The sequence below is a fragment of the Nocardia sp. JMUB6875 genome, from assembly GCF_041154655.1.
Lineage (GTDB): Bacteria > Actinomycetota > Actinomycetes > Mycobacteriales > Mycobacteriaceae > Nocardia.
This window is the reverse complement of record NZ_BAAFGR010000034.1, coordinates 1-55213: the sequence shown is the minus strand read 5'-3', so window position 1 is coordinate 55213 and position 55213 is coordinate 1. Positions and strand designations below refer to the sequence as shown.

General features: G+C 69.2%; 32 protein-coding genes and 1 pseudogene. 26 read left to right on the top strand and 7 right to left on the bottom strand.

Annotated elements, in window-relative coordinates:
* The 9 genes and pseudogenes from ACAM49_RS11520 to ACAM49_RS11480 form a co-directional block, all read left to right on the top strand.
* Positions 1 to 936, top strand: a pseudogene (locus ACAM49_RS11520) (hypothetical protein); the annotation flags it as partial.
* A gap of 111 nt (positions 937 to 1047) precedes the next feature.
* Positions 1048 to 2022 carry an NADPH:quinone oxidoreductase family protein gene (locus ACAM49_RS11515; protein WP_369635453.1) on the top strand — a complete coding sequence of 325 codons (975 nt, stop codon included), beginning with the start codon at positions 1048 to 1050 and terminating at the stop codon, positions 2020 to 2022.
* Between the two features lie 22 nt (positions 2023 to 2044).
* On the top strand, positions 2045 to 3163 hold the full coding sequence (locus ACAM49_RS11510) for a winged helix DNA-binding domain-containing protein (protein ID WP_369635452.1): 1119 nt from the start codon (positions 2045 to 2047) through the stop codon (positions 3161 to 3163).
* A 95-nt stretch (positions 3164 to 3258) separates the two neighbouring features.
* Positions 3259 to 4593 carry an amidohydrolase family protein gene (locus ACAM49_RS11505; RefSeq protein WP_369635451.1) on the top strand — a complete coding sequence of 445 codons (1335 nt, stop codon included), beginning with the start codon at positions 3259 to 3261 and terminating at the stop codon, positions 4591 to 4593.
* A 99-nt stretch (positions 4594 to 4692) separates the two neighbouring features.
* Positions 4693 to 5475, top strand: coding sequence for an ABC transporter ATP-binding protein (locus tag ACAM49_RS11500; protein WP_369635450.1), 783 nt, complete (start codon positions 4693 to 4695; stop codon positions 5473 to 5475).
* A 101-nt stretch (positions 5476 to 5576) separates the two neighbouring features.
* Positions 5577 to 6347, top strand: a complete 771-nt coding sequence (locus ACAM49_RS11495) for an ABC transporter permease (RefSeq protein WP_369635455.1) — start codon at positions 5577 to 5579, stop codon at positions 6345 to 6347.
* Between the two features lie 36 nt (positions 6348 to 6383).
* Positions 6384 to 7544, top strand: coding sequence for a nitrate ABC transporter substrate-binding protein (locus ACAM49_RS11490; RefSeq protein ID WP_369635449.1), 1161 nt, complete (start codon positions 6384 to 6386; stop codon positions 7542 to 7544).
* Complete coding sequence (locus tag ACAM49_RS11485; protein WP_369635448.1) at positions 7541 to 8527, top strand: isopenicillin N synthase family dioxygenase; 987 nt, start codon at positions 7541 to 7543, stop codon at positions 8525 to 8527. Before ACAM49_RS11490 ends, ACAM49_RS11485 begins: the two co-directional genes overlap by 4 nt.
* Positions 8528 to 8555: 28 nt before the next feature.
* Positions 8556 to 9197 carry a GntR family transcriptional regulator gene (locus ACAM49_RS11480; protein ID WP_369635447.1) on the top strand — a complete coding sequence of 214 codons (642 nt, stop codon included), beginning with the start codon at positions 8556 to 8558 and terminating at the stop codon, positions 9195 to 9197.
* Here ACAM49_RS11480 and ACAM49_RS11475 read toward each other — a convergent pair whose 3' ends face one another.
* On the bottom strand, positions 9198 to 9719 hold the full coding sequence (locus tag ACAM49_RS11475) for an Lrp/AsnC family transcriptional regulator (RefSeq protein WP_369635446.1): 522 nt from the start codon (positions 9717 to 9719) through the stop codon (positions 9198 to 9200).
* A gap of 161 nt (positions 9720 to 9880) precedes the next feature.
* Here ACAM49_RS11475 and hppD point away from each other — a divergent pair, with 161 nt between their 5' ends.
* From hppD to tuf, 7 genes are all read left to right on the top strand, one after another.
* Positions 9881 to 11104, top strand: a complete 1224-nt coding sequence (gene hppD, locus ACAM49_RS11470; RefSeq protein WP_369635445.1) for a 4-hydroxyphenylpyruvate dioxygenase — start codon at positions 9881 to 9883, stop codon at positions 11102 to 11104.
* A gap of 38 nt (positions 11105 to 11142) precedes the next feature.
* Positions 11143 to 11673, top strand: coding sequence for a DUF3558 domain-containing protein (locus ACAM49_RS11465; RefSeq protein WP_369635444.1), 531 nt, complete (start codon positions 11143 to 11145; stop codon positions 11671 to 11673).
* A gap of 11 nt (positions 11674 to 11684) precedes the next feature.
* Complete coding sequence (locus ACAM49_RS11460; RefSeq protein ID WP_369635443.1) at positions 11685 to 12245, top strand: DUF3558 domain-containing protein; 561 nt, start codon at positions 11685 to 11687, stop codon at positions 12243 to 12245.
* Positions 12246 to 12524: 279 nt separating this feature from the next.
* A complete protein-coding gene (gene rpsL, locus ACAM49_RS11455) occupies positions 12525 to 12899 on the top strand; it encodes a 30S ribosomal protein S12 (RefSeq protein ID WP_014353064.1) in 375 nt (124 codons plus the stop codon).
* The gene (gene rpsG / locus ACAM49_RS11450; RefSeq protein WP_040813378.1) at positions 12899 to 13369 is read left to right on the top strand and encodes a 30S ribosomal protein S7; all 471 of its coding nucleotides are present in this window, start codon (positions 12899 to 12901) and stop codon (positions 13367 to 13369) included. Before rpsL ends, rpsG begins: the two co-directional genes overlap by 1 nt.
* Before the next feature lie 177 nt (positions 13370 to 13546).
* Complete coding sequence (gene fusA, locus ACAM49_RS11445; RefSeq protein ID WP_369635442.1) at positions 13547 to 15652, top strand: elongation factor G; 2106 nt, start codon at positions 13547 to 13549, stop codon at positions 15650 to 15652.
* A gap of 115 nt (positions 15653 to 15767) precedes the next feature.
* The gene (gene tuf / locus ACAM49_RS11440; protein ID WP_040813375.1) at positions 15768 to 16958 is read left to right on the top strand and encodes an elongation factor Tu; all 1191 of its coding nucleotides are present in this window, start codon (positions 15768 to 15770) and stop codon (positions 16956 to 16958) included.
* Between the two features lie 83 nt (positions 16959 to 17041).
* Here tuf and ACAM49_RS11435 read toward each other — a convergent pair whose 3' ends face one another.
* Genes ACAM49_RS11435 through ACAM49_RS11425 form a run of 3 tightly spaced genes read right to left on the bottom strand, consistent with a single transcriptional unit; the run spans position 17042 to position 19288 of the window.
* A complete protein-coding gene (locus ACAM49_RS11435; RefSeq protein WP_369635441.1) occupies positions 17042 to 17233 on the bottom strand; it encodes a hypothetical protein in 192 nt (63 codons plus the stop codon).
* A gap of 28 nt (positions 17234 to 17261) precedes the next feature.
* The gene (locus ACAM49_RS11430; RefSeq protein WP_369635440.1) at positions 17262 to 18038 is read right to left on the bottom strand and encodes a glutamate racemase; all 777 of its coding nucleotides are present in this window, start codon (positions 18036 to 18038) and stop codon (positions 17262 to 17264) included.
* A 56-nt stretch (positions 18039 to 18094) separates the two neighbouring features.
* On the bottom strand, positions 18095 to 19288 hold the full coding sequence (locus ACAM49_RS11425) for an NAD(P)/FAD-dependent oxidoreductase (protein WP_369635439.1): 1194 nt from the start codon (positions 19286 to 19288) through the stop codon (positions 18095 to 18097).
* Positions 19289 to 19445: 157 nt separating this feature from the next.
* Between ACAM49_RS11425 and ACAM49_RS11420 the strand changes: the two genes are divergently transcribed.
* The 6 genes from ACAM49_RS11420 (at position 19446) to ACAM49_RS11395 (ending at position 24684) form a co-directional block, all read left to right on the top strand.
* Complete coding sequence (locus ACAM49_RS11420; RefSeq protein WP_369635438.1) at positions 19446 to 19796, top strand: SPW repeat protein; 351 nt, start codon at positions 19446 to 19448, stop codon at positions 19794 to 19796.
* 145 nt (positions 19797 to 19941) lie between these two features.
* Complete coding sequence (locus ACAM49_RS11415) at positions 19942 to 20556, top strand: TetR/AcrR family transcriptional regulator (protein ID WP_369635437.1); 615 nt, start codon at positions 19942 to 19944, stop codon at positions 20554 to 20556.
* A 189-nt stretch (positions 20557 to 20745) separates the two neighbouring features.
* Positions 20746 to 21891, top strand: a complete 1146-nt coding sequence (locus tag ACAM49_RS11410) for a lipase family protein (RefSeq protein ID WP_369635454.1) — start codon at positions 20746 to 20748, stop codon at positions 21889 to 21891.
* Between the two features lie 124 nt (positions 21892 to 22015).
* Positions 22016 to 22984, top strand: coding sequence for a hypothetical protein (locus ACAM49_RS11405; protein WP_369635436.1), 969 nt, complete (start codon positions 22016 to 22018; stop codon positions 22982 to 22984).
* Between the two features lie 57 nt (positions 22985 to 23041).
* The gene (locus ACAM49_RS11400; protein WP_369635435.1) at positions 23042 to 23800 is read left to right on the top strand and encodes a DNA alkylation repair protein; all 759 of its coding nucleotides are present in this window, start codon (positions 23042 to 23044) and stop codon (positions 23798 to 23800) included.
* Positions 23801 to 24102: 302 nt separating this feature from the next.
* Entirely contained in the window at positions 24103 to 24684 is a 582-nt protein-coding gene (locus tag ACAM49_RS11395; RefSeq protein ID WP_369635434.1) for a transglycosylase SLT domain-containing protein, read from the top strand.
* 56 nt (positions 24685 to 24740) lie between these two features.
* Here ACAM49_RS11395 and ACAM49_RS11390 read toward each other — a convergent pair whose 3' ends face one another.
* Positions 24741 to 25796 carry a 2Fe-2S iron-sulfur cluster-binding protein gene (locus tag ACAM49_RS11390; protein WP_369635433.1) on the bottom strand — a complete coding sequence of 352 codons (1056 nt, stop codon included), beginning with the start codon at positions 25794 to 25796 and terminating at the stop codon, positions 24741 to 24743.
* 41 nt (positions 25797 to 25837) lie between these two features.
* Positions 25838 to 26458, bottom strand: coding sequence for a mycofactocin system transcriptional regulator MftR2 (gene mftR2, locus ACAM49_RS11385; RefSeq protein ID WP_369635432.1), 621 nt, complete (start codon positions 26456 to 26458; stop codon positions 25838 to 25840).
* 218 nt (positions 26459 to 26676) lie between these two features.
* On the opposite strand from mftR2, the gene mftF reads away from it, so the two are divergent.
* Positions 26677 to 28077: a mycofactocin biosynthesis glycosyltransferase MftF gene (mftF, locus tag ACAM49_RS11380; protein ID WP_369635431.1), complete on the top strand. Its 1401-nt coding sequence runs from the start codon at positions 26677 to 26679 to the stop codon at positions 28075 to 28077.
* Here mftF and ACAM49_RS11375 read toward each other — a convergent pair.
* Positions 28074 to 29342 carry a cytochrome P450 gene (locus ACAM49_RS11375; RefSeq protein WP_369635430.1) on the bottom strand — a complete coding sequence of 423 codons (1269 nt, stop codon included), beginning with the start codon at positions 29340 to 29342 and terminating at the stop codon, positions 28074 to 28076. The genes mftF and ACAM49_RS11375 overlap by 4 nt on opposite strands.
* A 128-nt stretch (positions 29343 to 29470) precedes the next feature.
* Between ACAM49_RS11375 and ACAM49_RS11370 the strand changes: the two genes are divergently transcribed.
* The 3 genes from ACAM49_RS11370 to ACAM49_RS11360 form a co-directional block, all read left to right on the top strand.
* The gene (locus ACAM49_RS11370) at positions 29471 to 30823 is read left to right on the top strand and encodes a GAF domain-containing protein (protein WP_369635429.1); all 1353 of its coding nucleotides are present in this window, start codon (positions 29471 to 29473) and stop codon (positions 30821 to 30823) included.
* Positions 30824 to 31282: 459 nt separating this feature from the next.
* Positions 31283 to 49159: a non-ribosomal peptide synthase/polyketide synthase gene (locus ACAM49_RS11365; RefSeq protein WP_369635428.1), complete on the top strand. Its 17877-nt coding sequence runs from the start codon at positions 31283 to 31285 to the stop codon at positions 49157 to 49159.
* Positions 49159 to 55213 (top strand): amino acid adenylation domain-containing protein (locus ACAM49_RS11360; protein ID WP_369635427.1); only part of this gene is annotated, 6055 nt, incomplete at its 3' end. The genes ACAM49_RS11365 and ACAM49_RS11360, both read left to right, overlap by 1 nt.

The window sequence follows — 55213 nt, the reverse complement described above, 5'->3', positions numbered from 1 at the left end:
CCGCCGACCCTGCCCAGCCCGGCGGTGCCGCCCAGCCATTCCGGGCCACAGTATCTGGATCATCCGTCCGGTCCCGCGCAGCCGTACGGGGGCACGCCGCCCAGGAGCGCTGATCCTTCGGGGCCGCAGCAGGTTTCGGGACCGCAGCGGCTTTCGGGGTCGCAACAGGTTCCGGGCCCCGTGGATCAGGGCAGCGGCGAGCGTGTCGTCGGACCGGCCGCCTTCGTCCGGTACGGCAACAACGATCCGACCGTGATGCGCCAGTATCCGGCCGGGCAACCCGGTTATCTTCCCGGCCGTAATCCGACCGCGCCGTACGAGAATCCGGCGGGCCCGCGCGAACATCCTTCCGCGCCACTGCCGTTGCCTCCCGAGCGACGCAGCAAACTGCCGCTGATGGTGGGCGCGCTCATCGGCGTGGTGCTGATCCTGGGCGGCGTGCTCGGCTGGGCGCTGCTGTCCAACAGCTCCGGCAGCAGCGGCAGCAAGAACAATTCCAGCAAGGACAACTCGCAGGGCGGCGCTAACGTCCCCGGCCCGACCACCACGACGGTCTACCGCACCACCGGCGCGACGGCCCCCACGACGACTCTCGTACCTCTGTCCGGCTCCGTATCCGGCACGGACACACAGGGTTTCACCTCGCAGAGCCCGCGCTGCAACGCGGACGACCCGGCCATGGCCATCGGCCGAACCGACAAGTCCCGCCTCGTCGTGTGCCGCACCGCCACCGGCCGCTTCTACTACAAGGGCATCCGCATCAGCGATAACGCGGGCATCCAGCTCGACGATCCGGTCCCGGACGGCACCGGCGGCTATACCGTCACCAATCCGACCGACGGCACCAAATACCGCATCACCGCCTACAGCCTGGTCATCACCAAAGGCGGCGAGACCCTCGCAAACGAATCCATGATCGAATACGCCCACCGCTGAGCTCGATCCCGCGAAAAACCTCGCGCCCGATGAATGATCATTGGCAGGGGCCCGGTGCATCCGCTACGTTCGGCTGTAATCGCAGGTGGATTGATCGGAGTTGATCGGGAAATGCGCGCAGCCGTCGTGAGCAAGCTAGAGGGCCCCGAATCCATCGAGGTGCTCGACGTTCCCGAGCCCGCCATCTATCCCGGCGGTGTCCTCATCGACGTACACGCCGCCGGGATCGCGTTCCCCGATGTGCTCATGACCCGCGGTCTCTACCAGATGAAGCCCCCGCTGCCCTATGTTGTCGGCTGCGAGGTCGCGGGCATCGTGCGCGAGGCGCCCGAGGACGCGCACGTGCGCCCCGGTGATCGCGTGGTCGCGCTGACCCTGCTCGGCAATGCCGCCGCGGAGGTGGCCGTGGCCCCGGTCGACATGGTGTTCAAGCTGCCCGACAACGTCTCGCTGGAATCCGGTGCGGGCGTGCTGTTCAACGATCTGACCGTGCACTTCTGCCTGCGCAACCGCGGCCGCCTGGCCGAGGGCGAGACCGTGCTCGTGCACGGCGCCGCGGGCGGCATCGGCACCTCCACGCTGCGCATGGCCCAGGCCCTGGGTGCGGGCCGGGTCATCGCGGTGGTCAGCACTGAGGAGAAGGCCGAGGTCGCGCGGGCCAATGGCGCCACCGATGTGGTGCTGACCGACGGCTGGCTGGCCGCGGTCAAGGAACTCACCGGCGGCCGCGGCGTCGACATCGTGCTCGATCCGGTCGGCGGCGACCGCTTCACCGACAGCATCCGCTCGCTCGCCTCCGCCGGACGCCTGCTGGTGGTCGGCTTCACCGCGGGCGACATCCCCACCGTCAAGGTGAACCGCCTGCTGCTCAAGAACGTCGAGGTGGTCGGCGCGGCCTGGGGCGAATGGGTCATGTCGCACCCGGGCTACCTGAAGGAACAGTGGGCCGAGGTGGAGCCGCTGCTCGCCAACGGTAAGATCGCACCGCCCGAGCCGGTCATCTACACCCTCGCGCACACCGCCGAGGCGGTCTCCGCCCTCGACAAGCGCACCGCCACCGGCAAAGTCGTCGTCACATTGCGCTGATTTCCGGCTACGGTGCTGAATCGTGAAGCTGTCCAACCGGATTCTCAACCGGACGCTGCTCGCGCGTCAGCACCTGCTGGAGCGTTCCACGCTCGGCGTGCACGACCTGTGCGACCACCTGATCGGCCTGCAGGCGCAGGACATGCTGCCGCCTTTCGTCGCATCCTGGAGTCGCATAGCCGATTTCGATCCGGCGACGGTGTCGAAGGCGCTCGACGACCGCTCCCTGGTGCGAATCACCTTGATGCGCGGCACCATTCACCTGGTCACCCCGCCGGACGCGCTGCGCATCGCCCCGCACATCCAGCCGGAACTGGAGAAGATCCCGTTCCGCAAGGGCTTCAACTACGGCGCGCTGGTCGGCCTGGATCCGGAAGCCGTTCGCGCACACGGTGAATCGGTGCTCGGCGACGAGCCGATGCCAGCCGCCAAGCTGCGCGAGCACGCCGCCGCTCGCTACCCCGACCGCGATCCGGGCGCGATCGTGCAGGCCTGGCTCTACCAGCTCCCCGTGCTGCAGACCCCGCCCCGCGGCCGCTGGGGCGACAGCAGCCGCCCGGTCTGGTCCCGCGTGCAACCGTGGCTCGGCGCACCCCTCGACCCGGCCTACCCGCTCGAGGAACTGCTGCTGCGCTACCTGCGCGCGTTCGGCCCCGCCAGCACCATGGACATGCAGACCTGGTCCAAACTCACCGGCATCAAGAAGGCCGTCGACAAGCTCGGCGACCGGGTCCGCACCTACACCGACGAGCGCGGCCGCACCCTCTACGACGCCGCCGACGCGACCCTCGCCGACCCGGACCTCCCCGCCCCCGTCCGCCTGCTCGGCTGGTACGACAACGCCATCCTCTCCCACCAGGACCGCACCCGCATCGTCCCCGACGGCAATGCCCCACCCCTGCGCGCCTTCGCCAACGCGGTCTCGCCGATCCTGGTGGACGGCTACCTCTCCGGCGTCTACAAGATCTTTCCCGAGGGCGACAAGGCGACCATGCGCGTCATCCCGCACAGCGGCTGGACCCCCGCCGAACAGGCCGCCATCGAGACCGAAGCCCATGCGCTGCTGGCCTTCCTGGAGCCGAATCGCACCCCCGTCATCGAAATCCTCACACCGGAAGCCGATCTGCGCCCCCGGAGGTAGGCTTCCCGGCACGGCGCTCATGGCTGCAACGGGCGTACGGGCACCGGCCCAACACCGGGCGGGCGAACCAGCCGCGTTTCCGAGAGGAATGCCGCATGGTGCGCAGCCAGTCCTGTTCCGTCGTCATCGGCGGGGTCACCGTCTACGCCGCCACGCCCGAGGGGCCGCGCTGGCTTCCCGGGCAGAACGTCGTCGTCACCGATGGCGTGATCACCGGTATCGGTTCCGAGGTCCGATCCGACCTGCCGTACACCGATGGTGCGGGCGGTCATCTGATTCCGGGGTTCGTCAACACCCACACCCACTTGCAACAGTCCGTCCTGCGAGGTGCGGGGGAGGGGTTGCCGCTGCTCGAATGGTTGCACTGCGTCGGCGAATTCACCGTCGCGGCCACCCCCGAACAGACCTATCTCGCCGCGCTGGCGGGCGGTCTGGAACTGCTGCGCAGCGGTGTCACCACTGTCGTCGAGCACATGTGGCCGAATCCCTCCGAGGCCGTGCACGACGCGGCGCTTCAGGCACTGGGGGAGCTGGGAATCCGGGTGGTGTTCGGGCGCGGCCTCGCCGACCGCTCCGATCCCACCCGCAAGTGGGGCATGGATCCCCGCCTGGTGCAACCGCTTCCGGAGGTCTTCGCGCATCTCGCGGACCTCGATGCGCGCCTGGCGGATTCCCGCATCACCACCGCGCTGGCCGTGCCGAATCCACGCTGCCTCACCCCGGACGGCATGGCGGCCGTCGCCGAATACGCGGCGCGGCACGGCAAGACCATCTCCATCCACCTGTTGGAGACCACCACCGACGAGGACATGTGCCGATTGCATGCAGCCCGCTCGGCCGTCGACTACCTGGACGACGGCGGACTCCTCGGCCCGCGGACCCTGGCCGTGCACTGCTGCAAACTCGACGCCCACGGCCGCGAAACCTTGGCCGCACGAGGGGTTTCCGTGTCCTACAACCCACTCAGCAATATGCGACTGGGCAGCGGCGTGGCCCCGATACCCGCCATGCTCGCCGCCGGGGTGCGGGTGGGTCTCGGCGTCGACGGCGCGGCCAGCAACGACACCCAGGACATGCTGCTGGCGCTGCGCATGGGCGCGTATCTGCAACGCGCGCACCATGAACGAGCCGACCTGCTGCCCTGCGACGAGATGCTCCACCTGGCCACCCGCGGCGCGGCCCCCGCCCTCGGCTTCCCGGACGGCCCCACCGGCCTGGCCGTCGGGGACCGCGCCGATCTCACCCTGCTCCGCTTCGACCGCGACTTCGCCTGCCTGCCCGTTCGCGATCCGGGCGCGACCCTGCTGACCACCGGCTCCCCGCGCGTGGTGGACACCGTTTGGGTCGACGGCGAGGCCGTGATCCGCGACGGCCACAGCACCCGGATCTCGGAGCAGGATCTGGTGAAGCGACTGAATGGCATGCGATGACTGTTAATCAACTCGAAACAGTGGCTTGATTGCATGTAATTCACCTCATCAATACTGAGTGCGTCAACAAGTTGCACGCAGTAGAGAAGGTTGGTGAGCATGGTGACCGTGACCTCGGACGTCATGAGACCGGAAATCATGACCGCGGAGATCTCCTTCACCGGAGCCGGAAAGCGCTACGGCGGCAACGGTTCCGGTGAGGTGGTCGCCCTCACCGGTATCGACCTCGAGGTCCGGCGCGGCGAATTCGTCGCGGTCGTGGGACCTTCCGGCTGCGGCAAGTCCACCCTGCTGCGCCTGGCCGCCGGACTGGAGTCCTGCACCTCGGGAAGTGTTGCGGTGCACACCGATTCGGTCGGGTTCATCTTCCAGGACGCCACCTTGCTGCCCTGGCGCAAGGTGCTGCGCAATGTGGAACTGTGTGCCGAGCTGCGCGGGATCGGCCGCGCCGAACGCCGGGCCCGCGCGACCCGCGCCCTGTCGGCGGTCGGCCTGGCCGATTTCGCGGGCAAGCTCCCCGGCCAGCTCTCCGGCGGCATGCGCATGCGGGTCTCCCTGGCCCGCGCGCTGGCATTGGAACCCGAACTCATGCTGCTGGACGAACCCTTCGGCGCACTCGACGAGATCACCCGGCTGGGCATGCAGGAGGAATTGCTCCGCCTGTACCGCGACAACGCCTTCACCGCCCTGTTCATCACCCACTCGGTCTCCGAGGCCGTCTTCCTCGCCTCCCGCGTGGTGGTCATGTCCGCCCGCCCCGGCCGCATTCACGAGGTCATCGACATCGACCTCCCGTACCCGCGCACCCGCGACCTGCGCTACGACCCGGCCTTCACTGCCCTGGCCGGGCGCGTCTCGCGAGCACTGAAAGAAGCCTCCTGATGGCCGTGTCAGCCCCCGCCCCAGCCGTTTTCACCACGCCGTCCGACAGTCCGGCCACGGCCGCCGACCCCGCCGTGCGGCGTTTGTTCGTACCCCGGCTGATGCGACGTCTCCTGGTCCCCGCGATATCGGCCGGGTTGGCCCTCGGCGCCTGGTATCTGGTGTCGCTGGTGCTGCTCTCGCCGGAATGCCGGTTCCTGCTGCCGCCGCCGCATCGGGTGTTCACCGAATCCCTTTCCGACCCGGCGAAATTGGAGACGATGCTGCGGGCGCTGGCCGTCACCGCGCGGATCGCCGTCACCGGGCTGGCGCTGGCCGCGGTGATCGGCGTCGCGGTCGGTGTGATCATGAGCCAGGCCAAGGTGGTCGAGCGGGTGGTCTACCCGTATGCCGTGGTGCTGCAGGCGATTCCGGTGCTGGCCGTGGTGCCGCTGATCGGACTGTGGTTCGGGTACGGATCCACCGCGCGGACCATCGTGTGCGTGCTCATCGCGGTGCACCCGATCATCGCCATGACGCTGTTCGGGATCCAGTCGGTGGACGCCAATCTGCGCGAACTGTTCGCACTGGGCCGCGCGAATCGCCTGCGCCGCTTGGTATCCCTGGAACTGCCCGCCGCCCTGCCGTCGATCATGGCCAGCCTGCGCACGGCCGCCGGGCTCGCGGTGACCGGCGCGGTCATCGGCGACATGTTCTTCGCCAAGGGCAAACCCGGCATCGGCACCCTGCTCGACACCTATCGCGCCCGCCTGCAGTCGGAGGATCTGCTCGCCGCGCTGGTGCTGGCCGCCCTCTTCGGCGTCACCGTCTTCGCCCTGTTCACCGCGGCACAGCGGCTCACCGTCGGCCGCTGGCACGCCTCCGGCCGCTGAAAACCACTCGCCTCTAGCACTATTCGTGGAGAAGTCATGCCCAAAACCATCCGGCGGCTCGGCGTCGCGGCCCTCGCCGCGCTGACCGTCACCGCGGCGGCCGCCTGTTCCGACGACCCCTCCGACACCCCGGCCGTGGCCCTGCCCGCCGCCCCGGCCGAACAACAGCTCGCCGGCGTCTGCCCCGCCACCGTCGCGGTACAGCTGCAATGGGAACCCGAGACCGATTCCGGCCCGATCTTCGGCCTGCTCGGCCCCGGCTATCGCGTCGACGCCGACAACAGCAAGGTCACCGGCCCGCTCGTGGTGGACGGTAAGGACACCGGCGTGAAGCTGGAGATCCGCGCGGGCGGCCCGGCCATCGGCTTCCAGACCGTGCCCTCGCAGATGTACGTCGATTCCTCGATCACGTTGGGTCTCACCCATTCCGAGCAGGCCCTCGCCGCCGCGGGCAAGCAGCGGGTGGTCGCGGTCACCACGCTGCTGCGCTACAGCCCGCAGATGCTCATGTGGGATCCCAAGACCCATCCGGAGTGGAATGGCATCGCCGACATCGGCAAAACCGGTGCGCCCGTGGTCGTCTCGAAGGGCCAGCTCTACCCCGACTGGCTGGTGGACCGGGGCCTGTTGAACGCCAAGCAGATCGACGCGTCCTACGACAATTCGCCGTCTCGCTTCGTCGCCGATCCCACCTTCGCGCAGCAGGGCTTCGCCAACTCCGAGCCCTACGTCTACGAGCACGAGGTGAAGGCCTGGAACAAGCCGGTCGCCTATCAGCTGCTGCGCGACGTCGGCTACGAGGGCTACGCCCGCACCGTCACCGTGCGCGCCGACAAACTGAACGAACTGCGGCCCTGCCTGCAACGGCTGGTGCCGATGATTCAAAGGGCCACCGCGCAATTCAAGGCCGACCCCAAGCATGTCAACGACGTGGTCGTGGACGTCGTCGCCAAGAGCCCAAAATTCGCGCCCTACAGCGCCGAACTGGCCGCCTTCGGCTCCCGCCTGCTCATCGACAACGGCCTCGTCGGACCGGAAAGCGACGGTGTCATCGGCAGTTTCGACACCGCGCGCGTGCAGCGCGTCATCGACGCCTTCACCCCGATCCTGCGGCGCGGCGGTGCGGACGTCCCGGCCGGGCTTACCGCCAACGACCTGGTCACCACCGAATTCATCGACAAGAAGGTAACCCCATGACCTACGACCTGTCCGAAGTCGCCCGCGAACAGCGCATGGGCGGAATCGGTTCCGAGACCGACACCCGCGAGATCCGCGTCATCGACCTCACCGATTTCGAGACCCGCCGCGCCGAGATCACCGACCAGCTCTGGACCGCCGCCACCGAGATCGGCTTCTTCCAGCTGTCCGGCCACGGCATCCCGCAGGCGCAGATCGACGACGTCTTCGCGCGCACCGCAGCGTTTTTCGCGCTCCCCGAACCGGTCAAGGCGCAATACCCGCTGGTCAAGGCGAACAACGCGGGTTGGGAGAGCCTGAGCCAGGTACGCCCGTCCATCGGCGTCCCGGATCAGAAGGAGTCGTACCAGATCACCCGCCCGCACATGGCCGAGCTGTGGCCCACCGACACCGAACTGCCCGGATTCGCCTCGGCCATCCTGGATTTCGAACACCGTTGCTGGACCGTCGCCATGCGTGTGCTGTCGTGTTTCGCCGACCGGCTCGGCTTCTCCCGCGACCACTTCACCGCCGCCCACGACCCGGCCTCGCCCGAGTATCAGAGCACCCTGCGGCTGCTGCACTACTTCGCCGTCCCCGAGGAACTGCGCGACGTCCCCGGCCGCTGGCGCGCCGGCGCGCACACCGACTTCGACTGCCTCACCCTGCTCTTCCAGCGCGACGGCCAAGGCGGACTGCAGGTCTGCCCCGGCAAGGAGATGGAAGACCAGCGGTGGACCTCCATCACCCCGTCCTCGGCCCTTATCACCTGCAATATCGGCGACATGCTCACCCGCTGGAGCGACGACCTGCTGCCCTCCAACTTCCACCGTGTCCGCAGTCCCGGACCCGAGGAGTACCAGGGCGACCGCTACAGCATCGCCTACTTCGCCCAGGCCGACCGCGACGCCGTCATCGCGGGCCCGCGCGGTGCCTATCCGCCGGTCACCGCCGCCGACTTCCTCACCCAGCGCGTCCAGGCCAACTACCGGCCGCAACGGTAAGTTCCTCTGCGACAGGAAAGGACCCCACATGACCGAACCGGACGAGCTGCTCGGCCCGAGCGTGCACCGGCAGCTGCGGCAACTCGTCCTGTCCGGCGAACTGGAACCCGGTGCGCCGCTGAGCGTCCTGGCCCTGTCCGCGCGACTGGGCGTGAGCCGCAGCCCCGTTCGCGAGGCCGTGCAACAGCTCATCTACGAGGGCCTGGCCGTCACCGTCGCGCACGCGGGCGCGCGGGTCGCCGTCGTCGACGACGACCGCATCCGCGAGGTGCTGGCCGTGCGCGCGGTGCTCGACGGCCTCGCCGCCGCCCAGGCCGCCACCCGCCTCACCGAATCCGACCTCGGCAAACTCACCGCACTGCTGGCCGTCCAGGAAGAGAACCTGCGCGACAACGCCGACCCGGCCCGCGACACCGAACTCGACCTCGAGTTCCACACCTTCATCCGCGACCGCGCCGGAAACGCCACCCTGGCAACCGAACTCGCCCGCCTCGAGGCCCAGGCCCACCTCTACCGGGGCGACCTGTGGCGGCATCCCCGCAACCGCAGCACCGCGCTGCGCGAACACCGCCGCATCCTCGAGGCCCTGGAATCCGGGCATCCCGGCGACGCCCGCGCCGCCGCCGAAGCCCACGTCTGCGGGCTCATCACCCGCCTGGACCGCCGCTGATCAGGGATGCGCGGTCCGGTACGCCGGGGCCTTGCTGGATCCGGCGGGGGTGAGGGTGCGCAACAGCGGCAGGGTGCGATGCGCGATGACCGTGGACAGCACCACCACGCTGTGCGAGCGCACCACCGAATTGGTGCGATCGATGCTCAGCAGGACGGCCTGCAACCCGGCGTGCGAATCCGCGCCGATCCGGCACAGCACGTCACCGGAACCGGTGGTGGCGTACGCCTCCAGCACGCCGGGAATCGCCTCCAGGTCCGCGCTCACCGCCTCCAGCGCACCCTGGGCGATCTCCAGCGTCACGAACGCCTGAACGTCGAAACCGGCCGCGGTGACATCGATCTGGGGATCGTAGGAGGAGATCACCCCCGCCTCCTCCATGCGCGCGATGCGCGACTGCACCGTCGCCCGGGCGACGCGGGTGCGGCGGGAGAGTTCGAGGATGCCCGCCTTCTGGTACTCGTGCATGGCGGTGAGAATGGCCAGATCCAGCTCGTCGAGCCGGGCGGGCGTGCGGGACATCGCGGAGCCTCCGCTCAGGATTCGAGCGGTAGCTCCGCTCGTGCGTGCGCTGCTATTCAAATTGTCCAGCACCGGCGGGCAGATGGTGGTGCAATTCACCAGAGTGTCCAGTGGAATTCGGCGATATTGCCTAGTCGCCACCCCCGGGTTTTCCTGGGCACATGAGCATCGACGCAGGAAAACCAGGCCTCGACGGTTACCTCCCCGCCAGATCCGGCGACCTGCCCGGCGACGACGAATTACGCCGCCTGGTCGGCCTGGTGGACCACGATGCCGCCGCCGACCCGTTCCCCGTGCTGGGCTGGGACGCGGTGGTGTGGGTGGTCGGCAACGCCACCCAGACCGCCCACTATCTGCAGTCCGCCTTCGGCATGCGGTTGGAGGCCTACGCGGGTCCCGAGACCGGCAATCGTGACCACAAGGCGTTCGTGCTGCGCAGCGGGGCCGCGCGATTCGTCGTCAAGGGTGCGGTGGATCCGGCCAGTCCCCTTGTCGCACACCACGATCGGCACGGGGACGGGGTGGTGGACATCGCGCTCGAGGTCCCCGACGTGGACCGCTGCATCGACCGCGCCCGCGCGCAGGGCGCGACCGTGCTGGACGAACCCCACGACGAGACAGACGAATACGGCACCGTCCGCACCGCCGCCATCGCCACCTACGGCGAGACCCGCCACACCCTCGTCGACCGCTCCCGCTACTACGGCCCCTATCTCCCCGGCTACATGCCGCGCACCTCCGCCTACGCCCCGCGCCCCGGGCAGCCCAAGCGCATCTTCCAGGCCATCGACCACGTGGTCGGCAATGTGGAACTCGGGCGGATGGACGAATGGGTCGAGTTCTACCGGCGCGTCATGGGATTCGAGAACATGGCCGAATTCGTCGGCGACGATATCGCCACCGAGTACTCCGCCCTGATGAGCAAGGTGGTGGCCAACGGCAATCACCGCGTCAAGTTCCCGCTCAACGAACCCGCGCCCAGCCGCAAGCGCTCCCAGATCGACGAATACCTCGAGTTCTATCAGGGCCCCGGCGTCCAGCACATCGCCTTGGCCACCAACGACATCCTCACCGCCGTCGACGTGCTGCGCCGCGAGGGCATCGAATTCCTCGACACCCCCGACAGTTACTACGAGGACCCGGAACTGCGCGCCCGCATCGGCCACGTCCGCGTGCCGGTGAACGAACTCCAGCGCCGCGGCATCCTGGTCGACCGCGACGAGGACGGCTATCTGCTGCAGATCTTCTGCAAGCCCATCACCGACCGCCCCACCGTCTTCTTCGAACTCATCGAACGCCACGGCAGCCTCGGCTTCGGCAAAGGCAACTTCAAGGCCCTGTTCCAGGCGATAGAACGCGAGCAGGAGGCACGCGGAAACCTCTGAGACGAGCCGGATCCGGCGAAACCAGTAGAGTTCAGGCCATGCGAATGGCGTCGGCGATCGTCACGGGGTTGAGCCTCGCGCTGCTGCTGTCGGCCTGTGGGGGGAAAAAGGATTCGAGCGACGAGCCGGGGTTCAAACCACCGCAGAAGGTGGCGACCCTCGGCCCGTTCGTCGGCGAATGCGGCCACCTCACCGACGACGAGGTGCGCGATCTGGGTGGGCTCGGCACCCTCACCACCGTCTTCAAGAACTCCGTCGGCTGCAACTGGCAGGCCGGCGGCATCAGCTCCTCCAGCGTCACCTTCGCCTCCTACCGCGGCAGCCCGATCGACCGCGAGAAGGCGTGGGTCGCCAGCGTCGGCCGCACCCCCGACACCATCGAGGTCGGCGGCAAGAAGGGCTTCCAGGCCCTGGACCCGAGCAACGCCGTCTGCGACCTCGCGGTGCAACTCGACGACGACTTCTTCGAATGGTCCATCTCCTACGGCGTCTTCAGCAGCGGCAATCTGGGCAACCCGTGCGACCGCACCCGCAAGATGGCCGAACTGACCGTGCAGCGGCTCGGATGAGGGGCACTGTGATGGGATCCAGGACCGCGGCCCTCTCGCTCGCCGCGCTCGCCCTGACCGCCACCCTGGCCGGCTGCGGCAAGACAGTGCCGGGCACCGCGCTCCCGGCGGGCGGCACCACCGGCACCGGCGGCACCACCCGGATCAACACCAACTTCGACAAGCTGCTGCGCGAATGCCAGGTGGTCGCCGTCGACGACATCGCCAAGGCGGTCGGCGACAACATGTACGTCGACCCGTCCTTCAACGGCGCGGTCTGCATGTGGAATCTCACCGGCGGCACCGCGGGCAGCGGCATGGTCACCCTCAGCTGGTACGAGGAGGGCTCGCTCAACAATGAGAAGCAGAACAACGACCGCCTCAAATATGTGAGCAACGACATAACCGTGCAGGGTCGCCGTTCGGTGGAGACGCGTCGCCCGAATGATGGGGACTCGTGTGGAGTGAGCGCACCCGCGGCGGACACCGGAATCGTGGGCTGGTGGGTCAACTATCGCGCCGGAACCCAGCACGGGGACCCCTGCGATGCGGCGCGCAAGCTGGTCGAGTTGACGTTGAACCTGGCTCGATAAGCCCTCTACCAGCCCCGCTCGAGGGACCCCGTTTTTGCCCCGAATCGAGCCTGCGGGTATCGTGGACCGCTGTGCCCGGAGCATGCGGGCAAGTTGATGTGCAGTATGTAGGCCAGCGAGAGCGGCCGGACATTTCAGCATGCCTTGAAAAAGGCCTCTGAGCTGCGCACGACACGCCCGACCTCGTGGCGACGAAATGCCACGGGATCAGGGCGGAAAGCTCGAATGACAAAGACATGAAGTTCCAGACACCTGGTTACTAATAAGGAAAGCCGGTCTATGCCAACCATCAACCAGCTGGTCCGCAAGGGTCGCCGCGACAAGGTCGCCAAGACCAAGACTGCGGCCCTCAAGGGGAGCCCGCAGCGTCGTGGCGTGTGCACCCGCGTGTACACCACGACCCCGAAGAAGCCGAACTCCGCGCTGCGTAAGGTCGCGCGTGTTCGCCTGACCAGCGCGGTCGAGGTCACGGCTTACATCCCCGGTGAAGGCCACAACCTGCAGGAGCACTCGATGGTGCTCGTCCGCGGCGGTCGTGTGAAGGACCTCCCGGGTGTGCGCTACAAGATCATCCGCGGCTCGCTCGACACCCAGGGTGTCAAGAACCGCAAGCAGGCCCGCAGCCGCTACGGCGCCAAGAAGGAGAAGAGCTAATGCCGCGTAAGGGTCCCGCTCCCAAGCGTCCCCTGATCAACGACCCGGTCTACGGCTCCCCGCTGGTGACGCAGCTGGTCAACAAGATCCTGCTGGACGGCAAGAAGTCCACCGCCGAGCGCATCGTCTACGGTGCCCTCGAGCAGGCCCGCGAGAAGACCGGCACCGACCCGGTCGTCACCCTCAAGCGCGCGCTGGACAACGTCAAGCCCGCCCTCGAGGTCAAGCCCCGTCGTGTCGGTGGCGCAACCTACCAGGTGCCGGTCGAGGTCCGTCCGGGCCGCGCCAACACCCTCGCGCTGCGCTGGCTGGTCAACTACTCCCGCGCCCGTCGCGAGAAGACCATGGTCGAGCGTCTGGCCAACGAGCTGCTGGATGCCAGCAACGGTCTCGGTGCTTCGGTGAAGCGCCGTGAGGACACCCACAAGATGGCCGAGTCGAACCGGGCCTTCGCGCACTACCGCTGGTGACCTGTGGCCCGGCCCTCCGTTCGGAAGTGCCGGGAGACGAGTCACATGTCGGGCGCGACCGCCGAGCTGCTGCAAGCGAGGCACTTTCGCGTCGCGCCCGACGTTGACACCGAGGGCTTCGGAGAACTCGAGGCCTATCCCGTTAATCCCAACTAGCTACGAGCGGGGAAGATTTCCGTGGCACAGGAAGTGCTCACCGACCTGAACAAGGTCCGCAACATCGGCATCATGGCCCACATCGATGCGGGCAAGACGACCACCACCGAACGCATCCTGTTCTACACCGGTATCACGTACAAGATCGGTGAAGTTCACGATGGCGCCGCCACCATGGACTGGATGGCGCAGGAGCAGGAACGCGGCATCACCATCACGTCCGCCGCGACGACCTGTTACTGGAACGACAACCAGATCAACATCATCGACACCCCCGGCCACGTCGACTTCACCGTCGAGGTGGAGCGTTCGCTGCGCGTGCTCGATGGCGCCGTCGCGGTGTTCGACGGTAAGGAAGGCGTCGAGCCGCAGTCCGAGCAGGTGTGGCGTCAGGCCGACAAGTACGACGTGCCGCGTATCTGCTTCGTCAACAAGATGGACAAGCTGGGCGCTGACTTCTACTTCACCGTTCAGACCATCAAGGACCGTCTGGGCGCGAAGCCGCTGGTCATCCAGCTGCCGATCGGCGCCGAGGACACCTTCGAGGGCATCGTCGACCTGGTCGAGATGAACGCCAAGGTCTGGAAGGGCGAGACCAAGCTCGGCGAGCAGTACGAGGTCGTCGAGATCCCGGCCGACCTCAAGGAGCAGGCGGAGACCTACCGCCAGGAGCTGCTCGAGACCGTCGCCGAGTCCGATGAGGCGCTGCTGGAGAAGTTCTTCGGCGGCGAGGAGCTCTCGGTCGAGGAGATCAAGGGCGCCATCCGCAAGATGACCGTCAACTCCGAGCTCTACCCGGTGCTGTGCGGTTCGGCGTTCAAGAACAAGGGCGTGCAGCCCATGCTCGACGCCGTCGTGGACTACCTGCCGTCGCCGCTGAACGTCGAGTCCGTGCAGGGCCACGTGCCCGGCAAAGAAGACGAGGTGCTGACCCGCAAGCCGTCCGCCGAGGAGCCCTTCGCGGCCCTGGCGTTCAAGATCGCGACGCACCCGTTCTTCGGCAAGCTGACCTACGTCCGTGTGTACTCCGGCAAGGTCGACTCCGGCGCCCAGGTCATCAACGCGACCAAGGGCAAGAAGGAGCGTCTGGGCAAGCTGTTCCAGATGCACTCCAACAAGGAGAACCCGGTTCCCGAGGCCGTGGCCGGCCACATCTACGCGGTCATCGGTCTGAAGGACACCACCACGGGTGACACCCTGTGCGATCCGCAGAACCAGATCGTGCTGGAGTCCATGACCTTCCCGGATCCGGTCATCGAGGTGGCCATCGAGCCGAAGACCAAGGCCGACCAGGAGAAGCTGGGCACCGCCATCCAGAAGTTCGCGGAGGAGGACCCCACCTTCAACGTGAAGCTGGATCAGGAGACCGGCCAGACCGTCATCGGCGGTATGGGCGAGCTCCAGCTCGACATCTACGTCGACCGCATGAAGCGCGAGTTCAAGGTCGAGGCCAATATCGGTAAGCCGCAGGTGGCCTACCGTGAGACCATCACCAAGCCGGTCGACAAGTACGAGTACACCCACAAGAAGCAGACCGGTGGCTCGGGCCAGTTCGCCCGCGTGATCATCGCTCTGGCTCCGCTGGGTGAGACCGAGGACGGCGCGACCTACGAGTTCGAGAACAAGGTCACCGGTGGCCGCGTTCCGCGTGAGTACATCCCCTCGGTCGACGCGGGTATCCAGGACGCCATGCAGTACGGCGTGCTGGCCGGCTTCCCGCTGGTGAACGTGAAGGCTTCGCTGCTCGACGGCGCCTACCACGAGGTCGACTCCTCGGAAATGGCGTTCAAGATCGCCGGCGCGATGGCCCTCAAGGAAGCGGCTCGCAAGGCCGGTCCGGTGATCCTCGAGCCGCTGATGGCGGTCGAGGTCACCACGCCCGAGGACTACATGGGCGAAGTGATCGGCGACCTGAACTCCCGCCGTGGCCAGATCCAGGCCATGGAGGAACGCAGTGGTGCCCGTGTCGTCAAGGCGCTGGTTCCGCTCTCGGAGATGTTCGGCTACATCGGTGACCTGCGGTCGAAGACCCAGGGCCGGGCCAACTTCTCCATGGTGTTCAATTCGTACGCGGAGGTTCCGGCCAACGTGTCGAAGGAGATCATCGCCAAGGCGACCGGCGAGTAATTCGCTGTCGGGGCGGATTTGCGAGAATTCGCCCCGAGTGGTCGTCGATCGACCCCCAGTAATACAAACCGCACTGCTGCAAAAAGCACGCACTAACTAGTCCAGGAGGACAACAGTGGCGAAGGCGAAGTTCGAGCGGACGAAGCCCCACGTCAACATCGGCACCATTGGTCACGTCGACCACGGCAAGACCACGCTGACCGCGGCGATCACCAAGGTGCTGGCTGACAAGTACCCGGACCTGAACGCGGCCTTCGCGTTCGACCAGATCGACAAGGCGCCGGAGGAGAAGGCTCGTGGTATCACGATCAACATCTCCCACGTCGAGTACCAGACCGAGAAGCGCCACTACGCGCACGTCGACGCCCCCGGTCACGCGGACTACATCAAGAACATGATCACCGGTGCCGCCCAGATGGACGGCGCGATCCTGGTCGTGGCCGCCACCGACGGCCCGATGCCGCAGACCCGTGAGCACGTGCTGCTCGCCCGCCAGGTCGGCGTTCCCTACATCCTGGTCGCGCTGAACAAGTCCGACATGGTCGACGACGAGGAAATCCTCGAGCTCGTCGAGATGGAGGTCCGCGAACTGCTGGCTTCGCAGGAGTTCGACGAGGATGCCCCCGTCGTGCGCGTCTCCGGCCTGAAGGCCCTCGAGGGTGACGAGAAGTGGGCGCAGTCCGTTCTCGACCTGATGAACGCCGTCGACGAGTCGATCCCGGACCCGGTCCGTGAGACCGACAAGCCCTTCCTGATGCCGATCGAGGACGTCTTCACGATCACCGGTCGTGGCACCGTCGTCACCGGTCGTATCGAGCGCGGCATCATCAACGTGAACGAGGAAGTCGAGATCGTCGGCATCCGTGAGAAGGTCACCAAGACCACCATCACGGGCATCGAGATGTTCCGCAAGCTCCTCGACAACGGCCAGGCGGGCGACAACGTCGGTCTGCTGGTCCGTGGTATCAAGCGCGAAGATGTCGAGCGTGGCCAGGTCGTCGTGAAGCCGGGCACCACCACCCCGCACACCGAGTTCGAGGGCCAGGCGTACATCCTGTCGAAGGACGAGGGCGGCCGCCACACCCCGTTCTTCAACAACTACCGCCCGCAGTTCTACTTCCGTACCACCGACGTGACCGGCGTCGTGACCCTCCCCGAGGGCACCGAGATGGTCATGCCGGGCGACAACACCGAGATGAGCGTCAAGCTGATCCAGCCGGTCGCCATGGACGAGGGCCTGCGTTTCGCGATCCGTGAGGGTGGCCGCACCGTCGGTGCCGGTCGCGTCACCAAGATCATCAAGTGATTTCCTGAATCACCTGGTGATTCCTTGAATCGCTAGCAAGCGGCGTCGCTCCGAAAGGAGCGGCGCCGCTTGTGTTTTCGGGGCTATTTCGCGCTCTCGCCGTTCTCGTCGATCCAGTCGGTGACAGCGGTGCCCGAGACCATGCCGTCGCTGCCGGGCAGCACGCTCGGCTGCCGCTCGTCCTTGTAGCTCTCGGCCATGCGGCGGGCCTGGGCGCGATGCTCGTCGGTCACCTCGGGCTCGGGGGTGACAGAGGGTTCTTCTTTCGCGGTCATGTCGCAGACCTGCCCGGCACGGCCGGAATCAAACGTCGAGGCCTGCCGGGATCGCGCCCAGTATCCGGCCGGACTCGAAAGCGGCTGCGGCGGGCGGCAATTCGCCGGATCGGCCGCTCGCCATGACGCGGACGCCACCGCTGCCCGCGCTCGGGCGGCCCAGCGCGTCCAGGCGGCGCAGGGTCTGGCCCGCAACGGCTTCCGCGCTGTCGAAGACGCGGACACCGGCCGGCAGCGCGGCCAGGATGTCGTCGAGGACGAGCGGATAGTGGGTGCACCCCAGTACGATGCCCTCGGTATCGGCGGGGGTGCGCGCGGCCGCGTCGGCGATGGCCTCGGCGATGACCGGCAGATCCCCGCGGTCGATGGCATCGGCCAGACCATGGCACGCGACCCCGGTGATATCGGCGTCCCCGCCGAAGCGGGCGATCAGGTCGGCCTGGTAGGCGCTGGCGGTGGTGGCCGCCGTCGCCCAGACGGCGACCTTCCGGCAAGCGGCCGCCGCGGGTTTGATGGCTGGCACGGTGCCGATCACGGGCACACCGGGGCCGACCATGGCGCGGACGTGTTCGAGGGCGGTGACGCTGGCCGTATTGCACGGCAGCACAATGACTTCCGCGCCCTCGCGCAGGGCGAGGCGCGCGGTGTCCAGTACCCGGTCGATGACCCACTGCTCCGGTTTCGGCCCCCACGGCGCGCCGTCGGGATCATTGAGCAGCAGCAGGTCGAGATCGGGCCGCAGCTTCCGCAACCAGGCGGCCGTGGGCAGCAGCCCCAGTCCGGAGTCGATGAGCGCGACGATCACACCTAGCACGGTAATGAAGACCCCGGCGATATCGCGAACCGCGGGGTCGATACCGCTCAGCCGACGGCTGTGGGCTTCAGGTTCGCCGCGAGCTCGGCGCGGGCCTTCATGACCTTGCCGACCATGCTCGCGCCCACCACGGCGACCAGTTGCCCCGCGCGCAGGTAGTGGGCGAGGAACTTGCGCCCCTTGTCCTCCACCACGCGGATCTCGTCGGCCAGCGCCGGGATGCCGAGCACCTGAATCTTCATGTCGTACTGGTCGCTCCAGACGTACGGCACCTGGACGTCTGCGCTCGGCTCGGTGCCGAGCAGCGCGGCCGCCAGCGTCTGCGCCTGCTCACCCGCATTGGTCCAGTGCTCGACGCGCTTGGAGCGCCCGCTGACGTGCGGCCACGCGGCCACGTCGCCGACGGCCCAGACCCCGGGCACCGAGGTACGCCCGGTCTCGTCGGTCAGCACACCGCCGCCCTCGCCGGGTGCGGCGAGCGGAATGCCGGAGTCGGCCAGCCAGTCGGTGACCGGCACCGAGCCGATGCCGATCACCACCAGATCGGCGTCGAGGACGCGGCCATCGGACAGGCGCACGCCGCTGACCGAATCACCGTCGGTAACAAGCGATTCCATGCCGACGCCGCAGCACACCTCGGTACCCTCCGACTCGTGCAATCGGGTCACCAGCGCGCCGATCTCCGGGCCGAGCGCGGCGTACAGGGGAGTGGGTTGCGGCTCGACGATGGTCACGTCCAGACCGCGCGCCCGGAAGCTCGCCGCGAGTTCGCAGCCGATGAACCCCGCGCCCACGATTACGGCCTTGCGTGCACCAGCGAGGTGTTCGCGCAGCCGGGCGGCGTCGTCGTGCGAGCGCAGCACGTGCACCCCGGAAACCTCGGGCAGTCCCGGGATGCGCCGCGGCCGCAAACCCGTGGCGATCACCAGCGCGTCGTAACCCAGCTCGGTGCCGTCGGAGAGCCGGACCCGTCGCGCGGTGGTGTCGACCCCGGTGGCGGAGACGCCCAGCCGTAGCCGAATCCGCTCCTCCGTGTAGAACTCCGCGGGCCGCAACGCGGTGTCGTCGGTCTCGCCGCGCACGTACTGCTTGGACAGCGGCGGGCGGTCGTAAGGCGCTCGGTTCTCATCGCCGAGCAGGGTGATCTCGCCCGGGCAACCCGCACGTCGCAGCTCTTCGGCGGTGCGGAGTCCCGCCAGCCCCGCACCAACTATTAGAACGTGTTCTACCGAGTCCGACATGCGGTAACCATATCGGTTCCCGCGCTCGCGCATCGATGTGTCGCGCGTCACACCCGAACTGCGGCCGAAGCGTATCCGAGCATTGATTGATCGGGCGGTCAATCAGGAATACAACGAAAGCAGAACATATTCCCTCGCCTTTCAAAGGAGGCATTCCATGTTCACCGTGAGTCGCGCCGAGCAGGCCGTAACCGTCGTGCTGGGCGCAGTCGCCGCGCTGTCCCCGATCTGGGTGGCGCACAGCAACCGCGCATTGTGGACCCTCGTGGTGCTCGGCGTGCTGATCGCACTCGCGGGCCTGTCTCAGCTCGCCGACCGGGCCAGCTCCTGGACCGGCCGCGCGCTCGGCGTGCTGGGTGTCCTGATGTTCATCTCCCCGTGGGTGATGAACTTCCACTCCTACAGCAACGCCTCCTGGGTTGCGTGGATCGTGGGTGCGTTGACGGTGGTGGTCGCGTTGGCCGAGATGCCCGAGGTTTCGGGTCGTTTCGGCGCCGCGGCGCACTGACCGATACCGGGCACGCCGGCCTCGGGACCCCTGTGACCGCGGGAGCGTCCCGAGGCCGGCGTATCCGCGCGTTATGCTTGTCGTCTACGTCCGCCCGACCGGTGGCGGAAGCCTCCGCTCGTGAGCGTGAGGAGGAAGTCGAGCAGTGCCCACATCACGGCGTCGTCGCAGCAAGAAGACCGACGGGGATGCTCGCCGGCTCATCCTCGATGCTGCCGAAAGGCTCTTCGCGGCAAACGGATTCGACGCGACCCCCACCGCATCCATCGCCGAGGCGGCCGGGGTGCCGAAGGGCCTGGTCTTCTATTACTTCCCCACCAAGGGCGCGATTCTCTCGGCCCTGATGGAGGAGCGGGTCCCGCCGCAGCCGCTCGATGACATCGAATCCGTGGTGGTCCCAGGCGATCCCGCCAAGAGCCTGGTCAATATGGATGCCGCGCTGAATCTGCGCGACAACCACTCCTCGGTGCTGCGGGTGATCATGTGGCGCGAGGCCGACACCCATCCGGATGTGCGGAAACAATTGCGCCGCATGCGTGATCAGCTGCTCGACGCGACCGCGTGGGTGCTGGCGGCGAGCACGCCCACCCCGGTGCAGCCCGGGACGCTGCGGGCCTGCGCGGCGGCGTGGGTGTCGGCCATGCTGGCCATCGCGAGCACCGATCGGCTGCACGCCCTGGACGGGGTGCCGCTGCCGACGGCCGACGAGATCATGAACGTGGCCCAGGTGGTCGCGGCGGGCATGACCCAGATGGGCTGAGCCCGGCGGCAATTCGTCGGCCGAAATGTTTGCTGGCGTGTCGCTATTTCTTCTTCACGAATCCCGAACGACACTCGTCATGGGTTAAGCATGTGATTTTCACTGCGAAGATCGTGGAGGAACCTGGTGAAGGCCAAATGGTTGCTGCGTGCGCTCGGAATCCCGGCGACGGGTCTGGCCCTGGCCGGTATGACGCCTGCGGCACAGGCGGATCCGGTTTATCCCGCGCCCGATCCCGATCCGTTCTACGCGCAACCGGCCGATCTCGCCGACCGCTCTCCCGGCGACGTACTCGCGGTGCGGCCCATGCCGCCGCTGCCGATCTTCCCGGACACCACGGTGACCCTGGTGAAGTTCCGGTCCACGAATTCGCAGGGCGGCCCGATCGCCGCGGTCACCACCGTGCTCACTCCGCGTGAGCATCAAAAGGACGGCCCGCTGCTGTCCTATCAGCACATCATCAACGGCCTCGGCGCCGAATGCGCGGTATCGCGGGTGCTGTACACCAGCGATCCGAATCTGTATGTGAAGGAGGCCGTCGCGCTGAACGGCGCGCTGCGGCGCGGCTGGTCGGTGGCGCTGCCGGATCACCTCGGTCCGAATTCCGCCTATGGCGCGGCCAAATTGGGCGGGCAGATCACCCTGGACGGCATTCGCGCGGCCCAGCGCCTGCCCGAACTGGGTTTGGGCAACAGCCCGGTCGCCATGGCCGGATACTCCGGCGGCGGCATGGCGACCGCCTGGGCGGCGGCGCTCGCACCCCGCTACGCGCCGGAGCTGAAGCTCGCGGGCGCGGCCGCCGGCGGGGTCCCGATGAACCTGGTGAAGATGGTGAACTCCCTGGGCCTGCAGCCGCATCCGGCGTTCGGGCTGGCCATGGCGGCGGCGATCGGCCTGGAGCGCGAGTATCCGGATCGGCTGCCGATCAGCACCCAGATGAATCCGGCGGGCCTGGCCGCCCGCAATGCCATGGCCAATGGCTGCACCAACGAGATCATGGCGATCGGCGCGGGCCACAGCGCCCGCGAATTCGCCGCCAGCACTTCGATGATCGACGATCCCACCGTGCTGGCGGTGCTGGAGGAGAACAGCCTGGAGCTCTACGACGGGGTGCCGAATATCCCGGTCTTCGAATGGCATTCGCCGAGTGATCCGCTGATTCCGGTGGACGCCATCGTGAATACCGACCGCCGCTATTGCGCGGCCGGGGTGCGACTGGACATGGATATGAATCCGTCGCCGGAGCATCTGTCCGCGGCGGTGCTGGGCCTGCCGGACGCCTTCGCCTGGGTCGACGCCCGCCTGCGCGGCGAACCCGCGCCGTCCAACTGCTGAGATCCGCGACCGCGTCAATGCCCCAATACCCTTGATCGTGTATCGCTTTCACGGTGTGCGCTGCCGTGCCAGGAATCGCGGCCCGACTCGCCTCCGATAGCGCGGCCCGGTAAGAATGGCGGCCATGGATGCCGATTTCACTGCCGGTCCGGGAGATTCGCGCCCCGCGCGCCAGCCGGGCTACCGCCTCACCCACCCGGACACCGCCTCGCCGGGCACCTCGCCGAACCCGGTGCTCACCGGCATCGATACCGGCAGCCACGGTGGCCTGGGCCGCAATGGCCAGGACGTGCAGTCGGTGCAGTGGTCCTCCGCGCCCGTAACCCTGCGCAGCGCACCGGAATCCGACGCGCTGCCGCGCCGGCTGGCCCCGGATCTGCCGCAGCGCACCGCGGATCCGGAGGCGGTGGCCGCGCGCCTGGCCGCCGATGAGCCGTTCGCGGCCCGCATCACGACCGATATCGACGCGTACGCCGCGCCCGCCACCAACGGGGAACCGTTCACGGCGCAGCCCGCCACCAACGGCTCGCCTTTCGCCACTCGCACCACCGCGCAGGAAGATATCTTCGGCGCGAGCCCGGTCATCGAGGAGCCCGTCGTCTCCCGCCGCTACGCCCCGGACCCCGAGCCGGTCCGGACCGAGCACCCCGTCCGGCTGGAGAGCATGGAGGCCGTGGCCGCTTCGCTGCGCGAGAGCGTCCAGGAGGTCCCGAGCGAGCCCGCTCCGGCCCCCGCGCCCAAGGCCCCGTCGCGCCGCCGCGCGGCCGCCGAGCCGGAACCGGTTGTGGCACAGCAGGAATCGACCCAGCGCGAGTCGAAGCCGGCCCCTCGCGAGTCGAAGTCCGCCGAGTTCCGCACCAGCGACGCCACCATCGAACTGCACCACATCATGCGATTGCTCACGGCCAGCCACGATCTCGACGAGGCCGCCAAGGCCGCCGAAAACGGCGAGATCACCGTCGCCGAATTGGCCCAGGCCGCCCGCCGCACTCGCGCGGCCGCCGTGGATATCGTCGCGGCTTGGTACGGCGGCTCGGACCACATGCGGAAATTCGGCGAAGTGCTGTTACAGGCCGCGGCTGAAACCGCTTGATACCGATCTAGGATTCGATCAGAAAGGACTCTCCGACCCACGAACGCGGGAGGCGCGATGAGCGGTACCGGCGTGACGGCGAAAGACCTGACGGCGGCCGCGGTGCAGGCGGAATTGGCGGGGCTCGCCGATCCGGCCGATGCCGTGCATCTGCAGCGGTTTTTCAAGACGGGGCCCGGGGAGTACGGGGAGGGTGATGTTTTTCTCGGCGTCCGGGTTCCGCAGACCCGGAAGGCCGTGAAACGTTTTGCGGGCATGCCGCTTTCGGAGATCGACAAGCTGCTGGATTCGCCGGTGCACGAACACCGGCTGGCCGGGCTGGTGATTCTGAATGGCGAGATGGCGAAGGCGTCTCGCAAACGCGGGGGCGACGAGGCGCGGCAGCGCGAAATCGTCGATCTGTATCTGGCCGCCGTGCGGCGCGGGCGGGTGAACAACTGGGATCTGGTCGATGGTTCGGCCGAGTTCATTCTCGGGCCGTGGTTCGCCGAGCGCCCCCGCGATCTGCTCTACGAATTCGCGGCGGCGGATTCACTGTGGGAACGGCGGGTGGCGCTGCTCACCACTTTCGCCTTCATCAAGCAGGGCGATACCGCGACCACACTCGATCTGTGTGAGCGACTCCTCTCCGATCGCCGGGATCTGATTCAGAAGGCGCTGGGCTGGATGCTGCGGGAGATCGGCAAACGGGTGGATGCCGCGATTCTCACCGGATTTCTGGACGCGCACGCGGCGGATATGGGCCGCACGGCATTGAGTTACGCGACCGAACATCTGACCCCTGAGCAGCGGATTCATTACCGCGCGCAGCGCTGAAATCGGCGCTGCCGGATTGCTGTGACATACCGCTCGGCCTTGTAGAACCGACTGTTCACCCTGTGTTCAGTTTACGTTAACCTAGCGCAATCATTCTGTTATCCGTCGGCGACGGCCGATACCAGCTCGAAACGAGCCGGTACCCCTCGCGCGGAGACCGCCACCCTTGGGCGAGAGCGCGATCGAACGGTGTTTGCTCGGAAATTCCCGAGTCCCGTTCGCCCACAATGCACATCAATCCATGCAGTGCGTCGGCGGATTCCCCCGGGATGCCGTCGTGGTCAGCGCTGCGCCGTGTCGCCATGCCTTTGAAAAAACTGATCTCCCAGCCCAAGGTCGCCGTCGCTCTCGCACTGGCCGCCACCGCCATGGTCGCCGCCTCCGGCACCGCCTCCGCCGACGTCATCAATGGCGTCCCGCCGGAGTTCCAGGCCACCGCCCAGCAGGTGCAGCAGCAGGCCGTCCAGATCAATGACGGGCTGCCCGCGCCGCAGCAGGACCAGATCCGCCAGTGGGTCGAGACCCTGCCCGCGCCGTTCAACCAGCTGCTGCCCCCGACCTTCGCCAACGACCTCGACGGCTGGATCAAGAACGCGCTGTACGTGATGAACCAGCACGGCATCCCGGGCAGCTACGACGGCATCTTCCGCAATATCCAGCGCGAGTCCGGCGGCAACCCGCAGGCCATCAACCTCTACGACTCGAATGCCGCCGCCGGCATTCCGTCCAAGGGCCTGCTCCAGGTGATCGACCCGACCTTCCAGGCGTACCACGTCGACGGCACCTCGTGGGATATCTACGATCCGGTCGCGAATATCGCCGCGGCCTGCAACTACGCGGCCCACCGCTACGGCTCGATCGACAACGTCTTCGGCGCCTACTGACCGAAAAGAATGCGCCCGCCGCGTGTCAACGCGGCGGGCGCACTTCGCTTTTCGAGTCAGAACTGGATCTTCAGGTGATCCGTGACCGGCCGCGCCTGGCAGCCCAGGATGTAGCCGTTCGCGATGTCCTCGGGATCGAGAATTTCCGCGTTCTCCATTTCGACCGCACCCTCGAGCACCGTGCACGCGCACGATCCGCATTCGCCCTCGAGGCAGGAATACGGCACGTCGATGCCCTTCGACAGCATGATGTCGACCAGCGTCTGACTGCGCGGCCACGTCAATTCGTGCGTCTCGCCGTCCAATTCGACTTCGACGCTGGCGGCGTCGGCGGCCTCTTCCGCGGTGATCTCGGTCGGCGCGACCTCGGCGAACGGGTCGCCGGACAGCGAGTTGAACACCTCGGCGTGCGTCCGGTTGCGCGGCATGCCGAGCTGGCCGAGCGCGTCGTGGACCCGGTCCATGAACGGCTTGGGCCCGCACATGAACGCCTCGTAGGAGGTGTAGGGCGCGACCAGGGTGGCCAGCGCATCGGCGGTGGGCAGCCCCTGCAGGTGCTCGAGCCAGTGGATGACGACCAGCCGCTGCGGGTGCTTGTCGGCGAGTTCGCGCAGTTCGCCCGCGAAGATGACGGACTCGTGGTCGCGGTTGGCGTATACCACGACGATGCGCCCGTTGCCGCGCGAGAGCGCCGACTTGAGGATGGACATCACCGGGGTGACGCCGCTGCCCGCCGCGAAGAGCAGCAGGTCCTCGTCGAGGTTCTTGGGCGTGAAGACGCCCGACGGCGGCAGCACCTCGAGGGTGTCGCCGGCTTTCACGTTGTCGCACACCCAGTTCGAGGCGTAGCCGTCGGCGGTGCGCTTGACGGTCACCTTCGGCTTGTCGTCGGTGTGGGGCGAGCTGGCCAGCGAGTAGCAGCGGGCGACGGACCCGGTGAGGTCGCTGGGGATGCGCAGCGTCAGGAACTGGCCGGGCGAGTAGGCGAAGCGCTCACGCAGGTCCTCGGGCACGTCGAATACCAGCGAGCAGGAGTCGGCCGTCTCGTTGATGACCGCGGAGACCCGCAGCACGGCCGATCGCGAGCTGTGCGGTACGTCGACGGTGGTCATAGTGTCCTCTCGAACCGAAACTAGAACGTGTTCTAGTTTCACTATACGGTGCTGTCGCGCTGCCGGACAAGCTGGGCCTCGAGGCCCGCGATCAGCACGTCCATCGAGAAGTCGTACGAGTATCTCCCGCGCAGATCGCCCAGGTGCTTGGTGGCGCGCTCCACTGCTTCCGGGAGTACCCGATCCACCAAGGCATTACGGTCGCGCGGGTTCACCTTCGACCGGCCGAACAGGTAGGTGTGGATGGTGGCGTAGGCGGAGAGCACATTGCGCTCGTCGAATCCGGCGTCGAAGAGGATTTCCATCACGGCGGCGATGAGATCGAGCTGTTTGCCCAGCATCTGCTCGATGAGAACATCGCCGAGACCGGGATGTTTGCGCAATTTCTCGTCGATCTGGTCGATCAGATCGCGCAACCGCATTTGCCACGTACCGAATTCGGGTGGGGGCTTGCGCACTCCGGTGAGCGCGGCGGTGGCGACCAGATCGAGTAGCTCGCGCTTGTCGGCGACGTAGTAATAGGGGGCCATCGGAGAAACTCCGAGTTCGCGGGAGAGCCGGCGCATGGACAGCTTCTCCACGCCGTCCTGCCGGACCACCCGCAGGGCGGCCTCGACGATCTCGGATTCCGAGAGGGTGTTGCCGCCCCCACTTGTCTGCATGCGCCCGACTCCCATACCGCCTCGACCACTATGAGGACGCGATGCCGTCCCCGACCTGTTCAACCGCCAATTTTCCTCACGCAGTGTAGAGGGATCGATACACCACTGGTCGAGCTACGGTCCGACGCGAACCCGTGCGATGAGAAGTAGCGGGCAAATTCCGCACTGCCAGCGTGGCAATCATCATTGCTACTGGTGTGCTGACTTAGCATTCGGGAATGCGCCATGATCGCCTTCCCGATGGTTTCGGGGTGCGAATCGATCCCAAGGTGCGCACTTATTCCGGTGGACGGCTCCTGGTCGGCGGCACGCCGACGAGGTTGCTACGGCTCGCGCCGGAAGCTGCGGCCTTGATCGGTGACGGCTACCTCGAGGTGACCGACCCCGCGTCGGCTCGGGTTGCCAGACGTCTTCTGGATTCCGGCGTGGCCAATCCGCGCCCGCGGCTGCTGCCGTCGCTGGAGGACGTCACCGTGATCGTGCCGGTGCACAACAACGCCCCCGAGCTCTCGCGGCTGCTGTCGGCGCTGCGCGGGCACACCGTGATCGTGGTGGACGACGGATCGGACGCGCCGGTGCGGATTCCGGAGTCGCGCGGCAACCGCTGCCGGATCACCGTGCTGCGCCGGGACCGACGGCACGGCGTGGCCGCTGCCCGCAATTACGGATTGCGGGCGGCGTCAACCGAATTCGTGGCCTTTCTGGACCCGGACGTGGTGCCCCGCACCGGCTGGCTCGAGGTCATGCTCGGTCACTTCAGCGATCCCAAGGTGGCGCTGGTCGCCCCGCGCATCCTGGCCATGGATCCGGATTCGACGCTGCTGGCCCGCTACGAGCACACCCGCGGCTCGGTGCACCGCGGCCGCCGCGAGTCGGCGGTGCACGCGCACGGCCCGGTGCCCTACGTGCCGAGTTCGGCGGTGCTGGTGCGCCGCCTGGCCCTACTGGCGGAGGGCGGTTTCGACGAGTCCATGGCCGCCGGCGGCGATGTCGACCTGTGCTGGCGGCTGGACCGCGCGGGCTGGCGGCTGCGCTACGAGCCGGCCGCCCGGGTGGCGCACAGCAATCCGGTCTCGCTGCGAAAGTGGTTCGCCCACAAGGTCACCCACGGCACCGGCGTGGCCCCGCTGGCCCAGCGGCATCCGGGCCTGGCCTCGCCGCTGTCGCTACCGATCTGGACCGCCGTATCGGCCGCGCTGCTCAGCACGCTGTCCGGCTGGGGCGTGTTCGGCGGCCTGCTGACCCTGGCCGCCACGCTGATCCGATTACGCCGGGTCTTCGCCGGGCTCGACAATCCGACGCGGGTGGCCGCCATCTATATGACGCGCGGATTCACCGGCGGCGTCTGGCGGCTGGCGTCGGCCATGTGCCGTCACTATTGGCCGGTCACCCTGCTGGGCATGGTGTGCTCGCGCCGGGTCCGCCATATCGCGATCACCCTGGCCATGGCCGAGGGCCTGGCCGACTGGTTCACCCATCGGGAGCCGGGCAGCCTGGATCCGGCCCGCTATGTGCTGTGCAAGCGCATGGACGATGTGGCCTACGGTGCGGGCCTGTGGTGGGGCGCGGCCCGGACCCGCAGCGCGGCGGCGCTGAAACCCACGCTGCCGCCTACCTAATCGGCGAGCAACCGGACCGGCATGTGCCGCACGCCGGTGTGCTTGTTGCTGCGGGTGTACTCGACGGTCCCGGTCAGCTCGGCACTCGCGACCCGGTCGAGCAGCGCGTCGAAGATGACCCGCATCTCCATCCGCGCCAGATTGGAGCCGAGGCAGAAATGCCCGCCGCGCCCGAACGCCAGATGCGGATTGGGCCGCCGCCCGATATCGAAGCGGTGCGGATCCTCGAACACGCTCGCGTCCCGGTTGGCGGAGGTCCACCACAGGGTCACCTTGTCCCCGGCGCGAATTCGCCGTTCGCCCAGCATCGTGTCGCGGGTGGCGGTACGCCGGTTGTAGGAGGTGGAGGAGGCCCAGCGCAGCATTTCCTCGACGGCCCCGTCCAATTGGGAGCGATCGGCCCGCAATGACCGCCACACCTCCGGCCGCTCGATCAGCGCCAGCATCCCGACCGCGATGGAATTGCGCGTGGTCTCGCTGCCCGCCGTCATCAAAAGGCTGAACAGCATGGCCTTTTCCATATCGGTGAGCGGCTTCCCGTCGAGGGTGGCGTGCGCGGCCAGCGACATCAGATCCTCGGCCGGATCGGCGGTCTTGGCCGCGAGCAGCCGCGCGCCGTAGGCCCGGGTCTCGGCGGTCGCGCGCCGGGTGCGCTCGGTGTCCTCGCCCAGTTCCCGATCGTCGTAGTCCAGCTTCACATTCGCCCACGCGAACAGCTGATGCCGATCCTCCTGCGGCACCCCGAGCAACTGGGCGACCGCCTGCAGCGGCAGTTCGGCGGCGAGGTCGAGCAGAAAGTCGCAGTCGCCCTTGGCCACTGCCGTATCAACGATGGTCGCGGCGCGCTGCCGCAGATCGTGCTCGATGCGCTTGAGGGTGCGCGGCGCGACGCTGGGCATGAGCAGTCGCCGCACTCCGGCGTGCCGCGGGTCGTCCATCATATTGAGCAGCACCCCGACCGCCCAGTCCGCGGGCAGATCCTCGATGAGGGTCCCGCCGCCGGCTCGCTCACCACCGGTCTCGGAGGAGTAGGTCTGCGAATCCCCGGCCACGGCAACGATGTCCGCGTAGCGGCTGACCACCCAGAATCCCTCGCCGTCCGGGGTGTGCGCGGTGGGCGGATGCCACCACACCGGTTCCCGTTCCCGGAGCCGATCGAAGTCCGCGTGCGGAAACCCATCGGCGAATCGGTCGAGGTCGGTCAGGTCGATGTCCTCCACGGCCCCACTGTGCCACGATCGAACCTCTGACTGAACAGGTTCCATTTAACTAAATGCTGCGTGGCTCACATTCCCGGTCGAGGGTGTCGCTGTGTGACCTGCCGGACAAACGTCCGGCTTCCGCCTTGAGGTCTCAGGTGTGTCGGTACTCTTTGGGGCGGAAAGAAAGGCAAATGGTCAGCAATCTCGCAGGTGGAGGCCAGCCCCACCACGGCGTCGAACCGGGCAGTCAACTCGGGGCGCTCGAAACGTATGCCGCCCAGGCGCATGGATACCTCAGCGTGGGCGGCGATCAGCTGGGGCAGCTACCGGGTTTGCTGCGGCCGATGGTCCTGGAATCATGGCTGCGCAGCGTGCGCGGTGGCGTGGATCCCATGGACGACGGTGACGGTCGGGGCCTGCGCGGCACGGATTTGGCGCGCTATCGCGACGCCCACGCCATTGCCGCGGTCATGCCGTTGGTGGACAAGCTATTACTGCGCGATGCGACCAGCACCGGACTGATCGTGGTGGTGGCCGACCAGTTCGGCCGCGTGCTCTCGGTGCACGGCAATGCCGATCGGGTGCAGGCCGCCGCGGAGGCGGGCCTGCGCGAGGGCAATGACCTGAGCGAGCGCCGCGTCGGCACCAATGCCGTCGGCCTGGTGGTGCGCACCGGCCGCGCGGCCTGGATCCACGGGCCCGAGCACTTCCTGCACCGCATGCACCAGATCACGGGAGCCGCTGCGCCGGTGCACGATCCGGACGGCCGCCTGGTCGGCGTGCTGATGATCGCGGGCGGGGTGCGGGTGGCGCGCCCGGAGATCCTGGCGCTGGTGAAGGCGGCGGCCACGGCCGCGGAGATGGATCTGCTGCTGGCCGCGGTGCGTTCGGGCCAGGACCGGCGCGCGCACGCCGACGCCCCGGAGCCCGAGCGGCTCGGGCTCGAGGTGCTGGGCCTGGGGCAGCCGCAGCTGACCGTGGCGGGGGAGCGAGTTCCCTTGTCGCAGCGGCACGCCGAGATCCTGCTGCTGCTGGCCGAGCACACCGAGGGCCTGTCGGCCGATCACCTGGCGCTGCTGCTCGACGACGCCGATCTGGACAACGCCACCATTCGCGCGGCCATGTCGCGGCTGCGGTCGGTGGTCGGCTCGAATGTGTTCGGTTCGCGCCCCTACCGTTTGCGCGTTCCGATCGCCACGGATGTGGAGGCGCTGCGCGCCGCACTGGATTCCGGCGACGTGGATACCGCCGTGCGGCTGTACGCGGGCCCGGTGCTGCCGCGCTCGACCGCGCCGGGAGTTATAGACATTCGCGATGAATTGCGAGTTCGCCTGCGCACCGCCGTCTTACGGTCGGGCGACACTTCGGTGCTGAGCCGGTGGACCGCCGGTGCCGAGGGGCGTGACGATGCGGCCGCGTGGGCGGCCTATCGCGCCACCGTTGATCGGGAGTCTCCGCTGTACGCGCAGATCGAGGCCAAGATCCGCGTGCTCGATCGGCGCATGGGCGCCGATGCAACGCAGTTGCAACGTTTCGACTCATAGTCTCCACATCCGAAAGTGCGGTCTGTCACACCGCCGCCTTGTCATGTGGTCGTACCCACATTCATCGCGATCTTCGCGTCGGCTCCGCGCCCAACTAGACGCTCGTCCAACTTTTTTTCGGGAAAAAGTTCCTTTTTATTGTGTAAACGCCTAGTGTCCACATGCATGAACGGCATCCATGTGATGCAGGTGACAGTTGGAGGAGATCGGCAGCAGGACACCAGCGGATGCGATGACCCGGAGGCACTCGCATCCCGGCCGGCGAGCCAGTAGGCCCGGCCGCTTCGAGCACTAGTTGGATCACACGCGCGGTCGCGTCATAGCGATGACGGCCTGCGCATTCGTCGAATCACCCAGGGCGGTGCGAACTTTCGCGGCCTGGCGCGCCCTCGTACAGCGGGCGCACCCCAGGTCTATTTCGCGATGCCCCGAAACCGTTGGTCGACATAGCAATTCGCCATGACATGGGAGGCTCTGGTGCAAGGTACGGACTCGACTGGTCTGCGACCCAGTGAAGTTCCGCCGTCGGATATCTCAGCGCCATTTCCTCTCGGGCCCGCACAGATCGGAGTCTGGTACGCCCAGCTGCTGAATCCGGATGTGCCGTTGACCATGGCCCAGTACGTCGACATCGAGGGCGATTTCGATGTCGATCTGCTGCTGCGGGTCTCCGCGGACGGCGTGCCGATCTGGCGCTCCTCCCAGCTGCGCTTCACCGAGATCGACGGGCAGCCGCACCAGTACCTCGACCTGTCCGCCGGCCACAACACCACCCTGATGGATCTGCGCTCGGAGGCGGATCCCGTTGCGGCGGCGCACGAATGGATGCGCACCCAGGTGGTCAAGCCGGTGGACGTGCTCTCCGACACCGCGATGCTCTTCGCGCCCACCCTGATCCGGGTCGCCGATCAGCGCTGGTTCTGGTTCGTGGTGGGCCACCACATCGTCGGCGACGGCTACGCGGCCATGAACACCATGCAGTGGTCGGCCCGCCGCTACACCGCGCTGCGGCATGGCCTGGAGCCGGAGACGGTCAAGGTCGGCACGCTGCGCGAACTGGTCGAGTCCGAGTTCGCCTACCGCGAGAGCAGCCGGTTCCAGATCGACCGCGCGCACTGGGCCGAGCGCACCGCCGGGCTGGAGGGCAGCACCACCCTCAAGGGCCGCACGGCCCCGCCCCGCGCGGGCAATATGCACTACGAGGCCCCGCTGTCCGAGGCGCTGCAGCGGCGCATCGAAGAAGTTGGCGCGCAGCATGATTCGGGCCTGCCCGGCGTGGTCGTGGCGGCCTTCGCGGCCTACATGGCCCGGTTGACCGGCAAGGACGAGGCGGTGCTGAGCCTGCCGGTGACCGCGCGCACCACCGCGGTCATGCGGCGCTCGACGGGCATGCTGTCCAATATCGTGCCGCTGCGGATTCCGGTGCGCGAGGACACCACCTGGGGCGAACTGCTGAAGTCGGCGCGGGTGGAGATCGCGGGCGCGCTGCGCCACCAGCGCTACCGGCACGAGGACATCCACCGCGATGCCGCGCAGCAGGGCAGTCCCGGCTCCCGCGGCCTGTTCGGCCCGATGGTCAACATCATGCTGTTCCACCCCCACCTGGAGTTCGGCGATATCAAGGCGCGCGTGCACCTGCTGTCCTCGAGCCCGGTGGAGGACATGAGCCTCAACCTCTTCTACGGCGAGAACGACCGTATTCAGCTCGATCTCGAGGTGAACCCGAATCTGTACTCCAGCGCCGAGACCATCCGGCACCACCGGCGGTTCGTGAACTTCCTGGAGCGGCTGGTCGGCCTGGACGCCGACGCGCCGATCGCGGGCGTGGACGTGTGCACCGAGCTGGAACGCGATGTGGTGCTGCGGCTGTGGAACGACACCGCCTTCCCGCTGGACCCCGAGGCCACGCTGGTATCGATGTTCGAGGCGCGCGCGGCGCGCACGCCGTCGGCCCCGGCCGTCCGGTTCGCCGGTGAGCCGGGCCGCGACCTCAGCTACGGCGCGTTCGCGGAGCGGGTGAATCGCCTTGCCCGCCATCTGATCTCGCAGGGCGTCGGTCCGGAGTCGCTGGTGGCCCTGCACCTGCGCCGGTCGCCGGAGCTGGTGGTGGCCATGTACGCGGTGCAGGCCGCGGGCGCGGCGTACGTGCCGCTGGATCCGGATCATCCGGCCGAGCGCATCGCGCACATCCTGAAGACCGCCTCGCCCGCGCTGCTGCTGACCACCTCGGGCGCCCGCGTCGAAACCGATATCCCCGCACTGCATCTGGACGAGCTGGGCGGCGACGCGCTGGCCGCGTACCCGTCCGCACCGGTGACCGACGCCGAGCGCTCGGCCCCGCTGCGCCCGGCCAATACCGCCTACGTCATCTTCACCTCGGGTTCCACCGGCCGCCCCAAGGGCGTGGCGGTGACCCACGCGGCGATCGTCAACCGCCTGGAGTGGATGCAGCGCACCTACGGCCTGACCGCCGCCGACGTGGTGCTGCAGAAGACGCCCGCGACCTTCGACGTGTCGGTATGGGAGTTCTTCTGGCCCTTGCAGATCGGCGCGGCGCTGGTGCTGGCGCAGCCGGACGGCCACCGCGATCCGGCCTACCTGCGCACGGTGATCGCCGAATACGGCGTCACCACGGCACATTTCGTGCCTTCCATGCTGGATGCCTTTGTGGCCGAGCTGGAGTCGAGCGGCGCTGACCGCTCCTCGCTGACCCGGGTGTTCGCCTCCGGTGAGGCGCTGCCCGCGGCCACCGCCCAGCGGCTGCGCGCGCTGACCGGCGCGGCCCTGCACAACCTCTACGGTCCCACCGAAGCTGCGGTCGATGTCACCTTCCACGAGGTGACGGCCGCGGACACCGTCTCCGTGCCGATCGGCGCACCGGTGTTCAATACCCGGCTGTACGTGCTCGACGCGCGTCTGCGGCCGGTCCCCGTGGGTACCCCGGGTGAGCTGTATCTGTCGGGGGTTCAGCTCGCCCGGGGCTACGTGACGCGACCGGGCCTGACGGCCGAGCGTTTCGTGGCCGATCCCTTCGCCGGGGTCGAGAACGGTTCCGGGAACGCGGGCGGCGCGCTCATGTACCGCACCGGCGATCTGGTCTGCTGGACCGACAACGGCGAGCTGGAATACCTGGGCCGCACCGATTTCCAGGTGAAGCTGCGCGGCCTGCGCATCGAGCTCGGTGAGATCGAGGCCGTGCTGGCCGAGGTCGACGGCGTGTCCCGCGCGGTGGTGGTCGTGCGCGACGAGCAGCTGGTGGCCTACGTGGTCGCGCCCGCCGAACTGGACGCCACCCGCTTGAAGGCCGCCGCGGCGCGGGCGCTGCCGGGCTACATGGTGCCGAGCGCGTACGTGGTGCTGGATGCCCTGCCGGTCAATGCCTCCGGCAAGCTGGACCGGGCCGCGCTGCCCGCGCCGGTGCGCACGGTGGCCCGCTACGAGGCCCCGGAAACCGGCACCGAGCAGGCCGTGGCCCGGGTGTTCGCCGAGGTGCTGGGCGCCGCGCGGGTCGGCCGCACCGATGACTTCTTCGCCCTGGGCGGCAACAGCCTGGTCGCCACCCAGGTGGCGGCGCGGCTGAACGCCGAGCTGGGCTGCCGGTTGACCGTGCGCGAAATGTTCGGCGCCACCTCGGTATCCGAGCTGGCCGCCGAGATCGACGCCCAGTTCCTGGACGCCGACGCGCGGGCCGGCAGCGCCGTCGCCCTGGTGCGCCGCGAGCGCCCGGAGGCGCTGCCGCTGTCCCCGGCCCAGCAGCGCATCTGGTTCCTCAACCGCTTCGACACCGCCAGCGCCGGCTACAACATGCCGTTCGTGGTGCGCCTGCGCGGCGAGGCCGACGAGGCGGCCATGGCGGCCGCGCTGACCGACGTGCTGGACCGGCACGAGGTGCTGCGCACCGTATTCCCCTCGACCGCAGCGGGTTTCGCGGTGCAGCGGGTGCTGCCCGTGGCGGAGGCCGCCGCGCCGGTCCAGCGCGAGCAGGCCGATGCCGACGAGCTGGACGCCCGCCTGCGCGCCTTCGCGGCCCGGGGCTTCGACCTGGAACGCGAGATCCCGTTCCGTGCACAGCTGTTCACCGTCACCGGTGCGGTCGCCTCGGATTGCGGACTGGGCGGTCCGGTCTCGGTGGATGCCGCCGATCTCGACGTCCCCGAGTGCGCCCTGGCCATCGTGCTGCACCACATCGCCGCCGACGGGCTCTCGCTCCCGATCCTGGCCCGCGACCTGATCACCGCCTACCTCGCGCGCACCGAGGGCCGGGTCCCGGACTGGCGTCCGCTGCCCGTGCAGTACGCCGATTACACGCTGTGGCAGCGCGATCGGCTCGGCGCGGCCGAGGATCCGGATTCGCTGCTCTCGCGCCAGCTGGACTTCTGGCGGCAGACCCTGGCGGGCGCGCCGGACCTGCTGGAGCTGCCCGCCGATCGCCCGCGTCCCGCGCTGGCCACCGGCCGCGGCGCGAAGCTGGACCTGGACCTGCCCGCCGAGTTGCACGCGCGCATTTCGGAAACGGCTCGGGCCGAGGGCGTTTCGACCTTCATGCTGATGCACACCGTGCTGGCGATCCTGCTCGCGCGCCTGTCCGGTCAGCCCGACATCGTGATCGGCACCCCGGTCGGCGGCCGCGGCGCGCGCGAACTCGACGATCTGGTCGGCATGTTCGTCAATACGCTGCCGCTGCGCACCGAGATCGACGGCACGCTCGGCTTCGGCGAGTTGGCGCGCCGGGTCCGCGACACCGATCTGGCCGCCTTCGCGCACGCCGACGTCCCCTTCGAGCAGCTCGTCGAGGTGCTGAATCCGCCGCGCTCGCAAGCCCGCCACCCGCTGTTCCAGGTGGCGCTGTCGTTCACGGCGACCGGAGACATCAGCCTCGAACTGCCCGGATTGCTTGCCACGACGGGTACCCTGGATACCGGAGTGACCAAATTCGACCTCTCGGTCGCGGTCACCGAAAGCTTCGCCGGTGCCGGTCCCGGGGAAGGTCCGGCACCGGCGGGGATCCACGCGGAGTTCGAATTCGCGGTGGATCTGTTCGATTCCGCCACCATCGAGGGTTTCGCGCGCCGTTTCACCCGGCTGCTCGAGGCGGTCACCGCCGATCCGAGCGTGGTCGTGGACGCGCTGCCGCTGCTGTCGGCCGACGAATACACCGATCTGACAACCCGTTCCGGCGGCGCGGTACAGACCGTCCAGTCACTTCCGGAGATCATGGCCGCCGCCGTGGCCGCCGCGCCCGATCGCCTCGCACTCGTCGAGGGCGATACCGAGTTCACCTACGCAGAACTGGACGAAACGTCCAATCGCTTGGCGCGCTTGCTGATCGATCGCGGGCTGGGCACCGAGGACATGGTGGCTGTCAGCCTGCCGCGGTCGGTGGAATACCTCGTGGCGGTCTGGGCCATCGCCAAGACCGGCGCGGCCTGGGTCCCGGTCGATCCCGCCTTCCCGGCCGACCGCATCGCCTACATCGTGCGCGACGCGGGCGCGAAGCTCGGCATGACCGTGGACTCCGTGCGCGACGCGCTGCCGGACACGCTGCCCTGGCTGCTGCTCGACGACACCGGATTCACCGGCGCCTGCGCGGATTTCGCCGCCGATCCGATCACCGACGCGGACCGGGTGCGCCCGCTGCGGATCGCGAACGTCGTGTACTCCATCTACACGTCCGGTTCGACCGGTCTGCCCAAGGGCGTGGTGGTCACCCACTCGGGTCTGGCCGGTCTGGCCGAGGCGGAGTACGAGCGCTTCTCCGGCACCGCGGACGCCCGGGTGCTGCACGTGACCAGTTCCTCGTTCGACGTCTCGATCGGCGAGCTGCTGCTGGCCCTGCGTTCGGCGGCCACCCTGGTGGTGGCGCCCACGGGTGCGCACATCGGCACGGAACTCGCCGAAGTGATTCGGGCGCAGCGGGTTACCCACGTCTTCATGACGCCCTCGGGCGTCAGCACCATCGATCCGGCGGACGTGCCGACCCTGGCGCATGTCGCGGTGGGCGGCGAGGCGTTCTCGCCGGAGATGGTCCGGCGCTGGTCGCAGGCCGGGCGCGAATTCATCAATGCCTACGGCCCGACCGAGGCCACGGTGGTCGTGAACATCACCGGACCGCTGTCGGCGGACAAGCCCGTGACCATGGGACGCCTGGTGCCCGGAGCCCGGGAGTGGATTCTCGACGGTCGTCTGCGGCCGGTGCCGGTCGGTGCGGTCGGCGAACTGTATGTGGCGGGCAATCCGGTCACCCGCGGCTACCGCGACCGCGCAGCCCTGACCGCGGCCCGCTTCGTGGCCTGCCCGTGGTCGCCCGGTGAACGCATGTACCGCACCGGTGATCTGGTGCGCTGGACCGCCGACGGCGACGTGGAATACCTGGGCCGCAACGACACCCAGGTCAAGCTGCGCGGCTTCCGCATCGAACTCGGCGAGATCGAGGCGGCGCTGGAGGAACTGACGCAGGTGCGCACCGCGGTGGTGACCATGCACTCCGACGCCGCGCGCGGTGACCAGCTGGTCGCGTACCTGGTGCCCGCCGCGGACGAGGTGGATGTGGCCGAGGTGAAGACGGCCCTCGCGGGCCGGTTGGCCGCGTACATGATTCCGGCCGCGTTCACGGTCATGGATTCCTTCCCGATGACCGTCAACGGCAAGCTCGACTACCGCGCGCTGCCCGCGCCGGTCTTCGCCGCCCGCGAATTCCGCGCTCCGGCAACCCCGATCGAGCTGCTGGTGGCCGAGGTCTTCGCCGAGGTGCTGGGTCTGGTCCCGGCCGAGGCCGCCGCGCCGCTCCCGCACGGCGCTACCACGGCCGTGCGGACCGCCGCGCCCGCTGTCGGCGCGGATGACGACTTCTTCGAACTCGGCGGCAACTCGCTGGTCGCCACCCAGGTGGTGGCCCGGCTGGGCGCGGCCCTGGACACCCAGGTCCCGGTTCGCCTGCTGTTCGAGGCGTCCAGCGTCGCCGAACTGGCCGCGCGCCTGGGCGAATTGGCCGGACAGGGCGGCCGGACGCCGCTGGTGGCGGGGGAGCGGCCCGAGATAGTGCCGCTGTCCTACGCCCAGCAGCGCATGTGGTTCCTCAACCGCTTCGACAACAGCTCCATCGCCGACAACCTGGTCGCGGCCATCCGCCTGGACGGTCCGCTCGACGCGGCGGCGCTGGCCGCGGCCGTCACCGATGTGGTTGCGCGGCACGAGACGCTGCGCACCGTGTACCCGGCCATCGACGGCGTCGGCCGCCAGCTGGTGCTGCCGGTCGAGGAGTCCGGTGTCGTGCTGGCCTCGGAGCAGGTGAGCGCCGAGGATCTGCAGTCCCGCATCTTCGACCTGGCGGTGCTGCCCTTCGCGGTCGACGAGCACGCCCCGGCCCGGCTGACCCTGCTGCGGGTCGCACCCGAGACCCATGTGCTGGTGCTGGCCGTGCACCACATCGCCGCCGACGGCTGGTCCATCGCCCCGCTGACCCGGGATCTCATGCTGGCCTACGCTTCCCGCCGCGGCGGCGAGGCCCCGCAATGGACGCCGCTGCCGGTCCAGTACTCCGACTACACGCTGTGGCAGCGCGATCTGCTGGGTAACGAGGAAGATCCGGAATCGCTGCTGGCCAATCAGATTCGCTTCTGGCGAGCCGAGCTGTCCGGGCAGCCCGAGACCCTGGATCTGCCCGGCGACCGTCCCCGCCCGGCCGTGGCGACCCGCCGGGGCGCGCAGTACCGGTTCGCGATCTCCGCCGATCGGCAGCTGGCCCTGCGCGAACTCGCCGAGGGTGAGCGCGCCACCCTGTTCATGGCGCTGCACGCGGCCTTCGCCACGCTGCTCGCGAAACTGTCCGGCACCGGCGATATTTCGATCGGCTCGGTGGTCGCCGGCCGCGGTGAGCAGGTCCTCGACGACCTGGTCGGCATGTTCGTCAACACCGTGGTGCTGCGCACCCAGGTGGCGCCGCACCGGTCCTTCCGGGAGCTGCTGACCCAGGTGCGCGAGACCGACCTGCGCGCCCTCGCGCATGTGGACGTGCCGTTCGAGCGGCTGGTCGAGGTGCTCAACCCGATGCGCTCGCAGGCCCGCCACCCGCTGTTCCAGGTGGCCCTGGACCTGCAGAACACCACGCCCGCGACGCTGGAGCTGGACGGCCTGACGGCCACCCGCCTCGAGCTGGATCCCGGCATCGCCAAGTTCGACCTGCAGCTGTCGTTGGTCGAGGACCGCGCGACCGGTGAGCTGGACGCGGTATTCACCTACGCCACCGATATTTTCGACGAGTCCACCGTCGCCGCCTTCGCCCGGCGACTGGATGTGGTGCTCGAGGCCGTCACCGCCAATCCGGACCGCCTGATCGGCGAGATCGACCTGCTCATCGGCGACGAGCGCGCCCGCGTGCTCATGTCCTGGAACGACACCGCCCACCACATCGCCCCGGCGACCCTGGTGTCGCTGTTCGAGGCGCAGGCGCTGACCAGCCCCGAAGCTCCCGCCCTGGAATTCGAGGGGACGACGCTGTCCTACGGCGAGTTCGCCGACCGGGTGCACCGGCTGGCGCGCAAGCTGGTCGAGACCGGCGTGACCGCGGAATCCCGGGTGGCGCTGGCCATCCGGCGCTCCACCGATCTGGTCGTGGCCATGTACGCGGTGCTGGCCGCCGGCGGCGCGTACGTGCCGATCGATCCGGATCAGCCGCGTCAGCGCATCGAGTACGTGCTGGACACGGCCGCGCCGGTCGCGGTGCTCACCACGGCCCGCGACGATTTCGCCGTCGAGAGCGATCTGCCTGTCCTCCGAGTGGACACCCTCGACCTGAGCGACTATCCGGGCGCCCCGCTGACCGACGCGGATCGCCGTGCGCCGCTGCGGGATTCGAATACCGCCTACGTCATCTTCACCTCCGGTTCGACCGGCCGCCCGAAGGGTGTGGCGATGCCGCACTCCGGCGTGGTGAACCGCCTGGTGTGGGGTCAGGCCCGCTACGGCCTGACCGCGGACGATATGGTCCTGCAGAAGACCCCGGCCACGTTCGACGTGTCTGTGTGGGAGTTCTTCTGGCCCTTGCAGACCGGCGCGCGCCTGCTGCTCGCCGCGCCGGACGGCCACCGCGATCCGAAGTACCTGGCCGACCTCATCGCCGACCGCGGCGTGACGGTCGCGCATTTCGTGCCGTCCATGATGGCCGTGTTCGTGGCCGAACCGGCCGCGGCGCGGTGCACCGGCCTGAAGCACGTGTTCGCCTCCGGCGAGGCGCTGCCCGCGCCGACCGCGCAGAAGCTGCGCGAGCTGACCGGCGCGCGGCTGCACAACCTGTACGGACCCACCGAGACCGCCGTCGAGATCACCTATCACGAGGTGGCCGAGGCCGATTCGGCGATGGTGCCGATCGGGCGGCCGGTCTGGAACACCCGCGCCTACGTCCTCGACACCCGCCTGAACCCGGTCGCGCCGGGCGTCGCGGGCGAGCTCTACCTGGCGGGCGAGCAGCTGGCCCGCGGCTACCTGGGCCGCCCGGACCTGTCGGCGGATCGCTTCGTGGCCGACCCGTTCGGCACCGGCGGGCGCATGTACCGCACCGGTGACCTGGTCACCTGGACCGCGGACGGCGAGCTGAACTACCTGGGCCGCACCGACTTCCAGGTGAAGCTGCGCGGTCTGCGCATCGAGCTCGGCGAGATCGAGGCCGCGCTGCTGGCCCAGCCGGGCGTCGCCCAGGCGGTCGCGCTGGTGCATGCCGACGCGCACGCCGGTGACCAGCTGGCCGGGTACCTGGTCCGGGAGCCCGGCGCGGTGCTCGACGCCGACGCGATCAAGGCGAACCTGGCGAACGCGCTGCCCGGCTACATGATCCCGGCCGCGCTGGTGGTGCTGGACGCGTTCCCGCTCAACGCCTCCGGCAAGCTCGACCGCGGCGCACTGCCCGCCCCGATCTTCGAGACGGCGGTCTACGTCGCCCCCGAGACGGTGGCCCAGGAGGTCGTCGCGGGTGTGTTCGCGGATCTGCTCGGGGTCGATCGGGTCGGCGCGAACGACGACTTCTTCGCCCGCGGCGGCAGCTCGCTGCTCGCGGCGCGCGCCATCGCCCGGGTGAGCGCGGCCCTGGACGCCGAGCTCTCGGTGCGCGAATTGTTCGACGCCCCAACAGTTGCCGGGCTGGCGGCGCTCGCCGAGGCCCGCTCCGGCGCGGGCACCCGCCTGCCGCTCATCGCCCGTCCGCGTCCGGCGCGCATCCCGCTCTCCGACGCCCAGCGCCGTATCTGGTTCCTCAACCGCTACTACGCCGACGAGGGCGTCCCGGGCCCCGGCGCGGCGGCGGACAATATCCCGCTCGTCCTGCGGGTGTCCGGCGCGCTGGATCCGACGATGCTGAATGCCGCACTGCGCGACGTGGTTTCGCGCCACGAGACGCTGCGCACCATCTACCCGGACGGGCCGGAAGGTCCGGAGCAGCGGGTTCTGACCGAGGCCGACATCACGGTGACGGTGGCCGAGGTCGACGAGGAGGAGGTCTTCGGCCGGGCGACCGCCCTGATCGCTCAGCCCTTCGACCTGACGACCGAAATCCCGGTGCGCGCCGCGTGTTTCAGCATCTCCGACACCGAGCACGTGCTGGTCTTGGTGGTCCACCACATCAGCTCGGACGGCTTCTCCCTGGGCCCGCTGGCCACCGACTTCATGACCGGCTACCAGGCCCGGCGTGACGGCCGCGAACCCGGCTGGGCCCCGCTGCCCGTGCAGTACGCCGACTACACGCTGTGGCAGGCCGAACGCCTCGGCGACGAATCCGATCCGCGTTCGGCGGCCCACCGGCAGCTGGAGTTCTGGCGGCACCGGCTGGCCGGACTGCCCCAGCAACTGGAGCTGCCCGCGGACCGGCCGCGTCCCGCGGTGGCCTCGCTGCGTGGCGGCACCCACCGGATGACCGTCGACGCCGAGGTGCACGGCCGGCTGGGCGAATTGGCGCGCGGCCACGACACCACCCTGTTCACCACCGTGCACGCGGCGCTGGCGGTGCTGCTGGCGCGGGTGTCGGGCAGCACCGACATCGTGATCGGCACGCCCGTCGCGGGTCGCGGCGAGCAGGCGCTCGACGCCCTGGTCGGCATGTTCGTCAATACGCTGGTGCTGCGCAGCGAGATCGATCCGCGCGCCGGTTTCGACACCGTGCTGGACAGCGTGCGCGAGGGCGATATCGCCGCGCTCTCCCATGCGGAGGTGCCGTTCGAGCGGCTGGTGGAGGTGCTGGCCCCGGCCCGCTCGCAGGCCCGGCATCCGCTGTTCCAGGTGGCCCTGACCTTCCACAACTACGCCTTGCCGACGGTCGAGCTGCCGGAGCTGCGGATCGTCCCGGAGGCCCCGGACGCCGGGGTGTCCAAGTTCGATCTGCAGTTCACCGTGCTCGAGACCTACGCCGCCGACGGTCACGCGGGCGGGCTGGACATCGAGATCACCTACGCGGCAGACCTTTTCGACGCCGCGACCATCGAGGTTCTGGCGAACCGCTTCGGCCGCGTGCTGTCGGCGGTGGCCGCCGACCACACCGCCGTGGTCGGCGACATCCCGCTGCTGAGCGCCGAGGAGAGCGCCCAGGTCCTCTACGAGTGGTCCGGCACCGGTCCCGGCATCGCCGAATCCGCCACGCTGGCAGAACGTTTCGCGACCGCCGCCGCCCTCGACCCCGCCGCCCCGGCGGTCCGCGCGGGCGACGTCACCCTCACCTACGCCGAGCTCGACGCCCGCTCCAACCGGCTGGCGCGCCGCCTGATCGACACCGGAGTCGGCCCGGAATCCCTGGTGGCCGTGGCCCTGCCGCGCACCGAGGCGCTCGCCGTGGCCCTGCTCGCGGTGGTGAAGGCGGGCGGTGGGTATCTGCCGATCGACCCGAACTACCCGGCCGACCGCATCGAGTACGTGCTCGACGACGCCCGCCCGATCTGCGCGATCACCGGCGGCGCGGCGGGTCTCCCGACGGGCTGGTTCGGCGGACCGGTCCTCGATCTCGACACCATCGACCTCGACGGCTACGACGCCGCCCCCGTCACCGACCGCGACCGGCGCGCGCCGCTGCGCCCGGCCCACACCGCCTACGTCATCTACACCTCGGGCTCCACCGGCCGCCCCAAGGGCGTGGTGATCCCGCACCGCAATGTGATCGCCCTGTTCGATAATGCCCAGGGCCACTACGGTTTCGGGCCCGCCGACGTGTGGACGATGTTCCACTCCTACGCCTTCGACTTCTCGGTCTGGGAACTGTGGGGCGCGCTGCTGTACGGCGGCAGCGTGGTGGTGGTCGACTACTTCACCTCGCGCTCGCCGCAGCAGTTCCGGGAGCTGCTCGCCACCGCGGGCGCGACCGTGCTCAACCAGACCCCGTCGGCGTTCTATCAGCTGATCACCGCCGATGCCGAGGCGACGACCGAGCTGGCGCTGCGCTATGTGATCTTCGGCGGCGAGGCGCTGGAGCCGCGGCGGCTCGCGGACTGGTTCACCCGCCACCCGCAGGCCCCGGCTCTCATCAATATGTACGGCATCACCGAGACCACGGTGCACGTCTCCTACCGTTCGATCACCGCGGAGACCGGCTCGGCCAGCGTGATCGGCGGCGCGCTGCCCGGTCTGACCGTGCGCGTGCTGGATTCGCACCTGCGCCCGGTGCCGGTCGGCGTCCCCGGTGAGATCTACGTCTCCGGCGGGCAATTGGCGCGCGGCTACCTGCACCGCGCCGGGCTGACGGCGGGCCGCTTCGTGGCCGATCCCTACGGCGCTCCCGGCGAATCCGCCTACCGCACCGGCGATCTGGCGCGCTGGACCGCCAACGGTGAGCTCGAATACCTGGGTCGCATCGACCAGCAGGTGAACCTGCGCGGCTTCCGCGTCGAACCGGGCGAGATCGAGGCCGCGCTGCTGCGGAACCGGTCCGTCCGCGAGGCCGCGGTCGTCGTGCGCCACGACGCCGCGGTGGACGAGGCCCGCCTGGTCGGCTACGTGGTCGCGGAGGCCGACGCCGCGCTGTCCACCGCCGACCTGCGCGCCGAGCTCGCCCGGGAGCTGCCCGAGCACATGGTCCCCGCCGCCGTGGTGGTGCTGGACCGAATCCCGTTGACCATCAACGGCAAACTCGACCACCGCGCGCTGCCCGCGCCGGTCTTCGAGGGCAATGCCTACCGCCGCCCGGCCACCCCGGCCGAGGAACTGGTCGCGGGTGTTTTCGCCGAACTGCTCGGCGTGCCCTCGGTGGGCGCGGACGACGACTTCTTCGCCCTGGGCGGCAGTTCGCTCGTCGCGGCCAAGGCCGCGGCCCGCCTGAGCGCGGTCTTCGAGACCACGGTCGGCGTGCGCGCGCTGTTCGAGGCCCCGACGGTCGCCGCGCTGGCGGCCCGCATCGCCGCGGGCACCGGTGAGGCGGCCCGGCCCGCATTGATCGCGGGTGAACGCCCCGAACGCCTGCCGCTGTCCCCGGCCCAGCAGCGCATGTGGTTCATCAACCGCTTCGACCGCGCCTCCACGGCTTATAACGTGCCGATCGCCCTGCGGCTGTCGGGCGAACTGAATGTCGAGGCCCTGGAGGCGGCGTTCGCCGACGTGCTGAACCGGCACGAAACGCTGCGCACGGTATACCCGGAGACCCCGCAGGGTCCCGCGCAGGTGATTCTGCCTGCCGCACAGGCCTTCTCGGTGCTGAGCATCGGCGAGGTCACCGAGGCCGAACTGCCCGTGCGGGTCCGCGAGATCCTCACCACCACCTTCGACGTCACCGCCGAGGTTCCGATCCGGGTCGAGCTGCTGCACCTGGTGGACACCGACGGCGAGTACGTGCTCGCCGGTGTGCTGCACCACATTTCGGCCGATGGCTCGTCCGTGGTCCCGCTGGTGCGCGACCTCATGGTGGCCTACCACGCGCGACTGGCCGGTGCCGAGCCGTCGTGGCAGCCGCTGACCGTGCAGTACGCCGACTACGCGCTGTGGCAGCACGCCCTGCTCGGCTCCGAGGACGACGCCGAATCGGTGGCCGCCGCCCAGCTCGGCTACTGGCGCACCGCGCTGGCCGGACTGCCGGACCAGCTGGACCTGCCCACCGACCATCCGCGTCCGGCGCGACAGAGCCTGCACGGCAACTACATTCGGCTTCCGCTCGACGCCGGGCTGCACGCCCGCCTCACCGAGCTGGGCCGCGCGCACGGCGCGACGCTGTTCATGGTCGTGCACGCCGCCTTCAGCGCCCTGCTGGCGCGGCTGTCCGGCACCGACGACATCGCGGTCGGCACCCCGATCGCGGGCCGCGGCGACCGGGCACTGGACGACGTGATCGGCATGTTCGTCAACACCCTGGTGCTGCGCACCCGCACCGACGCCGCCGAATCGTTCACCGATCTGCTGGCGCGGGTGCGCACCGCCGACATCGCGGCCTTCTCGCACGCCGACGTCCCGTTCGAGCGGCTGGTGGAGGTGCTCAACCCGGCGCGCTCCACCGCCCGGCACCCGCTCATGCAGGTGGGCCTGTCCTTCCAGAACCACGAGCGCGCCGAGCTGGCGCTGCCCGGCCTGACCGTGTCCGAGATCGAATTCGACACCCACGTGGCGCAATTCGATCTGCACCTGTTCGCGGTGGACGAGTACGCCGAGTCCGGCGCGCCCGCCGGGCTGGGCCTCACCCTGGGCTACGCCACCGACCTGTTCACCGACGCCACCGCGCAGCGCATCCTGGCCGCCCTGGCCCGGCTGCTGGAAGCCGTCGCGGCACAGCCGGAAACGGCGATCGGCGATATCGACCTGCTGGGCGCCGGCCTGCGGCAGCGCATGCTGCACGACTGGAACGCCACCGCCCGGCCGAGCGAATCCGCGACCCTGGCCGATCTGGTCGACATTCAGGTCGCGGCGACTCCGGACGCGATCGCCCTGATCGACGGCGAAACCACCCTCACCTACGCCGAATTCGACGCCCGGGTGAACCGCCTGGCCCGCCGCCTGATCGAGGCGGGCGTCGGCCCGGAGACCGGCGTCGTGCTGGCCATGCGCCGCGGCATCGAGCTGGTGGTGGCCATGTACGCGGTGGTCAAGGCGGGCGGCGCATACGTGCCGATCGACCCGGACCATCCGGCCGACCGCATCGCATACATCGTCGAAACCGCGGGACCGGCAGTAATTCTCACGACCTCGGCCGACGGCGTGCCGTTCACCGCCGAGGTTCCGGTGCTCACGGTCGATGCCCTCGACCTGAGCGACTACCCGGCCGCACCGGTATCCGACGCCGACCGCCTTGCGCCGCTGCGCGATTCGAACACCGCCTACGCCATCTTCACCTCCGGCTCGACCGGCCTGCCCAAGGGCGTGGCGGTGCCGCACACCGCCATCGTCAACCAGCTGCGCTGGCTGCGTGCCACCTTCGAGCTGGGTGCGGGCGACCGCGCGCTGCTCAAGACCCCCGCCACCTTCGACCTGTCGGTGTGGGAGTTCTGGTCCGCGCTGACCACCGGCGGCGCGCTGGTGGTGTCCGCCGCGGGCGACGAGCGCGATCCGGATCGGCTGCGCGAGCTGATCGAGGCCCACGCGGTCACGGTCCTGCACCCGGTGCCCTCGCTGCTGGGCATGCTGCTCGCGGGCGGCCCGCTGCCCGCGTCGGTGCGCGCGGTGCTGGCCATCGGTGAGGCGCTGCCCGCCGCGACGGCCGCCGACTTCCTCGACAAGCACGAGAAGTCCGGTACCGCAAGGCTGTTCAACCTCTACGGCCCCACCGAGACCGCCGTCTCGATCACCTCCTACGAGGTGCGCGAGCGGCACCGGCAGGCCGTGCCCATCGGCGCGCCCGCCTGGAACAGCCGGGTGTACGTGCTCGACGCCCGCCTGCAGCCGGTCCCGATCGGCGTGCCCGGCGAGCTGTACCTGTCGGGTGCGCAGCTGGCCCGCGGCTACCACGGCCGCCCGGCCCTGACCGCCGACCGCTTCGTCGCCGATCCCTTCGCGGGCGGCCGCATGTACCGCACCGGCGATATCGTGCGCTGGCGCGAGGACGGCACCCTCGAATACGTCGATCGCGCCGACTTCCAGGTCAAGATCGGCGGCTTCCGCATCGAACTGGGCGAGGTGGAGACGGCCGTGCGCCGGGCGGCCGGAGTCACCGCCGCGGTGGCGATCGCCCACCACACCGACGCGGGTGCGCGACTGGTCGCCTACGCCGCGATGCCCGGCATCAGCGATGAGCGACGCGACCAGGTCTCGGCCGAACTCCGCGCCGCGCTCGCCGCCGAGCTGCCCAAGTACATGGTCCCGTCGGCCCTGGTCGTCCTGGAGGCGTTGCCGCTCAACGCCAACGGCAAGGTCGACCGCGCCCGCCTCCCCGAGCCGATGTTCGCCGTCGCGGCCTACCGCGAGCCGGTGACCGCCCTCGAACGCACCGTCGCCGCGGGCTTCGCCGAGATCCTCGGCACGACCGAGTCCACCCTCATCGGCCTGGACACCGATTTCTTCGCCCTGGGCGGCAATTCGCTCATGGCGACCCGGCTGGCCGCCCGGCTTGGCTCGGATCTCGGTGTGCGCGTGCCGGTCTCGGCCCTGTTCGAGGCCCCGACCGCGGGCGGCCTGGCGGCCTGGATCGCCACCGCCGACCGCGCCGAGCTGCTGCCCGCGCTGACCCGGCGCACCGAGACCGGCCCGGCCCCGCTGTCGCTGGCCCAGCAGCGCATGTGGGTGCTCAACCGCCTGCATCCGGAATCGGGCGCGTACAACGTGCCCGCCGCGGTCCGGCTCACCGGCGAACTGGACCCGGCCGTGCTCACCGCCGCGCTGCGGGATGTGCTGGAGCGCCACGAGATTCTGCGCACCCGCTACCCGGAGGTGGACGGCGAACCCGTCCAGGTGGTCCTGGAGCTCGGCGAGCTGGACGGTGCCTTGGCCCCGATCCAGGTGTCCGAGAACGACCTTCCGGCCCGACTGCTGGAAACCGTGACGGCCGGTTTCGATGTCACCATCGCGCCGCCGGTCCGGGTCCAGCTGTTCCAGCTCGCCCCCACCGAGCACGTCCTGCTGGTGGTTCTGCACCACATCAGCTCCGACGGCTACTCGGCGCTGCCCATGACCCGGGACCTGGTGGTGGCCTACACCTCTCGCCTGGCCGGTGCCGCCCCCGCCTGGGCTCCGCTCGAGATCCAGTACGGCGACTTCGCCGCCTGGCAGCGCGCGGTGCTCGGCTCCGACACCGACCCGGACAGCCTGCAGTCGCGGCAGCTGCGCTTCTGGGTGGACGAATTGCGCTCGGCCCCCGAGCAGTTGGCGCTGCCCACCGATCGCCCGCGTCCCGCCCGGCGCGAGATGGTCGGCGACACTGTCACTTTCGAGGTGCACGCTGACACCGTCGAGCGGCTCTCCGCATTGGCGCGCGAGCACGGCGTGACCCTGTTCACCACCGTGCACGCCGCCTTCGCGGTGCTGCTGTCGAAACTGTCCGGCCAGCGCGACATCTCGATCGGCGTCCCCGTCGCCGGTCGCGGTGAACGGGCCCTGGACGACCTGATCGGCATGTTCGTCAACACCGTGGTGTTGCGCACCGAGATCGACGGCAAGGTCGCCTTCACCGAGCTGCTGCGGCAGGTGCGCGACCGCGATCTGGCCGCCTTCGACCACGGCGACGTGCCGTTCGAGCGCGTGGTGGAGGCGGTGCTGGCGGCCACCGGGCGCGCCCGCTCGGCCTCGACGAACCCGCTGTTCCAGGTGGCCTTCGCCTTCCAGAACATGACGCCGGTCTCGGCGTCGCTGCCGGGCCTCGCGGTCGAGGTGCTCGAGCCCGAGTTCACCGAGGCCAAGTTCGACCTCCAGCTCACCGCGCTGGAGGTGCGCGACGACGCCGGCCGGGTCACGAGCCTGGACATGCGATTCGTCTACGCCACCGACATTTTCGGCAAGGATTCGGTGCACCTGCTGGCCCAGCGACTGCTGCTGGTGCTGCAGGCCATCGCCGCCGACCCCGAAGTGCCGGTGCGCGCCATCGATATCCGGACCGCGCAGGAGCGCGGCCGCCGACCGGGGGCGGCCCAGGCCGAACCCATTGCCCCGCAACAGGAGCCGACCGACCTGTCCACCCTGATCGCCGCCGCCGCGGCGGTCGAGCCGGACGCGGTCGCGCTGACCCACGCGGAGCACACGGTCACCTACCGGGATCTCGCCGAGAAGATCGCCGTCACCGCCCGTGCCCTGGGCGCCGCCGCGAAGCCGGAGGCCCTGGTGAACGTGGCACTCGCCGGACTGGTGCCCGGCATTCTGGCCGCCCTCGGCGCGGCCGGACTCCACCAGACCCTGAGCACGCTCACCGCGGACGCGCAGGCGCTGGTTCTCCGCTCGGACAGCACGTCGGAAGGAAGCCTCTGATGCACTACGCAGAGTCGATCGCTACCAGCCGAACCGGCCGGGTCACGGCCCTACGCCGCGCCTACGGCGTGGGCGACCTACCTTGCCTGATCGGTGTGGTGGCCGAGTTGGAACCCGACCGCGTCGCCCTACGGTATGCCGGGGAAACCGTCACCTACCGGGCCCTCGCCGCCGAGATCGGCATGCTCGGCGAGGCCATGGGCGGCGCGCTGGAACCCGAGGCGCTCATGCAGGTCGTGGTGTCGGGGCAGCTGCCCGGGCTGCTCAACGAGGAGGGCGGGCTCACCGCCACGCTGGAGGCGCTGGTCGACGACGCCGTGCTCGCCGCCTCCGATGTGCTGGACCCGAAGCTGGCCCCGGTCGAGACGCTGACCACCCAGTTCCGCGACCAGGTCCAGCGCACCCCCGACGCGGTGGCGCTGGAGTTCGAGGGCGAGACCCTCACCTACGCCGAATTCGCCACCCGGGTAACGGTTCTCGCCCGGCACCTGCGCGGCCTGGGCGTCGGCCCCGACGTGCTGGTGGGCCTGGCGGCGCGCCGCTGCTTCGAGCTGCTGGTCGGCATGTTCGCCATCCACGAGGCGGGCGGCGCGTACGTGCCCATCGATCCGGATCACCCGGCCGAGCGCATCGCCTACGTCCTCGAGGTCGCGCAGCCGGCCGTGGTGCTCACCACCACCGCCGATCAGACCGACTTCGGCCTCGACATCCCGGTGCTGCGCATCGACGAATTCGAGCGCACCGCCAAGGAACTCGGCATCGACGGCAACCGGGTGCTCTCCCCGGCCGACGATCCCGAACTGGAGCAGCCCGGGCCGGACAACCTGGCCTACGTCATCTTCACCTCGGGTTCCACCGGCCGCCCCAAGGGCGTGGCCATCCCGCATCGCGCGGTCATCGCCTTCCTGCGCTGGCAGCAGCGGCAGTTCCGGCTGACCGAGGACGACGCCACGCTGTTCAAGACCAGCACCACCTTCGACGCGTCGGTGTGGGAGATCTTCTGGCCCCTGCACACCGGCGCCCGGGTGGTGGTCGCCTCCCCGCAGGGGCATCTGGATCCGGCCTACCTGCTCGAGACCATCCGCGAATCCCGGGTCACCACCACGTTCTTCGTGACCCAGATGCTCGCGGCGCTGCTGGCGGAGGTGATGCGCAGCGGGGAGGACATGCCCGATTCGCTGCGCTACCTGCTGACCGGCGGCGAGACCGTGCCCGTGAGCATCGCCGCTGACTTCCGCAGCGTCAGCGGCGCGACGCTCTTCGACGTGTACGGCCCCACCGAGTCCACCGTGCTGGCCACCGCCCACGAGGTCACCGCCGCCGATATCGACTCCATTCCGATCGGCAGCCCCGGCGACGATGTCGAGGTGCTGGTGCTCGACGAGGACCTGCGCCCCGTGCCCGCCGGTGTGGTCGGCGAGCTGTACATCGCGGGACCCCAACTCGCGCGCGGCTATCTCGGTCGCGCCGCGCTCACCGCCGAACGCTTCGTGGCCAATCCCGAAGGCCCGTCGGCCGATCGCATGTACCGCACCGGCGATCTGGTGCGCTGGGTATCCATCGACGGCGGGCCGGACGAGCTGGAATACGTGGGCCGCAGCGACTTCCAGGTGAAGATGCGCGGCCTGCGCATCGAACTCGGCGAGGTGGAGTCGGCGCTGCGCCGCCACCGCGCGGTCGCGCTGTCCGTCGTGGTCATGCACACCCGCCCGAACGGTGAGCAGGCGCTGGTCGGCTACGTGACCGCCGCCGAGGGGCACGAAATCGACACCGCCGACGTGCTTTCCGTCGTGCGCACGCACGTGCCGGAGTACATGGTCCCCACCGTGCTGGTGCCCATGGCCGAACTGCCGCTCAATGTGAACGGCAAGGTGGATCGGCGCGCCCTGCCCGAACCGGTGTTCGCCGATGCCACGACCACCTATCGCGCGCCCGAGACGCCCGCCGAGGAGGCGGTCGCCGCCATCTTCGCCGACCTGCTCGATCTCGCGGTGGTCGGCGCGGACGACGACTTCTTCGTCATCGGCGGCAACTCGCTCATCGCCACCCGGGCCATCGCGCGGATCCGGGAGACGCTGGGCGTCACCGTGGATGTGCGCGACTTCTTCGAGCGGCCAACGGTTTCCGCGCTGGCGGCGTTGCAGGACGCGGCCGGTCCGGCCGCCCGGCCGCCGCTGGTCGCGGGTCCGCGCCCGGAGCACATTCCGCTCTCGCCCGCCCAGCAGCGCATGTGGTTCCTCAACCACTACGCGCGCAGCGAATACGACCCGGCCACCGACGAATTCGACCCGTCGGCCGTGGACAACATGCCCTTCGCGCTGCGCCTGCGGGGCGAACTCGACACCGACGCCCTGGCCGCGGCCTTCGCCGACGTGATCGAGCGCCACGAATCGCTGCGCACCTACTACCCGGCCACCGAGCAGGGCCCCGCCCAGGTGGTGCTGCCCGCCGCGGCGGTGGACCTCACCCCGCGCGAGGTGCCCGAGGATCAGCTGACCGCGACCGTACTCACCTTGGCCGCACAGGGATTCGACGTCACCGCCGAGGTGCCGCTGCGCGCTCGCCTGCTGCGCTCCGGCCCCGGCGATCACACGCTGGTGGTGGTGGCCCATCACATCGCCGCCGACGGCGCCTCCATCGGACCGCTGGTGCGCGACCTGGTCATGGCGTATCTGGCGCGGCAGTCCGGCCAGCGCCCGCAGTACGAGCCGCTGGCCGTCCAGTATGCCGACTACGCGCTGTGGCAGCGCGCCTGGATGGGCGACGAGGCCGATCCCGAGTCGGTGTCGGCGCGTCAGATCGCCTTCTGGGCCGGCGAACTCGCGGAGCTGCCCGCGCAACTGGATCTGCCCGCCGACCGTCCGCGCCCGGCCGTCTCCAGCGGCCGGGGCGCGACCTTCGAGACCGTCCTGGACGCCGACCTGCGCGCCGCGGTCGACCGGCTGGCCGCCGAGCACCGCGCCACCCCGTTCATGGTGCTGCACGCCGCGCTGGCCGCCGTGCTGGCCCGGCTGTCCGGCACCGCCGACATCGCCATCGGCACCCCGGCCGCCGGGCGGGGCGACCAGGCGCTGGACGAGCTGGTCGGCATGTTCGTCAACACCCTGGTGCTGCGCACCCGGGTGCGGGGCGGCGACACCTTCGCCGAGCTGATCTCCCATGTGCGCGAACGGGATCTGCGCGCCTTCGCCCACCGCGACGTGCCCTTCGAGCGGCTGGTCGAGGTGCTCAACCCGGCCCGCGCCCGCAACCGCCACCCGCTGTTCCAGGTGGCGCTGTTCATGCAGAACCTGGGCGGGCTCAGCGCCTCGCTGCCCGGGCTGAGCGCCGAGCAGCTGGCCTTCGATCCGGGCATCGCCAAGTTCGACCTGCAGCTGACCGTGGTCGGCGACGGCGACGCGTACCGCGTCGAATACACCTACGCCACCGACCTTTTCGACGAGCACACGGTGCGCGAGTTCGCGGCAAAGTTCACCCGCCTGCTCACCGCCGCCACCGTGGACGCCGCGGTCCCGGTCGGCGATATCGAACTGCTCGACGCCGGGGAATACGACTACGTCACCTCGAGCTGGAATGCCACTGGTGCCCGTGTCCCGGATATGTTCCTGCACCAGGGATTCGACGCGCAGGCGGCCCGCACCCCGAATGCCCGCGCCCTCGTCTTCGGTGACACCGAGCTCACCTATGCCGAGTTCTCCGAGCGCGCGAACCGCATGGCCCGCTTCCTGATCGCGCAGGGTGTCGGGCCGGAATCGCTTGTCGTGCTGGCCATGTCGCGCTCGGTCGAACTGGTCGTCGCCATGTACGCCGTGCTGCGCGCCGGTGGCGCGTACGTGCCGGTGGACCCGGCCCATCCGGCCGAGCGCATCGGCCACATTCTCACCACCGCCGGGCCGCACTCGGTGCTGACCACTCGCCGCGACGGCTTCACACTGCCCGAAACCGTCGACGTGCCAATGCATCACCTCGACGAACTGGACCTCGACGGTTATTCCGGCGGCAAGATCGGCGACCGCGAGCGGCTCGGCGTGTTGCACTCCGAGCACCCCGCCTACGTGCTGTTCACCTCCGGCTCCACCGGCAAGCCCAAGGGCGTGGCGGTGACCCACCGCGCCATCGCCAATCAGCTGGCCTGGATGCAGGCCGAATACGGTGTGCGCCACCAGGACGTCTACCTGCAGAAGACCGCCACCACCTTCGACGTCTCGCTGTGGGGCTACTTCCTGCCGCTGCGCGCGGGCGCGACCCTGGTCGTCGCCGCCCCCGACGGGCACCGCGATCCGCGGTACATCGCCGAAACCATTGCCCGGCACCGGGTCACGCTGACCGACTTCGTGCCCTCCATGCTCGCGGTGTTCGCCGCGCACGCCGAGCCGGGCGAACTCGATTCGCTGCGCGAGGTTTTCGTCATCGGCGAGGCCCTGCCGCCGGAGACGGTCACCGCCTTCTGGGCGGTCAGTGACGCCGGGGTACACAACCTGTACGGCCCCACCGAGGCCGCGGTGTCCATCACCTTCCGCGAGGCGCACCGCTCCGACAGCCTCACCGTGCCGATCGGCGAGCCGGAGTGGAATTCCCAGGTCTTCGTGCTGGATTCGCGCCTGCACCCGGTCGCCATCGGCGTGCCCGGCGAGCTGTACCTGGCCGGGACCCAGCTGGCGCGCGGCTACCACGGCCGGGTCGACCTGACCTCGGACCGCTTCGTGGCCAACCCCTTCGGGCGGCCCGGCGAGCGCATGTACCGCACCGGCGACCTGGTCAAGTGGACCGAGGACGGCGAGCTGGTCTACCTGGAGCGGCTGGACTTCCAGATCAAGTTCCGCGGTCAGCGCATCGAGCTGGCCGAGATCGAGAGTGCACTGCTGCTGGCCGGGGACGTCGCTCAGGCGGCGGTCCAGCTGGTCAAAGGCGACGCCGGTGAGTACCTGGCCGGATATGTGGTCGCGAAGCCGAACACCGATATCGACCTGGACGCCCTACGCGAGCAAGCGGCCCGCGTCCTCCCGGCCTACATGATGCCCACCGCCCTCGTGGCCCTCCCCGAGCTCCCGCTGAACTCCAGCGGCAAGCTCGACCGCAAGGCGCTGCCCGTTCCGGAACTGCGCGCCAAGGACTTCCGCACCCCGGTCGACGCCGCACAGCGGCTGGTGGCGGAGGTCTTCGCCGAGGTCCTGGGTGCCGATCGGGTCGGCCTGGACGACGACTTCTTCGCCCTCGGCGGCAGCTCCCTCGACGCCGCCCGCGTCACCGCCCGCCTCGGTGCCGAGCTCGGTACCCGTGTCCCGGTGCGTGTGCTCTTCGAAGCCTCCACCGTCGAGGGCTTGGCCGCCCTGCTCGTCGAGACCAATCCGGATGCCGCGCGCCCCATGCTGGCCGCGCGCCCGCGACCCGAACGCATTCCGCTCTCGCCCGCCCAGCAGCGTCTCTGGTTCCTCAACCGGATCGAGGCCGAGGACGGCGAGCGCAGCGTCTACAACCTGCCCATCGTCCTGCGCCTGCGCGGCGAGCTGGATATCGCGGCCCTCGAGCAGGCCGCCATGGACGTGCTGGCCCGCCACGAGTCCCTGCGCACCACCTACCCGGATTCCGAATCCGGGCCCTACCAAGACATTCTGGATGTGGCCGACATCGGGCTGAGCCTCAGCCCGGTGCCCGTCGCCGCGACCGAGATGCCGGGAACGATCGCCGCTTTCGCCGCCGCGGGGTTCGACGTGAGCCGCGAACTTCCCTCTCGCATCGGTCTGTTCGTGGTGGACGACGAGTCCGCCGACACCGCCGAATACGTGCTGGCCGTCGTCGTGCACCACATCGCCGCCGACGCCCTCTCGCTGCAGCCGCTCATCGCGGATCTCATGCGGGCCTACACCGCCCGGCTGGCAGGCGCGGAACCCGGCTGGGAACCGCTGGCCGTGCAGTACGCCGACTACAGCCTGTGGCAGCACGAACTGCTCGGTGACGCCGCCGATCCCGGCAGCCTCGGACACCGGCAACTCGACTTCTGGCGCGAGACCCTGGCGGGCCTGCCCCCGCAGCTCGCCCTGCCCACCGACCGCC

Coding starts and splice junctions, on each gene's coding strand:
- ACAM49_RS11515 (WP_369635453.1), top strand. CDS start 1,048: ATGCGCGCAGCCGTCGTGAGCAAGCTAGAGGGCCCCGAATCCATCGAG.
- ACAM49_RS11505 (WP_369635451.1), top strand. CDS start 3,259: ATGGTGCGCAGCCAGTCCTGTTCCGTCGTCATCGGCGGGGTCACCGTC.
- ACAM49_RS11500 (WP_369635450.1), top strand. CDS start 4,693: ATGGTGACCGTGACCTCGGACGTCATGAGACCGGAAATCATGACCGCG.
- ACAM49_RS11495 (WP_369635455.1), top strand. CDS start 5,577: ATGCGACGTCTCCTGGTCCCCGCGATATCGGCCGGGTTGGCCCTCGGC.
- ACAM49_RS11490 (WP_369635449.1), top strand. CDS start 6,384: ATGCCCAAAACCATCCGGCGGCTCGGCGTCGCGGCCCTCGCCGCGCTG.
- ACAM49_RS11485 (WP_369635448.1), top strand. CDS start 7,541: ATGACCTACGACCTGTCCGAAGTCGCCCGCGAACAGCGCATGGGCGGA.
- ACAM49_RS11480 (WP_369635447.1), top strand. CDS start 8,556: ATGACCGAACCGGACGAGCTGCTCGGCCCGAGCGTGCACCGGCAGCTG.
- ACAM49_RS11475 (WP_369635446.1), bottom strand. CDS start 9,719: ATGTCCCGCACGCCCGCCCGGCTCGACGAGCTGGATCTGGCCATTCTC.
- hppD (WP_369635445.1), top strand. CDS start 9,881: ATGAGCATCGACGCAGGAAAACCAGGCCTCGACGGTTACCTCCCCGCC.
- ACAM49_RS11465 (WP_369635444.1), top strand. CDS start 11,143: ATGCGAATGGCGTCGGCGATCGTCACGGGGTTGAGCCTCGCGCTGCTG.
- ACAM49_RS11460 (WP_369635443.1), top strand. CDS start 11,685: ATGGGATCCAGGACCGCGGCCCTCTCGCTCGCCGCGCTCGCCCTGACC.
- rpsL (WP_014353064.1), top strand. CDS start 12,525: ATGCCAACCATCAACCAGCTGGTCCGCAAGGGTCGCCGCGACAAGGTC.
- rpsG (WP_040813378.1), top strand. CDS start 12,899: ATGCCGCGTAAGGGTCCCGCTCCCAAGCGTCCCCTGATCAACGACCCG.
- ACAM49_RS11435 (WP_369635441.1), bottom strand. CDS start 17,233: ATGACCGCGAAAGAAGAACCCTCTGTCACCCCCGAGCCCGAGGTGACC.
- ACAM49_RS11425 (WP_369635439.1), bottom strand. CDS start 19,288: ATGTCGGACTCGGTAGAACACGTTCTAATAGTTGGTGCGGGGCTGGCG.
- ACAM49_RS11420 (WP_369635438.1), top strand. CDS start 19,446: ATGTTCACCGTGAGTCGCGCCGAGCAGGCCGTAACCGTCGTGCTGGGC.
- ACAM49_RS11410 (WP_369635454.1), top strand. CDS start 20,746: ATGACGCCTGCGGCACAGGCGGATCCGGTTTATCCCGCGCCCGATCCC.
- ACAM49_RS11405 (WP_369635436.1), top strand. CDS start 22,016: ATGGATGCCGATTTCACTGCCGGTCCGGGAGATTCGCGCCCCGCGCGC.
- ACAM49_RS11400 (WP_369635435.1), top strand. CDS start 23,042: ATGAGCGGTACCGGCGTGACGGCGAAAGACCTGACGGCGGCCGCGGTG.
- ACAM49_RS11395 (WP_369635434.1), top strand. CDS start 24,103: ATGCCTTTGAAAAAACTGATCTCCCAGCCCAAGGTCGCCGTCGCTCTC.
- ACAM49_RS11390 (WP_369635433.1), bottom strand. CDS start 25,796: ATGACCACCGTCGACGTACCGCACAGCTCGCGATCGGCCGTGCTGCGG.
- mftR2 (WP_369635432.1), bottom strand. CDS start 26,458: ATGCAGACAAGTGGGGGCGGCAACACCCTCTCGGAATCCGAGATCGTC.
- mftF (WP_369635431.1), top strand. CDS start 26,677: ATGCGCCATGATCGCCTTCCCGATGGTTTCGGGGTGCGAATCGATCCC.
- ACAM49_RS11375 (WP_369635430.1), bottom strand. CDS start 29,342: ATGGAACCTGTTCAGTCAGAGGTTCGATCGTGGCACAGTGGGGCCGTG.
- ACAM49_RS11370 (WP_369635429.1), top strand. CDS start 29,471: ATGGTCAGCAATCTCGCAGGTGGAGGCCAGCCCCACCACGGCGTCGAA.
- ACAM49_RS11365 (WP_369635428.1), top strand. CDS start 31,283: ATGACATGGGAGGCTCTGGTGCAAGGTACGGACTCGACTGGTCTGCGA.